At 69.6% G+C, this 52524-nt stretch carries 63 protein-coding genes and 1 pseudogene (2 of these 64 running past the window's edge); 31 read left to right on the top strand and 33 right to left on the bottom strand.

Annotated elements, in window-relative coordinates:
* Positions 1-252: the 5' portion of a hypothetical protein gene (locus tag DU484_RS05130; RefSeq protein ID WP_114605277.1), read on the bottom strand. The gene continues 477 nt to the left of window position 1, outside the view; 252 of the gene's 729 nt are visible here — the first part of the coding sequence; the start codon lies at positions 250-252; the stop codon falls past the left edge of the window.
* A 169-nt stretch (positions 253-421) separates the two neighbouring features.
* Between DU484_RS05130 and DU484_RS05125 the strand changes: the two genes are divergently transcribed.
* From DU484_RS05125 to DU484_RS05095, 8 genes are all read left to right on the top strand, one after another.
* Positions 422-1378 (top strand): hypothetical protein, encoded by a 957-nt coding sequence (locus DU484_RS05125; RefSeq protein ID WP_157969256.1) that lies wholly within the window; start codon positions 422-424, stop codon positions 1376-1378.
* An 81-nt stretch (positions 1379-1459) separates the two neighbouring features.
* Positions 1460-1669 (top strand): zinc ribbon domain-containing protein, encoded by a 210-nt coding sequence (locus DU484_RS05120; RefSeq protein ID WP_114585097.1) that lies wholly within the window; start codon positions 1460-1462, stop codon positions 1667-1669.
* Positions 1670-1846, top strand: coding sequence for a hypothetical protein (locus DU484_RS19925; protein ID WP_187347767.1), 177 nt, complete (start codon positions 1670-1672; stop codon positions 1844-1846).
* A 113-nt stretch (positions 1847-1959) separates the two neighbouring features.
* Positions 1960-3114, top strand: a complete 1155-nt coding sequence (locus tag DU484_RS05115; protein ID WP_114605276.1) for a multicopper oxidase domain-containing protein — start codon at positions 1960-1962, stop codon at positions 3112-3114.
* Between the two features lie 35 nt (positions 3115-3149).
* Positions 3150-3770, top strand: a complete 621-nt coding sequence (locus DU484_RS05110) for a DUF7097 family protein (protein WP_114605275.1) — start codon at positions 3150-3152, stop codon at positions 3768-3770.
* 46 nt (positions 3771-3816) lie between these two features.
* Positions 3817-4365 carry a GMP synthase subunit A gene (locus DU484_RS05105; protein WP_114585095.1) on the top strand — a complete coding sequence of 183 codons (549 nt, stop codon included), beginning with the start codon at positions 3817-3819 and terminating at the stop codon, positions 4363-4365.
* Between the two features lie 164 nt (positions 4366-4529).
* Positions 4530-6437 (top strand): DUF2070 family protein, encoded by a 1908-nt coding sequence (locus DU484_RS05100; RefSeq protein ID WP_114605274.1) that lies wholly within the window; start codon positions 4530-4532, stop codon positions 6435-6437.
* A 48-nt stretch (positions 6438-6485) separates the two neighbouring features.
* Positions 6486-7607: a DUF373 family protein gene (locus DU484_RS05095; RefSeq protein ID WP_114605273.1), complete on the top strand. Its 1122-nt coding sequence runs from the start codon at positions 6486-6488 to the stop codon at positions 7605-7607.
* On the opposite strand, the gene DU484_RS05090 is transcribed toward DU484_RS05095, so the two are convergent.
* From DU484_RS05090 to DU484_RS05075, 4 genes are all read right to left on the bottom strand, one after another.
* Positions 7604-8446, bottom strand: a complete 843-nt coding sequence (locus DU484_RS05090; RefSeq protein ID WP_114585092.1) for a polyprenyl synthetase family protein — start codon at positions 8444-8446, stop codon at positions 7604-7606. The two genes, DU484_RS05095 and DU484_RS05090, sit on opposite strands and share 4 nt — an antisense overlap.
* A gap of 94 nt (positions 8447-8540) precedes the next feature.
* A complete protein-coding gene (locus DU484_RS05085) occupies positions 8541-9494 on the bottom strand; it encodes an electron transfer flavoprotein subunit alpha/FixB family protein (RefSeq protein WP_114605272.1) in 954 nt (317 codons plus the stop codon).
* The gene (locus tag DU484_RS05080; protein ID WP_114605271.1) at positions 9491-10282 is read right to left on the bottom strand and encodes an electron transfer flavoprotein subunit beta/FixA family protein; all 792 of its coding nucleotides are present in this window, start codon (positions 10280-10282) and stop codon (positions 9491-9493) included. Before DU484_RS05080 ends, DU484_RS05085 begins: the two co-directional genes overlap by 4 nt.
* Positions 10283-10555: 273 nt before the next feature.
* Entirely contained in the window at positions 10556-11710 is a 1155-nt protein-coding gene (locus DU484_RS05075; RefSeq protein WP_114605270.1) for a helix-turn-helix transcriptional regulator, read from the bottom strand.
* A gap of 129 nt (positions 11711-11839) precedes the next feature.
* Here DU484_RS05075 and DU484_RS05070 point away from each other — a divergent pair, with 129 nt between their 5' ends.
* Both DU484_RS05070 and DU484_RS05065 read left to right on the top strand, forming a co-directional pair.
* A complete protein-coding gene (locus DU484_RS05070) occupies positions 11840-13213 on the top strand; it encodes a DUF7096 domain-containing protein (protein ID WP_114605269.1) in 1374 nt (457 codons plus the stop codon).
* Between the two features lie 16 nt (positions 13214-13229).
* Positions 13230-13664 (top strand): type IV pilin, encoded by a 435-nt coding sequence (locus DU484_RS05065; protein WP_114585087.1) that lies wholly within the window; start codon positions 13230-13232, stop codon positions 13662-13664.
* A gap of 26 nt (positions 13665-13690) precedes the next feature.
* Here the strand turns inward: DU484_RS05065 and DU484_RS05060 are convergent, their stop codons facing one another.
* Positions 13691-14326, bottom strand: a complete 636-nt coding sequence (locus DU484_RS05060; protein WP_114585086.1) for a methyltransferase domain-containing protein — start codon at positions 14324-14326, stop codon at positions 13691-13693.
* A 72-nt stretch (positions 14327-14398) separates the two neighbouring features.
* Positions 14399-14665: a thioredoxin family protein gene (locus DU484_RS05055; protein ID WP_114585085.1), complete on the bottom strand. Its 267-nt coding sequence runs from the start codon at positions 14663-14665 to the stop codon at positions 14399-14401.
* A 136-nt stretch (positions 14666-14801) separates the two neighbouring features.
* Between DU484_RS05055 and DU484_RS05050 the strand changes: the two genes are divergently transcribed.
* From DU484_RS05050 to hisE, 3 genes are all read left to right on the top strand, one after another.
* Complete coding sequence (locus tag DU484_RS05050) at positions 14802-14963, top strand: preprotein translocase subunit Sec61beta (protein ID WP_049935049.1); 162 nt, start codon at positions 14802-14804, stop codon at positions 14961-14963.
* Positions 14964-15039: 76 nt separating this feature from the next.
* Entirely contained in the window at positions 15040-15657 is a 618-nt protein-coding gene (gene pdxT, locus DU484_RS05045; RefSeq protein WP_114585084.1) for a pyridoxal 5'-phosphate synthase glutaminase subunit PdxT, read from the top strand.
* Positions 15654-15956: a phosphoribosyl-ATP diphosphatase gene (gene hisE, locus DU484_RS05040; RefSeq protein WP_114585083.1), complete on the top strand. Its 303-nt coding sequence runs from the start codon at positions 15654-15656 to the stop codon at positions 15954-15956. Before pdxT ends, hisE begins: the two co-directional genes overlap by 4 nt.
* Positions 15957-15989: 33 nt before the next feature.
* Here the strand turns inward: hisE and DU484_RS05035 are convergent, their stop codons facing one another.
* The 6 genes and pseudogenes from DU484_RS05035 to DU484_RS05015 form a co-directional block, all read right to left on the bottom strand.
* Positions 15990-16820, bottom strand: coding sequence for a hypothetical protein (locus DU484_RS05035; RefSeq protein ID WP_262342864.1), 831 nt, complete (start codon positions 16818-16820; stop codon positions 15990-15992).
* Positions 16821-16936: 116 nt separating this feature from the next.
* Positions 16937-17605: an NADPH-dependent F420 reductase gene (gene npdG, locus DU484_RS05030; RefSeq protein ID WP_114605268.1), complete on the bottom strand. Its 669-nt coding sequence runs from the start codon at positions 17603-17605 to the stop codon at positions 16937-16939.
* A 45-nt stretch (positions 17606-17650) separates the two neighbouring features.
* Positions 17651-17824, bottom strand: coding sequence for a DUF7534 family protein (locus tag DU484_RS19405; RefSeq protein ID WP_157969500.1), 174 nt, complete (start codon positions 17822-17824; stop codon positions 17651-17653).
* Positions 17821-18678: a TIGR01548 family HAD-type hydrolase gene (locus DU484_RS05025; protein ID WP_114585080.1), complete on the bottom strand. Its 858-nt coding sequence runs from the start codon at positions 18676-18678 to the stop codon at positions 17821-17823. Before DU484_RS05025 ends, DU484_RS19405 begins: the two co-directional genes overlap by 4 nt.
* A gap of 39 nt (positions 18679-18717) precedes the next feature.
* A pseudogene (locus DU484_RS05020) lies at positions 18718-19057 on the bottom strand (hypothetical protein); the annotation flags it as partial.
* Between the two features lie 104 nt (positions 19058-19161).
* Positions 19162-19584 carry a UPF0146 family protein gene (locus tag DU484_RS05015; protein ID WP_114605267.1) on the bottom strand — a complete coding sequence of 141 codons (423 nt, stop codon included), beginning with the start codon at positions 19582-19584 and terminating at the stop codon, positions 19162-19164.
* A 39-nt stretch (positions 19585-19623) separates the two neighbouring features.
* On the opposite strand from DU484_RS05015, the gene DU484_RS05010 reads away from it, so the two are divergent.
* A complete protein-coding gene (locus DU484_RS05010) occupies positions 19624-20145 on the top strand; it encodes an archaemetzincin family Zn-dependent metalloprotease (protein WP_114585078.1) in 522 nt (173 codons plus the stop codon).
* A 3-nt stretch (positions 20146-20148) separates the two neighbouring features.
* Here the strand turns inward: DU484_RS05010 and DU484_RS05005 are convergent, their stop codons facing one another.
* Positions 20149-20601 carry a YbhB/YbcL family Raf kinase inhibitor-like protein gene (locus DU484_RS05005; RefSeq protein ID WP_114585077.1) on the bottom strand — a complete coding sequence of 151 codons (453 nt, stop codon included), beginning with the start codon at positions 20599-20601 and terminating at the stop codon, positions 20149-20151.
* Positions 20602-20772: 171 nt separating this feature from the next.
* Between DU484_RS05005 and hmgA the strand changes: the two genes are divergently transcribed.
* Positions 20773-21999 carry a hydroxymethylglutaryl-CoA reductase (NADPH) gene (hmgA, locus tag DU484_RS05000; protein WP_114585076.1) on the top strand — a complete coding sequence of 409 codons (1227 nt, stop codon included), beginning with the start codon at positions 20773-20775 and terminating at the stop codon, positions 21997-21999.
* A gap of 4 nt (positions 22000-22003) precedes the next feature.
* Here hmgA and DU484_RS04995 read toward each other — a convergent pair whose 3' ends face one another.
* Both DU484_RS04995 and DU484_RS04990 read right to left on the bottom strand, forming a co-directional pair.
* Positions 22004-22534 carry a DUF5817 domain-containing protein gene (locus DU484_RS04995; RefSeq protein WP_114605266.1) on the bottom strand — a complete coding sequence of 177 codons (531 nt, stop codon included), beginning with the start codon at positions 22532-22534 and terminating at the stop codon, positions 22004-22006.
* 61 nt (positions 22535-22595) lie between these two features.
* Positions 22596-23366 carry a helix-turn-helix transcriptional regulator gene (locus tag DU484_RS04990; RefSeq protein WP_187347766.1) on the bottom strand — a complete coding sequence of 257 codons (771 nt, stop codon included), beginning with the start codon at positions 23364-23366 and terminating at the stop codon, positions 22596-22598.
* A 216-nt stretch (positions 23367-23582) separates the two neighbouring features.
* On the opposite strand from DU484_RS04990, the gene DU484_RS04985 reads away from it, so the two are divergent.
* Positions 23583-24470, top strand: a complete 888-nt coding sequence (locus DU484_RS04985) for an ArsR/SmtB family transcription factor (RefSeq protein ID WP_114585073.1) — start codon at positions 23583-23585, stop codon at positions 24468-24470.
* Here DU484_RS04985 and DU484_RS04980 read toward each other — a convergent pair whose 3' ends face one another.
* The 3 genes from DU484_RS04980 to DU484_RS04970 all read right to left on the bottom strand — a co-directional run bounded on the left by DU484_RS04980 (position 24471) and on the right by DU484_RS04970 (position 27862).
* The gene (locus tag DU484_RS04980; RefSeq protein WP_114605264.1) at positions 24471-26072 is read right to left on the bottom strand and encodes a COG1361 S-layer family protein; all 1602 of its coding nucleotides are present in this window, start codon (positions 26070-26072) and stop codon (positions 24471-24473) included.
* 114 nt (positions 26073-26186) lie between these two features.
* Positions 26187-26978 carry an ABC transporter permease gene (locus tag DU484_RS04975; protein ID WP_262342861.1) on the bottom strand — a complete coding sequence of 264 codons (792 nt, stop codon included), beginning with the start codon at positions 26976-26978 and terminating at the stop codon, positions 26187-26189.
* Complete coding sequence (locus tag DU484_RS04970; protein WP_114585071.1) at positions 26975-27862, bottom strand: ABC transporter ATP-binding protein; 888 nt, start codon at positions 27860-27862, stop codon at positions 26975-26977. The genes DU484_RS04975 and DU484_RS04970 overlap by 4 nt, the downstream gene beginning before the upstream one ends.
* A gap of 53 nt (positions 27863-27915) precedes the next feature.
* On the opposite strand from DU484_RS04970, the gene DU484_RS04965 reads away from it, so the two are divergent.
* From DU484_RS04965 to DU484_RS04945, 5 genes are read left to right on the top strand one after another with little or no spacing between them, the layout of a single operon-like run.
* Complete coding sequence (locus DU484_RS04965) at positions 27916-28230, top strand: thiamine-binding protein (RefSeq protein WP_114605263.1); 315 nt, start codon at positions 27916-27918, stop codon at positions 28228-28230.
* Positions 28231-28269: 39 nt separating this feature from the next.
* Positions 28270-29202, top strand: a complete 933-nt coding sequence (gene mch / locus DU484_RS04960; protein WP_114585069.1) for a methenyltetrahydromethanopterin cyclohydrolase — start codon at positions 28270-28272, stop codon at positions 29200-29202.
* Positions 29199-29690: a hypothetical protein gene (locus DU484_RS04955; RefSeq protein ID WP_114605262.1), complete on the top strand. Its 492-nt coding sequence runs from the start codon at positions 29199-29201 to the stop codon at positions 29688-29690. The genes mch and DU484_RS04955 overlap by 4 nt, the downstream gene beginning before the upstream one ends.
* Positions 29691-29735: 45 nt before the next feature.
* Entirely contained in the window at positions 29736-30257 is a 522-nt protein-coding gene (locus tag DU484_RS04950) for a hypothetical protein (protein WP_114585067.1), read from the top strand.
* Between the two features lie 51 nt (positions 30258-30308).
* Positions 30309-30779 carry a DUF5812 family protein gene (locus DU484_RS04945; RefSeq protein ID WP_114605261.1) on the top strand — a complete coding sequence of 157 codons (471 nt, stop codon included), beginning with the start codon at positions 30309-30311 and terminating at the stop codon, positions 30777-30779.
* Between the two features lies 1 nt (position 30780).
* On the opposite strand, the gene DU484_RS04940 is transcribed toward DU484_RS04945, so the two are convergent.
* Positions 30781-31575: an alpha/beta fold hydrolase gene (locus DU484_RS04940; protein ID WP_114605260.1), complete on the bottom strand. Its 795-nt coding sequence runs from the start codon at positions 31573-31575 to the stop codon at positions 30781-30783.
* 58 nt (positions 31576-31633) lie between these two features.
* Positions 31634-32326 (bottom strand): helix-turn-helix domain-containing protein, encoded by a 693-nt coding sequence (locus DU484_RS04935; RefSeq protein WP_114606712.1) that lies wholly within the window; start codon positions 32324-32326, stop codon positions 31634-31636.
* Positions 32327-32435: 109 nt separating this feature from the next.
* On the opposite strand from DU484_RS04935, the gene secF reads away from it, so the two are divergent.
* Both secF and DU484_RS04925 read left to right on the top strand, forming a co-directional pair.
* Positions 32436-33314, top strand: a complete 879-nt coding sequence (gene secF, locus DU484_RS04930; RefSeq protein WP_114605259.1) for a protein translocase subunit SecF — start codon at positions 32436-32438, stop codon at positions 33312-33314.
* Entirely contained in the window at positions 33314-34876 is a 1563-nt protein-coding gene (locus tag DU484_RS04925) for a preprotein translocase subunit SecD (protein WP_114605258.1), read from the top strand. Before secF ends, DU484_RS04925 begins: the two co-directional genes overlap by 1 nt.
* Here the strand turns inward: DU484_RS04925 and rnhB are convergent.
* Positions 34873-35511, bottom strand: a complete 639-nt coding sequence (gene rnhB, locus DU484_RS04920; RefSeq protein ID WP_114585061.1) for a ribonuclease HII — start codon at positions 35509-35511, stop codon at positions 34873-34875. The genes DU484_RS04925 and rnhB overlap by 4 nt on opposite strands.
* Before the next feature lie 233 nt (positions 35512-35744).
* On the opposite strand from rnhB, the gene DU484_RS04915 reads away from it, so the two are divergent.
* Positions 35745-36692: a branched-chain amino acid transaminase gene (locus tag DU484_RS04915; RefSeq protein WP_114605257.1), complete on the top strand. Its 948-nt coding sequence runs from the start codon at positions 35745-35747 to the stop codon at positions 36690-36692.
* A 1-nt stretch (position 36693) separates the two neighbouring features.
* On the opposite strand, the gene DU484_RS04910 is transcribed toward DU484_RS04915, so the two are convergent.
* The gene (locus tag DU484_RS04910; RefSeq protein ID WP_114605256.1) at positions 36694-37305 is read right to left on the bottom strand and encodes a DUF502 domain-containing protein; all 612 of its coding nucleotides are present in this window, start codon (positions 37303-37305) and stop codon (positions 36694-36696) included.
* A 92-nt stretch (positions 37306-37397) separates the two neighbouring features.
* On the opposite strand from DU484_RS04910, the gene DU484_RS04905 reads away from it, so the two are divergent.
* Positions 37398-37940 (top strand): CDP-2,3-bis-(O-geranylgeranyl)-sn-glycerol synthase, encoded by a 543-nt coding sequence (locus DU484_RS04905; protein ID WP_114585058.1) that lies wholly within the window; start codon positions 37398-37400, stop codon positions 37938-37940.
* Positions 37941-38036: 96 nt separating this feature from the next.
* Positions 38037-38561, top strand: a complete 525-nt coding sequence (gene pyrE, locus DU484_RS04900) for an orotate phosphoribosyltransferase (protein WP_114585057.1) — start codon at positions 38037-38039, stop codon at positions 38559-38561.
* 46 nt (positions 38562-38607) lie between these two features.
* Here the strand turns inward: pyrE and DU484_RS20295 are convergent, their stop codons facing one another.
* The 7 genes from DU484_RS20295 to DU484_RS04870 all read right to left on the bottom strand — a co-directional run bounded on the left by DU484_RS20295 (position 38608) and on the right by DU484_RS04870 (position 44013).
* On the bottom strand, positions 38608-38733 hold the full coding sequence (locus DU484_RS20295; protein WP_262342859.1) for a hypothetical protein: 126 nt from the start codon (positions 38731-38733) through the stop codon (positions 38608-38610).
* A 148-nt stretch (positions 38734-38881) separates the two neighbouring features.
* Positions 38882-40021 (bottom strand): UxaA family hydrolase, encoded by a 1140-nt coding sequence (locus tag DU484_RS04895; protein ID WP_114605255.1) that lies wholly within the window; start codon positions 40019-40021, stop codon positions 38882-38884.
* A complete protein-coding gene (locus DU484_RS04890) occupies positions 40018-40347 on the bottom strand; it encodes a UxaA family hydrolase (protein ID WP_114585055.1) in 330 nt (109 codons plus the stop codon). Before DU484_RS04890 ends, DU484_RS04895 begins: the two co-directional genes overlap by 4 nt.
* Entirely contained in the window at positions 40344-41522 is a 1179-nt protein-coding gene (locus tag DU484_RS04885; RefSeq protein ID WP_114605254.1) for a UxaA family hydrolase, read from the bottom strand. Before DU484_RS04885 ends, DU484_RS04890 begins: the two co-directional genes overlap by 4 nt.
* A 225-nt stretch (positions 41523-41747) precedes the next feature.
* Positions 41748-42011, bottom strand: coding sequence for a hypothetical protein (locus DU484_RS04880; protein WP_114585053.1), 264 nt, complete (start codon positions 42009-42011; stop codon positions 41748-41750).
* Positions 42012-42056: 45 nt separating this feature from the next.
* Positions 42057-42290: a DUF2061 domain-containing protein gene (locus DU484_RS04875; RefSeq protein ID WP_114585052.1), complete on the bottom strand. Its 234-nt coding sequence runs from the start codon at positions 42288-42290 to the stop codon at positions 42057-42059.
* 112 nt (positions 42291-42402) lie between these two features.
* Positions 42403-44013, bottom strand: a complete 1611-nt coding sequence (locus DU484_RS04870; protein WP_114585051.1) for a thiamine pyrophosphate-requiring protein — start codon at positions 44011-44013, stop codon at positions 42403-42405.
* A 124-nt stretch (positions 44014-44137) separates the two neighbouring features.
* Here DU484_RS04870 and ddh point away from each other — a divergent pair, with 124 nt between their 5' ends.
* Entirely contained in the window at positions 44138-45079 is a 942-nt protein-coding gene (ddh, locus tag DU484_RS04865) for a D-2-hydroxyacid dehydrogenase (RefSeq protein ID WP_114585050.1), read from the top strand.
* Here ddh and DU484_RS19920 read toward each other — a convergent pair.
* Positions 45076-45219, bottom strand: a complete 144-nt coding sequence (locus DU484_RS19920; RefSeq protein ID WP_187347765.1) for a hypothetical protein — start codon at positions 45217-45219, stop codon at positions 45076-45078. The genes ddh and DU484_RS19920 overlap by 4 nt on opposite strands.
* Positions 45220-45312: 93 nt before the next feature.
* Between DU484_RS19920 and DU484_RS04860 the strand changes: the two genes are divergently transcribed.
* Positions 45313-46728, top strand: coding sequence for an MATE family efflux transporter (locus DU484_RS04860; RefSeq protein WP_114605253.1), 1416 nt, complete (start codon positions 45313-45315; stop codon positions 46726-46728).
* A gap of 106 nt (positions 46729-46834) precedes the next feature.
* Positions 46835-48013, top strand: a complete 1179-nt coding sequence (locus tag DU484_RS04855; RefSeq protein ID WP_114605252.1) for a PAS domain S-box protein — start codon at positions 46835-46837, stop codon at positions 48011-48013.
* A 16-nt stretch (positions 48014-48029) separates the two neighbouring features.
* On the opposite strand, the gene DU484_RS04850 is transcribed toward DU484_RS04855, so the two are convergent.
* Positions 48030-48719, bottom strand: a complete 690-nt coding sequence (locus tag DU484_RS04850; RefSeq protein WP_114605251.1) for a TenA family protein — start codon at positions 48717-48719, stop codon at positions 48030-48032.
* A gap of 72 nt (positions 48720-48791) precedes the next feature.
* Here DU484_RS04850 and DU484_RS04845 point away from each other — a divergent pair, with 72 nt between their 5' ends.
* Complete coding sequence (locus tag DU484_RS04845; RefSeq protein WP_114605250.1) at positions 48792-49823, top strand: NAD(P)/FAD-dependent oxidoreductase; 1032 nt, start codon at positions 48792-48794, stop codon at positions 49821-49823.
* Positions 49824-49829: 6 nt separating this feature from the next.
* Here the strand turns inward: DU484_RS04845 and DU484_RS04840 are convergent, their stop codons facing one another.
* Positions 49830-51011 carry an MFS transporter gene (locus tag DU484_RS04840; RefSeq protein WP_114605249.1) on the bottom strand — a complete coding sequence of 394 codons (1182 nt, stop codon included), beginning with the start codon at positions 51009-51011 and terminating at the stop codon, positions 49830-49832.
* A 120-nt stretch (positions 51012-51131) separates the two neighbouring features.
* Between DU484_RS04840 and DU484_RS04835 the strand changes: the two genes are divergently transcribed.
* On the top strand, positions 51132-52524 hold the 5' portion of the coding sequence (locus tag DU484_RS04835) for a molybdopterin-dependent oxidoreductase (protein WP_114605248.1). 98 nt of this gene lie beyond the right edge of the window; 1393 of the gene's 1491 nt are visible here — the first part of the coding sequence; it begins with the start codon at positions 51132-51134; its stop codon lies beyond the right edge, outside the window.

The following is a 52524-nucleotide window of genomic DNA, read 5'->3' as shown; positions in this document are numbered from 1 at the left end:
GGGCGCGAACGTCCGCGCCAGCGCCGCGAGCGTCACGACGACGGCGACGGTGGCCGCGGTGAGCCCCCCGACCGCGCCGAGCGCCGTGAGGGGCAACGTCGTGTCGTAGGCAACCTGCATGGCCGACGCCAGCCCCGACCGGGCGAGGAGTGTGTTGAGCGTAGCGTTCCACGCGGCGATAGCGACGAACAGCGTGACCACGAGCACGGCCGCTCGTGAGCGGGCAGCGCCGGACGTACCGAGGAGGGTCATCGTTTTCCTCCGTGTGTCGGTGACGACCTATAGATTTTTATCGGAATCTGATACGTGTCTGACGCGCGTCGCACAGCGTGGCTCGAACACCGAATTTCGGCCGCGTAGCGTCTAACGTGCGTCTGACAGTATCGATACGCTTTACCGGATCCGCGCGTAGGCGTCGCGTATGGATCGACGCGCGTTCCTCGTCGCCCTGACCCCGTTCGTGGCCGGCTGCTTCGGCGGCCAGCGAAGTCAGCCGACGGCAACCTCCACCGAGACGCCGGAACCGACCCCCACCGAGACGCCGGAACCGACACCCACCGAAACGCCGGAGCCGACGGCGACGCCCGAACCCGAGGCGTCGCCGGAGGCGGCCCAGCACATCGACAACGCCCAGGACCGTCTCACGGAGTCCGTCTACGTCTACACCGGCGGCGTCACCGACGACCTCCTGTCGGTGACGGCCGAGACGGAGGAGTTCCGGGCGCGGGACGTCCTCCTCCGTCTCGACCGGGTGCAGCGAGCCATCGCCGCCGCGGAGGCCGACGCGACGACCGACGAACAGCGGGCGACCATCGCGTCGCTCGATTCGATGCAGCGCTTCCTCACGCTGGCGACCGACGCCCAGTCGTGGCTCATCGACGGCCACGACGCGCTCACGGAGGCGTACACCCACCTCGACGAGCGCGATCTCTCCGACGCCGAGGCGGACATCGAGTCGGTCGAGACGGCCGCCGAGGAGGTGAGCGAACCGATGACGACCATCGAGGAGGAGATGGCCCCCGAGAACGCGTCCGTCACCGACGCCGTCGACGCCGACGAGTACGAGACGAAGGTGACACAGCTGAGCGACGAGACGGAGATTCTCGAAGCCCTCGGCGACGACGCCGCCGACATCCGCGAGGGCCTCACGCTGATCGACGAGGCGCGCGACGACGCCGACGACGACCGGGAGGAGGAGGCGGCCGACACGGCCGACCGGGCGTACGAACTCCTGAGCGACGTGGAGGACCGCCTCGACGAGCGGGTGTCGGACCTGCCCGGTCGCGCCGACGCCTTCGAAGACGTGGCCGACGACCTGCTGGATCTGGCGTCGAGCGCCGCCACCACGGCCGAAGTCGTCTACGACAACAATTCCTGACGGCCGACCGTGTGAGTGACTCTCACAAACTGGCGTTTGACCCACCGCCAGTATTTGCATCGTCGACGACGACCCGTACCCATGGACACCGACGACCGCGGCTGCCCGAAGTGTGGTCACACCGAGACCGACGTAGGGACGATTTCGACCACCGGTGGCGGCCTCAGCAAGATGTTCGACATCCAGACGAACGCCTTCGAGGTCGTGTCGTGTACGAACTGCGGCTACTCGGAACTGTACCGCGACACGGGCGGACGGGGAAGCGACATCGTCGACGTGTTTCTCGGATAGATGGCCGACGGGGGTGCACTCGTCCTCGTCGTCCTCCTCTTCGCCGTGGTCGGGCCCCTCCTGCTCTACGCGCTCGTCCGCGCCGAACACGACGACCGCGAGGTGATGGATCGCTCGGCCGCCGAACGCGCCGCCCGTCGCGACGTGGACGACGACTCGGAGCGGAAGCGACGCTGACCGCGGACGGATACTTATAATACCCGAACGGATTCGGGGTTTCGTCACGGCGTTGCCAGCTACGGAGAACCGTCGAGTGAGGCTTGTATACCCCGAATCAACGACCTCCTGTAATGACGAACCAAGTTGGCGCTCCCGGGACGAATCTCTCGCGTCGGCAGTTCATGAAGGCGACCGGTACGGCGGGGGTGTTCGGACTCGCGGGCTGTGCGGCCCCGACGAACACGAACCCCTCGAAGGCGGCGGCGGAGACGGCGGCCCAGGGGTCGTCCGCGTCCGCGTCGCTCCCGAAGGCGGCCAAACCGGAAGTCGTCGACGTGACCGAACAGGGCAATCAGGTGACGCTGCGGGCGGTCACGTCGTCGCTTCCGGTCCACCCCGGCAGTTCGATGGGCGGTCCCGTCGAGTTGCCGCGGGTCTGGGCGTGGCAGGCCGACGACCGCGCGCCGAGCGTTCCCGGTCCCATCATCCGGACGACGGAGGGCGAGGACGTCGAGGTGACCCTCGACAACACCGAGGCCGACATGCCCCACACCGTCCACTTCCACGGCGTCCGCAAGACGTGGGAGAACGACGGCGTCCCGACGACGACGGGCATCACGGTGATGCCCGGCGAGAAACACACCTACGAGATTCCGGCGAACGTGCCCGGCACCCACCTCTATCACTGTCACTACCAGACCCACCGCCACATCGACATGGGGATGTACGGCGTCTTCCGCGTCGATCCGGAGGGGTACGAGCCGGCCGATCAGGAACTGTTCATGACCGTCAAGGACTGGGACTCCCGGCTCAACCGGCAGATGGCGGGCGAGGACGTGAGCTACAGCCCCCGTGACCGCCGCCCCGACGTGTTCACCATCAACGGTCGGGCGGCGCCGCGAACCCTCCACCCGGAGGACGGTTCACCGGTCCTCGTCTCGCAGGGCGACACCGTCCGCATCCACTTCGCCAACAACGGCTACATGAACCACCCGATCCACACCCACAACCACCGGTTCCGGGTGGTCGAGAAGGACGGCTCGAAGATTCCGGACGTGGCCCAGTACGAGGAGGACATCCTCGACCTGGCGCCCGCGGAGCGCAAGACGGTCGAGTTCGAGGCGGACGCCGACCCCGGCATCTACCTCATGCACTGTCACAAGGTGAGCCACGCGATGAACGGGGACTCCTACCCCGGCGGGATGGTCGGCGGCATCGTCTACGAGTCCGCGATGGATTCGGACGTGTTCGCGCAGTTGATGGAGTACGCGGGGTACGAGCCGTAAACAGGTTCATAGGGTGGGAGCGCCCACCGACGGCCATGGAGCGGACGCCCACGGGCACGCCCGTCGGCGTAGACGACCCCTACGCCCACGCGGGCCGCTGTGACCACCTCACCGGCGACGGTCGGTGCCGGTTCGCCCTCGAACGCGCCGGCGACAGCGGGGGACGACGTCCCCCGAGCAGCGAGGGACACAGTCCCTCGGGCAGTCGGCCGGAGGCCGACGACAGCCGGCCGGCGGCCGGCGACGACCCCGCGTTCGTGGCCGCCCGCCGCGCCGACGACTACGACTGCGTCGTCGCCGGCGACGCCGACTGGTCGGACTGCCCCCACTACCGCTCGACGACCGACGGCCACGAGTGTCGGCGCTGCGGACTCGACGAGGTACGGATAGCCCACGAGAACGCCCGTCCCCTGCTGGAGGAACACCACCTGTCGTACGGCGGCGGGGAGAGAGACGGCGACGATCCGGCCCACGAGATCACCGTCGCCCTCTGTCGCTGGTGTCACGCGAAGGTCCACGCGGGGTGGGCGCGGATCGACGACGACGTGAATCCGGACGCGGAAGCCATCGCCACCCGCGAGGAGCGCCGGAGCAAGGAGCAGGCGGAACTCGGTTTCCGGACCGCGGCGGAGCGCGACGGCCGCGACGAGCGCTGACGCACTTCCGATTCCCTTTTACGCGCTACTGGATTACGACGGCGTAATGACTCGAATCGTCGTCGTCGACAACCACGGTCAGTTCACGCACCTGGAGCACCGGGCGCTCCGCGACGCGGGCGTGGACACCGACATCGTCGACAACACGACGCCGCCCGAGGACCTCGACGTGGACGGCCTCGTCCTCTCGGGCGGCCCCGACATGGACCGGATCGGCCGCTGTGCGGAGTACCTCGAGATGGACGTGCCCGTCCTCGGCATCTGCCTCGGCATGCAGATCATGGCCACCCAACTCGACGGCGCCGTCGACGCCGGCGACTACGGCGGCTACGCCGACGTGACGGTGCGCATCGTCGACGCGGACGACCCGGTCGTCGGGTCGCTCGCCCCCGAGACGCGGGTGTGGGCGAGCCACGCCGACGAGGTAGTCGAACTCCCCACCGGCTTCACTCACACCGCGACGAGCGACGTCTGCGACATCGAGGCGATGAGCGACGCGGACCGGGACCTCTACGGCGTCCAGTGGCACCCCGAAGTGGCCCACACCGAGGAGGGCGAGGAACTGTTCGCGAACTTCATCGAGCGCTGTCGCTGATACGGGCTATTGTACGTCTTCACCGGACCGTCTCGGCGAACCACCGGCAAACAGTTACAATAAGCCGGACGAGCCCGGGATCGCCGGACGGGCGGACGACGCCCGGCCGACCGATCACGGTGAAGGGAGGGATTTACCACGCCCCGCCTCGTCGGAGCGACTGAATGACGGCGACCCAGTCCGACCTCGCGGGCCTGTCGCGGTACATCTTCACCGCGCCGAGCTGGTACGCCAGTCTGGGGTTCGCCCTCGCCATCGCGGCGATGGCCGGCATCGCCGCCTTCGACTCCGGCGTCAGCGATCCGACGTGGCGGAACCTGCTCATCCTCGGCCGGGACGCCTGGCAGGGCATCTTCTTCATCGGGCTTCCGACGGTCATCGCGTCGGTCGGGACGACCGGCGTCGACCGCTTCGTCGGCGGGAAGCTCACCCCGAACCGGTCGTCGCTGCTCGCCCTGCTCTGTGAGCTCATCCTCGTCGCCATCGTCATCGGCGCCGGCATCGTCTCCCTGGTCACGCCGCTCGGCCAGACGTTCGTCTACGACGCCCTGGTCATCGCGCTCGCCTCCATCTTCGCGTTCCGCCTGCTGGTCGTCATGGCCGTCTCGCAGTCGTCGCTCCTCATCGCCGCGGTGCCAGCCAGCCTCCAGACCCTCGTCTCGGCCGTCTTCCTGTTCGTCTACAGCGGCACCGTCCGGTTTCTGGAACTCGGCGGCCCCCTCGTCGACGCCTACCTGATGCCCTACCTCTCGCGGGCCTCGGAGGCCCCGCCGGAACTCTGGGTCATCGACGCCCACCACTTCCAACTGCTCGCGATCACGTGCGTGCTCTACGCCGGCGCCGTCTACGTCTTCATCCGGGTGATCGACCGCCCCTGGCAGCGCAGCCTCGGCGTCTCCGTCCTCGATTTCATCCGTGGCTTCGTCGGCCACGTCGCCGAGGGGTCGCGGGAACTGGAGGACTTCTTCGAGAAACTCGGCGAGGAGGCCATCGTCCCCGTCACCGTCCTCGCCTTCCGGCGGCTGGACGGCACGCAGAAGGCGCGGTTCGTCCTGCCGATGATCCACCCCGGCCCCATGGGAGAAATCGGCGGCGGGAACTTCCCCGTCCGCGTCGCGGAACACACCGACGGCCTCGTCTTCCCGCCCCACGCCACCGCCGGCCACGACTTCAACCTCGTCACCGAGCGCGAGGTGGATGCGATTCTCGACGCCATCGACGCCGCGCAGGCGAACCTCACCTACACATCGGAGGCGACCCGGAGCGTCCGCACGGGGGCCGGCGAGGCGTCGATGCTCGGACAGGCCTTCGGCGACGACGCCCTCCTCGTCGCCACGTACGCCCCCGGATTCGCCGACGACGTGGAGTACGGCGTCGGCCTCTCGGCGGCGGCCGAGGCCCGAACCGCCGGCCTCGACGACGTGCTCCTCGTCGACGCCCACAACTCCAACAACGGCCTGCAGGGCGATGACCTGGGTCACGTCACCCCCGGCAGCCAGCGCGCGTTCGACATGATCACCGCCGCGAAACAGGCTGGCGGCCGGTTGCGCGAGGCGCCGACCGGGCGGGTCCACCTCGGCGTCGCGTGGGAGCGCACCGACTGGGACGCCATCGACGGCATCGGTCCCCTCGGAATCCGGGTTGCCGTCGTCGAAGTCGGCGGGCAGCACACGGCGTACGTCCTCGTCGACGGCAACAACATGGTACCCGGCCTGCGGAATCGAGTCGTCGACGCGGTGACCGCCCGTGGTCCCATCGACGCCGCCGAGGTGATGACGACCGACACGCACATCGTCAACACCGTCGAGGCGGACAACCAGATCGGCGCCGCCATCGACCACGGCGCGTTCGTGGCGACCATCGAACGACTGGTCGACGCCGCGGTCGACGACCTCGAACCGGTCGAGGCGGGGCTGGCGACCGAGCGCGCGACGGTGACGGTGTTCGGCAACGACCGCACGGAGACGCTCGCCAGCCACGCCAACGCCGTCGTCTCGATGGGTGGGGCGCTCGCCGCCGTCATCATCCTCGTCGCCATGGCGGTCAGCATCCTGATCTTCTTCCTGACGTAGGGGCCACAGGCCCGAAAACAGAAATACGCGGACGGCATATCGTCGACCGTGCTCCTGGTGCTCTGTGTCGACCTCGACGACGACCTCGGCCGCAAGACCGGCATCGAGACGCCGGTCGTCGGCCGTGACGCCGTTCGAGACGCCGCCGTCGCCCTCGCCACCGCGGACCCCGAGGACTCCGACGTGAACGTCATGTTCCAGGGGTTGCACGTCCTCGACGACCTGCGCGCGAGCGAGTCCGAGGAGGTCGAAGTCGCCGCCGTCACCGGCCTGCAGGGCAGCGAGGTGCGAGCGACCCGGAAAGTCGGCAACGAGGTCGATACGGTGCTCGCCGGACTCTCGACCGGCGAACCCGTCCGCGCCATCGTCATCACCGACGGTGCCCAAGACGAGTCGGTGCTCCCCGTGATCCGGTCGCGGGTGCCCATCGACAGCGTCCGCCGGGTGGTCGTCCGGCAGGCCCAGAATCTGGAGTCGATGTACTACACGATGAAGCAGGTGCTCGCCGACCCCGAAACGCGGGGCACCCTCCTGGTGCCGCTCGGCATCCTGTTGCTCATCTACCCCTTCGTCACCATCGCCACCTTCTTCGACGTGCCCGGCGCGGCCGTCCTCGGGCTCATCTCCGCGCTGCTCGGCCTCTACACGCTGTTCCGGGGCCTTGGCCTCGAATCGACGGTCGACGAGGCCGCCGACCGCGTGCGGAACTTCCTCTACGCCGGCCGGGTGACGATCATCACGTACGTCGTCGCCGCGGCGCTGTTGATCGTCGGTGGCGCCGAGGGCGTCCAGACCCTCCGGACCGTCGAGGCCGGCCTCGGCGAGTCGCCCTCGGCCGTGACGGTGCTCGCGGCGCTCGTCCACGGTGCCATCCGGTGGTTCGCCGCCGCCGGCATCACGAGTAGCTTGGGACAGGTCACCGACGAGTGTCTGGCCGACCGGTTCAAGTGGCGCTACCTGAACGCTCCCTTCTACGTCGTCGCCATCGCCATCGTCCTCTACGCCGTCTCGGGCTTCCTCCTCCCGGCCGTGTCCGGGGTGACGACGCTCACCCTCACCGACCTCGCGGTGGCGCTCACCGTCGGGACGCTACTCGGCGTCCTGAGCACGCTCACCTTCGCACTCGCCGAGGCCCGGTACCCGACGGGCGTCGACCCTGCGGAAGTCTAGCGCTCCCGGACCACGACGAACTCCGCGAGGTCCTGGAGATACTCGACGGCGTCGACCTCCTCCGTCTCGGCCGTCGACAGCGCCGCGAGCGCGCGGTCCGACTCGCGCTGGGCGCGCTCGTTCGCCGCCTCCGGCGAGAGGTTCGTCACCTGCACCAGCGAGGGGCGGTCCATCTCGGCGTCCTGTCCGGTCGGCTTGCCGAGCGCCGCCGCGTCCGCGGTGGCGTCCAATACGTCGTCGCGGATCTGGAAGGCGACGCCGACGCGTTCGGCGTAGTCGCCGAGCGACTCGACGGTGAAGGCGTCGGCGCCCCCGGCCACCGCGCCGAGTTCCGCCGCCGCCCGGAAGAGGACGCCCGTCTTCCGCCGGGCGAGTTCCATGTACTCCGCCTCGTTCTCGGGACGGGCGACCAGTTCCGTCGCCTCGCCCTCGCCGAGTTCCACCATCGCCTCTGCGACGATGCGCATGGCGCGTTCGTTCTCCGAAAAGAGGGCGAAGGCTTCGCCGAGCAGGCCGTCGCTGGCGATGATCGCCGGACCGTAGCCGAACTCCGCCCACGCGCTCGGGGTCCCGCGCCGCACCTCGGAGCGATCGATGATATCGTCGATCACCAGCGACGCGTTGTGGACGAGTTCGATCCCCACGGCGAAGTCGACGGCGTCCCCCGGCGTACCGCCGACGGCCTCGCAGGTGAGCACCGTCACCGCCGGCCGGACCCGCTTGCCGCCCGAGAGCGCGACGTGGTCGAGCTCCGCCGCGAGTTCCGGCGGTTCGACCGCCTCGATGAGCGACTCCAACCGGTCGTTCACCAGCCCGACACGGCGATCCAGATACTCCATCGTCCGCTCAAGGGACGGGCGCGGCAAGTACGTGACGCTATCGGAGCATTCGACCCGATCCCGTGACCGGGTGTGCGGCGACGTCCGACCGCGCCTAGTCGAACCGCTCGATCAGTTCGGGCACCACGTCGAACAGGTCGTCGACGATGCCGTAGTCCGCGATGTCGAAGATCGGCGCGTCCGGGTCGGTGTTGATCGCGATGATCGTGTCGGCGCCTTTCATCCCCGCAACGTGCTGGACCGCCCCCGAGATGCCGATGGCGAGATACACTTTCGGCGTGACGACCTTCCCCGACTGGCCGACCTGCCGGTTCTTCGGCAGCCAGCCGTTGTCGACGATGGGACGCGACGCCGCCAGCGTCGCGTCCAGCGCCTCGGCTAGCTCCTCGATCAGGTCGAGGTTCTCCTCCTCCTCGATGCCGCGGCCGACGGAGACGACGAACTCCGCCTCGCTGATGTCCACGTCGCCGGCGCCGACCTCTTCGAACCCCCGCACCGTCGAGCGGATCGACGACTCGTCGACGTCGACGTCGAACGGCTCGACGGCGGCGTCGCCGACCCCCTCGGCGGCCGGCCACTCACCGCCGCGGATCGTCAGCGCGACTGGCTCGCTCGTCACGTCGATCACCGTCTCCACCTTCGACCCGTACATCTCGCGGGTGACCGTCAGGCCGTCCTCGTAGTCGAGGGCGACGGCGTCGGTGACCAGCGGGAGCGACAGGCGCGTCGCGACGGCGGGGGCGTAGTCCAGCCCGTTGACGCTGTTCGGCATCACGACGGCCGCAGGGTCGAACGCGTCGGCGAGCGCCGTCACCGCGGCGGCCGTCACGTCGTGGTTGAACTCCTCGCCCCCGGCGACGGTGTGGACGGCGTCGACGCCCTCGCAGTCGAGTTTCTCGGCGAACCGCTCCACGTCGCCGCCGACGACGGCGGCACGGAGGTCACCACCCATCGCGTCGGCCAGTTCGCGACCCACGGTCAGGAGTTCGTAGCTCACCGGCCGGAGTTCGCCCCGGCGGTGGTCGGCGACGACGAGGACGTCGCTCATTCCGCGCCCACCCCCGCGTCCCGCAGGACCGTCTCGAGTTCGGCCGCCGTCTCCTCGGCCGATCCCTCGAAGACCGTGGCATCGGACTCGCTCTCGGGTTTCGACATCCCCGCGAGTGTCAGGTCGTCGTCGACGAGCCCCGGGTCGAGGTCGAGGTCGGCGAGCGTGTGGACGGCGAGTTCCTTGCGCTGGGCCCGTCGAATCCCGCGGAGGCTGGCGTAGCGCGGCTCGTTGATCCCGGTCTGGATCGTCAGCACGGCGGGCAGATCGACCGTGGTCAGTTCCTCGACGCCGCCTTCGAGTTCGCGGCGAACCGAGGCCTCGCCGTCCGTCAACTCCAGGTCGTTCACCACGGCGGCCCACCCCATATCGAGCAGGTCCGCGAGGGCGACGCCGGTGGCGCCGAAGCCGGTGTCCGCGGCCTGGACGCCCGAGAGCACGAGGTCGGGGTCCTCCGCCTCGGCGACGGCGGCGAGAACCCGGGCGGTCGTCGTCGGGTCGAGGACGTCAGCCTCGGCGAGCGCGTCGTCCCAGACGCGGACCGCGCGGTCGACGCCTTTCGCCAGGGCCATGCGGACCGTCTCCTCGCTTCGCTCCGGGCCGATCGTGACGGCGACGACCTCCACGTCCTCGTCGCGGTCCTCCGCGATGCGGACCGCGGCCTCGACGGCGTAGTCGTCCCACTCGTTGAGGTCGTACTCGAGGTACGTCTCCGGGATCGAGAGCCCCTCAATTTCGAAGTCGTCGGCGACTTCGGCGACCTCCTTGACGGTCACGAGAATCTTCATGCGCGAGTTCTTCCCGTGCGGGGAGTAAACGTTTTCCGAAGCGACGGGAGCGGGGCGACGGTCGTCAGGGACCCTCGTCACGGACCGCCCGGTAGCCGTAGAACGCCCCGAGGAACCACGCCAAGCTGGCGAGGATCAGTCCACCGAAGAACACGCGTCGCCGTACGGGAGCGCTGTCGTCGCCCACAGGCGGGTGGTGACGGGCACCGCGATGCCGGCGGCGAACGATCCGATGGCGATCCGGGAGGGAGTCATCCACGTCCGGTGGGCGGCCTACGGCTCCTCGTCCGGCAGGGAAATGAGGTTCTCCCGGCCGAGACGGAGCTTTTCGATCCGTCCCTCGTCGGCCATCGTCGAGAGCAGTTGTGACACCTTGGCGTCGGACCAGCCGGTCTCCCGGACGATGCGGGCCTGCTTCATCCGCCCGCCGTTCTGGTCGAGGAGGTGTTCGACGCGCTCTTCGTCCGAGAGGAGGGCGGGGTCGACGACGTCTCCGGCTTCGTCGTCGTCTTCAGCCGCGTCGTCGACAGCCCCCCCGGTCTCGCCGCCCGCATCGATCGCGTCCGGCGGCGCCTCCACCGCTCCGGCGTCGGTCGGTTCGTCCGGGGCGTCCGACGGCGCCTCGTCCGCCGAGTCGCGGCGGCGGGAGTACACGATGGCGGCGACGAGAGCCAGACCGACGACCAAGGCGCCGCCGATCAGCGACCACGGCGGGCCGGCGTTCGGTTCTGGCTCGGGTTCGACTGCAGTCTCCTGATACGAGATGGAGAGCGGCTCCCTGAAGGTGTGCGGGCCGTCGATGACGACCGATCCGTTGTCGAGGCCGAACCGCGTGTCCGTCACCTGGTAGCCCTCGGGCGTCTCCACGACCAGCCGCTGGGACGGGCCGATGGATGCGAGCCAGGTGCGGTTGTCGGGCATCAACACCGCGTCCCGGATCACGAAGCCGGCGTCGGTGTCGGTCACGAAGTTCGTCCAGGTGAAGGAGAGGCTGAGGGTGCCGGTGCCGTTCCGAACGGTCGCCGTTCGACTCACGTTCCGAACCGCCATCTCGCGACCGGTCTCGCGGCCGGCGGCCGCCGCGAGCGTCCGAAAGAACTCGGCGTCGAGGCCGACGTCGGTCTCCGCGGCCTCGAACTCGCGGCCGTAGTCGGCGAAGGCGGCGCGATCCGACGACGTCGAGAGGTTGTACCGGACGGAGACGGTCCAGCGCGCGTTGCCGTCGGGATCTGGGGCGATGTAGAGTTCGGTGACCTCGGGGTCGTCGATGCGGGCGAGGGACGGACCCACGAGTACCGGCCGGTCGGCGCCGATCGACGGACCGTCGGCGACGGAAGCGGGGGCCGTCCCGCCGTCTTCGAGTGCCACCGCGGGGACCGTCCCGGCACAGAGGACGAGGAGGGCGAGGAGGGGCACGGCAATCCGCATTAGTTCGTGCGTCTCGATGTGACGGGAAAACGCTTTCCATCGGGGGAGAGGCGCTGTCGTGGGGGTAGCGGGCGTCAGACACGTACCGGAAGGCGGGGTTTTAGTAGCCAGCGAGTGTACCGTCGCCCGATGAGAGCCCTCCCTGTCATCGCGGTTGCCCTCCTCCTCCTCTGCTCCGCCGTGGTGGGAGCGACCGGCGGCCTCGCCGGATCGCCGACGAACGGGGCCGCCGGTACCGCACCGCTCGGCGGTACCGGCACGGCGCCGGCGCTCGAACCCTCCACTCACGTCGCGCAAACCGGCGACGCGTCCCTCCAGCAGATCAACGTCCTCGACGTCCCGCCCAGGTCGGTCGAGCGCTGGGGCATCGAACAGCAGTACGTCGACCTCGGGCCGGCGCTGGGCCTGTCGGCGAACGCGACGACCGATCACCTCCAGACACGCGCGATGGTCGAGCGCGTCGAGTCCGCGAACACGACCGCCGAGCGTCGGGAGCGCCTCGAAACGGCGCTGCAGGACCTCGAAGCGCGCGTCGACGACCTCGACGAGCGACAGACGACCGCCGTGGCGGCGTACGGCCGCGGCGAGGCGAGCGCCCGCGAACTGCTCGTCACCCTCGTCCGCGTGAGCATCGCCGCGGAGGAACTCAACGACCGACGGAACCGCATCGAGGAGCTAGCCGCCGACACCCGCGGCTTCGACGTCGACCGCGGTCGGCTGGCCTCCATCGGCAACCAGCTCTCGGCGTTCAGGGGGCCGGTGCGAGCGCACGCCGCGGCCGTCCTCCGTGGCGAGGCCGACCCCCACCGGTTCTACCTGGCGACCGGCCCACGGAGCGTCACCGTCTCGACCGTCCTCGACGACACGTATCTCCGGGAGGCGTACCGCGGCGACCTCCGGAACGGCGCCGGCGACGCTATCGAACTCGAAGTGGCACTCGACATCGTCGCGGCGAGCTACCCCGTCATCTGGAACACGACGCGCGAGCAGACGCAGGTGTTCGGCGGCGGCGAGACCTACCCGGTCCGCATCGGACACAGCCGCGGCGACCTGACGGCGTTCGTCGACAGCGACGCACGGGTCGTCTACGCCGAACACCAGCGCCGCCCGCTCGCGTCGATGGTCGCGGACCAGCGGGCCGAGGGGACCGGCGACGGGGTGCGCCTCGTGGTGAACCAGACGTATCCCGGCGGGCCGGCACAGGTCCGCGTCGTCGACTCGGTGACCGGCGATCCGATCGACGCGACCGTCTCGCTGGCCATCGAGACGGGCGACGCGACGCGGCTCGGCACCACCGGCGACGACGGCGTCCTGTGGACGCTCTCGCCGTACCGCCGCTACACCGTCACCGTCGAGGCGCAGGGCGAATCCGCCGAGGCCGTCGTCGAACCCGGCGCCCCACCGCGGGTGGACAGGGAACCGCGGGCCGACGACAACGCGACGCCGACGCCGACGCCGCCGCTCGTCGCCGACTCGGCCGACGCGGACGTTTATCACCGATAGGGAAGCCACCGACCCCATGGCTGGCCGTGCCGCCGCTACCGGCGTCGTCTGTGCCATCGTCGTCGGGACGGCCGTCGCGGCCGTCGGCCTCGGGGTACTTCCCACGGCGCCGACCGTCGCCGGCGCGACCCTCGCGGTCGACGGGGATCGGCTCGTCCTGACCCACCGGGCGGGTGAGTCGGTCGACGTGCGCCGCCTCGACGTGGTCGTCCGCGTCGACGGCGACCCCCTGCGCCACCAGCCGCCGGTTCCGTTCTTCTCGGCGCGAGGGTTTCGGCCGGGACCGACCGGACCGTTCAACGCCGCCGCCGATCCGACGTGGGAGGTTGGGGAACGCGCGTCGGTTCGGCTGGCATCGACGAACCAGCCGCAGGTCGTGGCCGGCGCTCGCGTAACGGTCACGCTTCGCTACGACGGGCGGCAACTGGTGACGCTGACGGCGACGGTCTAGCAGTGAGTGAAAGTCATTGCACAGTTTCACTCGCTACGATCGTTCTCGGGAACCCGCGCCAGCGTCGTGATGGCGATGTCCGGGTTGTACGCCGGTCCCATCGTGACGTGGTTCACGTCGTCGAAGCCGGCCTCGGCGAACATGCGGTCGGCCTCCGCTTCGTCGTAAAAGAGCATGATTGCGTCCGCGAGCCGCTGGAACACGGAGCTGCTGGGGTAGTTGGGGCCGACGACGAGAACCGGGCCGCCGGGCTCGACGATCCGGCGAAACTCCGCCAGCGCGTCGACCGGGTTGGGCCAGTATTCGATGGAGCCGGAGGACCAGACGGCGTCGAAGCTGTCGTCCTTGAACGGGAGGCGTTCGGCGTCGCCGCGGTAGAAGTTCACCTCGTCGGTCCGGCCGAACTTCGTGAACGCCTTCTCCATCTGGTGGATGCTCTGGTCGAGACCGTGGACGTCGTCGGTGTACTGGAGGAGGCCCTCGGTGCCGAAGCCGGTGCCACAGCCCACGTCGAGCACCCGGTCGTCGGGGGCGAGATCGAGGAGTTCCAGCGCCTCCGCGCGCATCTCCTCGTTCCAGATGAACGGGTTGACCTGGTCGTACACCTTCGAAAGGTACTTGTAGAACAGCCGCGCCCGAGATTTGTCTTCGAGGATGCCCATTTAAATCCGGGTTAGGATCGGATCGTCATAACGGTGGGGATTCGCGGGCGGGGCGCGGGTGTCAGCCCCCGCTCACACGCCTGCGCGCTGAAGCGCGTCCTCGATGTCGGGACGCTGAGTGACCCCGACGAACCGGTCGACGATGCCGTCGTCGTTCTCGACGACCACCGTCGGGAGGGACTGGACCTGGTATTCGTTGGCGGTGTCCTGGTCCTGGTCCACGTCGATTTTCGTCAGCTCGACGCCCTCGTAGTCCGCGAGCAGTTCCTCCAGGATCGGTTCCTGAGCGTCACACGGGCCGCACCAGTCGGCGTAGAAATCGAGCAGTCGAACGGTCATGGTCCGTCGAACGGATTCCGGAGCGGCGCGCATAAGCGTTTGCCATTCGAGGCGGATCGCGGACCGACGGGCTAGCGTCGAGCGCCGACCGGCGCGGAGCGAAACGTTTAGGCGAGCGAGGAACCCACTATCGGCCATGAGTGGGAGTCAGAGCGGCGGCCTGATGTCGAGTGCGGGGCTCGTTCGCTACTTCGACGCCGAGGACCGCAACGCCATCCGGATCGATCCGAAGACCGTCGTGGCGTTCGGCGTCCTCTTCGGCGTCCTCGTCCAGATTCTGAACGTCGTCTCGCTGTAACGATGGTCGTCAGTCAGCCCTGGCGGGTCGCGGAACCATCACGGCGACCCGCCGGGACGCAGTTACGACGCTCGGTATGAGCAGGCGGATCGGCGTCGTCGCCGTGCAGGGCAACGTGAGCGAACACGTCGACGCAATCGAACGCGCAGCGGCCGCCACGGACCACGCCGTCGAAGTGGTCGAGATCCGCGAGTCGGGCGTCGTCCCCGACTGCGACGCCCTCGCGCTCCCCGGGGGCGAGTCGACCACCATCTCCCGGCTCCTCCGTCTGGAGGGCATCGACGACGAAATTCGGGACCACGCCGCCGCCGGCAAGCCGATTTTGGCGACCTGTGCCGGGCTGATCGTCGCCGCCCGCGACGCCCGCGACGACCGGGTCGACACGCTCGGTCTGCTCGACGTGAGCGTCGACCGCAACGCCTTCGGCCGGCAGGTCGACAGCTTCGAAGCCGGTCTCGACGTCGAGGGGCTGGACGACCCCTTCCACGCGGTGTTCATCCGTGCCCCCGTCGTCGACGAGGTGGGACCGGACGTGGACGTGCTGGCGACGTGGGAGGACCGCCCCGTCGCCGTGGCTCAGGGATCGGTCGTCGCCACCTCTTTCCACCCGGAACTCACCGCCGACGACCGCCTCCACCGCCTCGCGCTGTTCGACCCGTTGCTCGCCGACGCCGACGTGGGGGCCGAGGCGTGACCGACGACTCGGAGACCGACGCCGTCCTCGACGCCCTCTTTGCCACCATCGAGGACCGCCGGGACGAACTCCCCGAGGGCTCGTACACCGCCTCGCTGTTCACCCACGAGAAAGGCGAGAACGCGGTGCTGGAGAAGATCGGCGAGGAGGCGACCGAAGTGATCCTCGCGGCCAAGGACGACGACGGCGAGGAACTGCTGGCCGAGTCGGCCGACCTGGTCTATCACCTGCTCGTCCTGCTGGCGATGCAGGACGCGACGGTCGACGACCTGCGGGCGGAACTCGAAGACCGGTTCTGATGGCCCCGTCGAACGGGACGAACGCCGTCGCGGTCAGAGTTCTTCGTCGAGTTGGAACTCGAAGACTCGGGCGCCGCAGGCCTCACAGGTCATGACGGCGACTTCGATGGCGAGACAGCAGGACCTGGCTCGGTCCTGGTCGATCGTCACCGGAGCGTCACAGTTCGGACACTGTTCGAGGAACAGCCGCAACGAACTGAGGACCTCGCTCCGGTTGACGACGTGGAGGTCCGCCCAGCCGTCGTCCCACTGTGCGAGAATCTCGTCGGCCGCGAGGTCGGCCACGAGTGCCGCGTCCGACTCCCACTGACCGACGTGCTGGCCGTCGACCCGCACGACGCGGGCACCGTCCCCGTACTCTTCGATCTCGTGCTCGTCGTCGAGACCGAGCAGGTCGAGGAGGTCCCCGCGCAGGGAATCCTTCGCCCGGAGGGACTCGATTTCGTCGCGCCAGGCCCGCTGGAACGCCGGTTCGAGGCAGAGGTCGTCGATGTCCTCACACTCGGTGACGACGCCCATCTCGTACAGCAGCGTTTCGACGTCGATATCCTCGACGTCCTCCGGCCGTTCCACGTCCCGGAAGGTGGGGTCCTTGTCGAACCAGCGCAGGACCCGATCCGGGAAGTACCGCTTCGTGAGCGTGGGGGTGTACGGGACCAGATACCCACGCAGGTAAATCGCCGCCAGCGCGGCGACGAGCACCCCCACGCCGAGGGGAGGCGCGACGAGCGCCGCCGTCCCAGCGAGGACGAGAGCGATCAGGACGTTCACGACCGTACACGGAATACACCGGTTCTCGCCGACGTACTCGGGTTGCCGGAGGCGGTCCACCAGACCCAGCCGAGGAACCATCGGTCCACTCATGACACTGTAACGGGGTATGCGTGGACGTCGCTAATGGGTTTATCGCCGACGCGAGCGAAATCGGGCTCGCACGCCGTGTGGGTCAATCTCGCCACGGACGGGGGCACGCGGTCGCGCTACTCGAACCGAACGCCCAGGTCGTGGAGGCCGTCGTTGTGCATGGCGACGTTGATCAGGAGCGGCGTCAGCGACTCGACTTCGGCAGCGTTGTTGAGGCCACCGGCGTCCAGCGGCCGGAGGCCGTCGATGTCGTCGGCGAGGAGGGAGACGATGTCCTTGGCGTCGGGGTCGTCGGCGACGAGGAGCGTATCGATGCCGAGGTCGGTGTCCAGATCGGCGAGGCGGCCGGCCGCGAGGTTGTGGAACGCGCCGACGACGGGCACCGTCTCCGGCGCGGCGTTCGCGACGAGTTGGGTGACGCTGCCCGCGCCGGGGCGGTTGTAGTGGAAGCCGTCGTCGTCGCGTTTCATCCCCGTCGCGGGCGTGACGAGGATCGTCTCGTCGTCGAGGGAGTCGACGATGGACTCGACGGTGTCGGTCGCGTGGTACGCGGGGACGGCGAGGACGACCACCCGCGCCCGGTCGGCCGCCATCGCGTTCTCGAAGCCGTTGATCTTGCGGTCGACGCCGCGACTCGACAGTTCGGTCTCGTACTCCTCGGCTTTCGCGCGGGCCTTCTCGGGGTCGCGCGAGCCGATCACCACCTCGTGGTCGGTGTGGTAGGCCCACCGGAGGGCGAGTCCCTCGCCGATGTCGCCGGTGCCGCCCAGCAGTGCGATTCGCATGGTCCGACTGTGGGCCCGTCCGAAGTAAGCGTGTTGGGACTGGCCCTATTCGCCGCCGATGGCGACGAGGTAGGCGACGACGAGGGCGACGAGGACACCCGGGATGATGCCCCGAAGCTGCGTGTACGGGTCGGGCGGCGAGGTGACGGCGACGACGACCACCACGACGAGGACGAGGACGGCCGCGACGGCGCCGAAGCGGGACCAGTCGGGCGTCACGGGTCGAGCAGGTCGGGGAGGTCGTTCACCGTCTCGACCACCGCCGCGGCGCCCGCGTCCTCGAACGCCCGGCGGCCCGCCTCGCCGGTCAGGCCGCCGGTGAGGACGCCGATTCCGTGGTAGGTCCGATCCGGGTCGGCCGCGGCGGCGTTGACCGCCGTCCGCACGTCGTCGAGCGTGTCGCCCGCGAAGGCCACTCGCGTCGCGTCCAGTCGGTCGGCGAGCGTCAGCAGGGCGCGGGGGTGGGGTTTCCCCTCCGCCCAGTCGTCCATCGTGAACCGGTGGGCGTCGGGGACGGAGAGGCCGACCCGCGAGAGGGCGATGGTCGCCTCCGCGGCCGGCCGCCCGGTCAACACGCCGACGGCGAACCGCTCGGTCAGGGCGGTGATCGTCGACTCGTCGACGAGAACGGGTTCGTCGTTGATGTAGCCCCGCGTCTCGAAGGGCGGGTCGCTGCCCTCCAGATCGCGGTACAGGTCGGCGCCGAGGTAGAGCGCCTGGAAGGTCTCGCGGAGGCGTTCGGGGTCCCAGCGGTCGAAGGCGGCCGGATAGCCCGCGTCGCGGACGACGGCCTCCGCGGCGTCGAGGCCACCCCCTGTCTCGGCGATGGCGTCGGTGAAGGCCGTCACGTCGGCGTCGTACCCCGCGTCGCGGGCGAGGACGAACAGCGCCGCGGCGTAGGTGAGTTCCCAGTCGTTGTTGAAGCCGCCGGCGTCCTTGAACGCCTGAATCGCCGCGTCGTCGACGGTCCGCCCGTACACCCGGTCGACGGACTCGACGATGGCGCGGCGGTAGGAGTTCGCCACGTCGACGAGCACCCCGTCGATGTCGAGAACGACCGCGTCTACGTCCATATCCGGTGGCGGGCGCGTCGGGGCAAGTGCCTTTCCATGCTACTCGACGCGCGTGCTAATCTCCTCGGCGATCCGACCGCCGGGGTGGCGGAGCGTCCCGCTTTCGACCTCGTAGACGTAGCCGTGGACGGTCGCGTCGACGAGCGGGTGTTCGTCGAGATAGCGCGCCTGCGCGGCACAGGCCTCGTCGATGTCGTCAGAACGCGACCGCGTTCTGACTGCTAACCAGAAATTTTCGATTTCTGGTGATGTCGTCGGTCATCCGAACCCAGTCGGCGACCGAGGCGTCGCCGATGATCAGTTCGGGGAGCGAGGGATCGAGGTCCACGTCGTCCAGACTGCCGCCCGCCGCGGCTTCAAGGCCCTCGACGGCCTCGTCGACGTGTTCGTGGTGGTGCCCGGGTTCGTGGTCGTGATCGTGCGACGGACTGACACGAATGGCCGCGAGCGGCTTTCGCGTTCGCTCGTCGGTAACCCTGCCCGCTATCTACGACGCTCGGCGACGTACAGCGTCTCGGTGTCAACCGTCTCGCGGGCGACCGGAATCACGGGCTCCTCGAAGCCGAGGGTGGTAAAGAGGAAGTCGGCGCCGGCGGCGCGGGCCACGTCGCGGGCGGGGGACTGGAGTTCGGCGGGGAGGTTCAGGCCGTAGACGGCGTCGACGCGGTAGTGATCGGGGAGGGGGTCGCCGGGGTGACCGTCCGTTGCCTTGGCCCGCTCGACCACGTCGTCGCGGACCAACCGGACACCCTCGGGAACGGGGGCGTCGAACACGTCCGTCGCCGTCACGTCGCAGCCGGCGTCGACGAGGGCGGCCGCCACCTCCGGCCGGCGGCCGATCCCCACCTCGACGAGGCGGTCGTAGGTCGCGAGGCGGGCGGCGAGTTCGGTGCGCGGGGCGGACACGTCGGGATATTTATAGCGGGGCCGCGCTTAACGCCTTTCATGCTCGTCGACATCGTGCCGATCGGGGACGTTCCGGCACAGGTGAAACGCGAGGCTTCTGCCGGTCTCCGCTCCGTGTACGACTGCGAGGTGACGGTTCACGACGCCCAGTCCATCCCCGACGGCGCGTTCGACCGGAGCCGAAACCAGTACCGGGCCGAGGAGTTCATCGAACTCGCGAGCCGCATCGGCTCCGGCGAGAAGAACATCGGCATCACCGGCGAGGACCTCTACTACCGCCGCCGGAACTACGTCTTCGGCCTCGCCTACCTCAACGGCAACGGCTCCGTCGTCTCGACGTACCGCCTCCAGACCTCCTCCGACGGCGGCATCACCTCCAAGCCACAGTCCGAAGTCTTCGCCGACCGCGTGCGCAAGGAGATCGTCCACGAGATCGGCCACACCGTCGGCCTCGAACACTGCGACAACGAGCGCTGTGTCATGAGTTTCTCGCCGACGGTCCGCGAAGTCGACAAGAAAGAGGAGACGCTGTGTGGCTCCTGTAACCGGACGCTGTTCTGACGCTCAGGGCGCGTACGTCCCTTCGTAGAGCGCTTCGTCGACGACGTGGCCCTCCATCGCCCGCTCCAGTTCGTCGAGCGACGCGCCCGCCGACAGGCCGAGTTCGTCGTCGAGCGCGAACAGCCGGAAGCGGTAGGTGTGTTCGCGGTCCGGTGGGTTGGGACCGCCGTAGCCCACCTCGCCGTAGTCGTTCTCACCCTCGACGGCGGCGGCGGTGTCGGTCGACCAGTCCTCCGGAATCCGCTTGCGCGTCGGGTTGACGTTCCATACCAGCCAGTGAATCCAGATTTTCCCGGCGGGTTCGACCGCGTCGGGGTCGTCGACGACGATGACGAGCGACTCGGCGTCTGACGGGGCGTCCGAAATCTCCAGCGGCGGGTTGACGTTGCGCTCCGTGTAGCCGTACTCCTCGGGGATGGGATCGCCGTCTCGGAAGGCGGGACTTGATAGCTCCATACCGTGCACTCGTCGGCCGGTGAGTTTACCTTTTGGGCGCCCGGACCGGCAGTCGACAGTTAGGGGTTATCGGAAGTCATCGGAGATTCTCGCCGGACCGTCCCGGCGAGAATCTACGGACAGTTACGATAATCCCTAAGTATTAGGCGCCGGCCGCTCGACGGGTCGGGCATGACCGACGACCCGGATGCGGACGCGGACGCCCTCGTTCGGCGCGTCCGCGACGGCGACCTCCGACTCCACGAACTCGAGGACCATGCCGACGCCGACGCGGCGGCGACGGCGCGGCGGCGGATCGTCGAATCGGACACCGGCGTCGACCTCGACGCCGTGGGCGCGTACGGCTTCCCGGCCGACCGCGCCGACGCCAACATCGAGAACATGATCGGCGCGGCGCAGGTGCCGATGGGCGTCGCCGGCCCCGTCACGATTCACGGCGGCGCCGTCGACGGCGAGCGCTACCTCCCGATGGCGACGACGGAGGGTGCCCTGCTGGCGAGCGTCAACCGCGGCTGTTCGGTCGTCGACGCCGCGGGCGGCGCCACCGCCCGCGTCACCAAGTCGGGGATGACGCGCGCGCCCGTCTTCCGCGTCGGCGACGTGGCCGAGGCCGAGGCGCTCGTCGAGTGGGTCCGCGAGAACGAGGACCGACTGCGCGAGGCCGCCGAAGCGACGACGAGCCACGGCGAACTGACGGACGTGACCCCCTACGTCGTCGGCGACTCCGTCTTCCTCCGCTTTCGCTACGACACCAAGGACGCGATGGGGATGAACATGGCCACCATCGCCACGCGCGCGGCCGCCGAGGCGGTCGAGGAGTCGACGACCGCCTCGCTGGTCGCCCTCTCGGGCAACCTGTGTACGGACAAGAAGCCGGCGGCGATCAACGCCGTCGAGGGGCGGGGGCGGAGCGTCACCGCCGACGTGGTGATCCCCCGCGACGTGGTGGAGGAGCGCCTGCACACGACGCCCGAGGCCATCGCGGAGGTGAACACGCGCAAGAACCACGTCGGGAGCGCGAAGGCGGGGAGCCTCGGCTTCAACGCCCACGTCGCCAACGTCGTCGCGGCCATGTTCCTCGCGACCGGGCAGGACGCGGCGCAGGTGGTCGAGGGGTCGAACGCCATCACGACCGCCGAGGCCCGCGAGGAGGGGCTGTACGTCTCCGTCTCGCTGGCGAGTCTCGAAGTCGGTACCGTCGGCGGCGGGACGAAACTTCCGACGCAGGGCGAGGGGCTGGACCTCCTCGGCGTCGCGGGCGGGGGCGACCCGCCGGGGGCGAACGCCGACGCGCTGGCGGAGTGCATCGCCGTCGGCGCGCTGGCGGGCGAACTCTCTCTGCTCGCCGCGCTCGGCTCCCGACATCTCTCCTCGGCCCACGAGTCGCTGGGGCGGTAGCCGGCTACAGCAGTCGGTACGTCCCGCCGCTCGCCGTCGCTTCACCCCGTCGAACCAGCCGGTCGAGCAGGTCGGCCGCGGCGTCCGCGGGGACGCCGTGGTCCGTCGCGTAGGCCACCACGTCGGACTCGTCGGGGGCGTCCAGTTCGCGGAGCGCGTCGCGGACGATTTCGGGGCGGCTCCGCGACCCGGCCCGTCCGCCCGTCGCGGACTCACCCGCCGCGGCGACGTCGTCCGGATCGATGCCGGCGGCGTCGAGATACTCCGCGTCGTCGACGACGGCGTCGTCGGTCGTGACTTCCATCTCGGCGACGGATGGCGTCGACTCGAAGGCGTCGGTCGCGTCGGCGGCGTCGGCGAGCATCGCGGCCCGGGCCTCGCGCGCCGTCTCGCGGTCCTCGGCGGTGACGAAGCGCTTCAGGCCGGCCGTTCGGTGGCGCCGTCCACAGCGCGGGCAGGTCGCCGTCTCGGCCGCGTCGGGGTCCGCGAGCAACCACAGGGCGTGACAGTCGGTGCAGCCGACCACCGCGTACATGCCGTGGCGTTGCGCCCTCCGCGTAATGAACGCACGGGTCGACGACGGGGAGTCGCCGCGCTCACTCGGGCAGCGGCTCCGCGGCGTCGAGACAGTCCTCGAACTGCCGTTCGACCCACGAGACGAGTTCGGGCGCGTCGCCCACCAGCAGGGCGCCCGGCATGCCGTCGTCGTCGGCCACGCCGAGGAAGGCGGTGCCGTCGGCGACGCCGAACGCGATGTTCGTCGGACCGTCGGGGTCGACGTACACCTCGGCGTGGGGCGCCGCGACCAGCGCCTCGAATCGCTCGTCGTACGCCGGCGTCGACCGGGGTGGCGTGTCGGTGCGGACGACGACGATCACGTCGCCGTCGGACTGACCGTTTCCCTCGGAGAACTGTTCGAGGCTGTCGAGCATGAGGAAGGGCGTGTACTCGCGGACCCGCGTCGCCCCCGCCCGGAGTTCGACGAGGCGGTCGACGAAGGCCGTCGGGTCGTCGTCGGGCGTGCAGACGGTGGCGTCGGCCAGCGCGCCGATGCCGGGGTCGAACTCCGACGCGGGGACGCGTTCGAGAAACGGCCGGAGGCGCCGTGCGATACGGCTTCGCTCCCGGAACTCTTCGTGGGCCGCGAGCACCGTCGCTCCGAGCGCCGTGAGTTCGTACGCGCCGTTTGTCGGTCGGATCCAGCCCCGCGACTCCATCGCACGCAGCGTGCGCTTGACCGTGCGGCGCGAGGCGGAAACTCGGTCGGCCACCTCCCGGAGTGGGAGGGGGCCCTCCGCCCGAAGGACGGCTAGCACCGCCGACCGGAGTTCCGAGCCGGCCAGGTACTCGAACGTGGAGTCCGCCATTCGTTCGTTATCCGTGGACAGTCGGTCGGTTAAAACCCACGCGTGATTCACCATGCCGTCCCGGCGGTGTCCGGTGATCGGTCGACGGCTCGACACGCTCGATCCGTCGGCGACGACCGTCGGTGATACCCTTGCCCCTCGGTCGACGGCTCGACACGCCCGACCCGTCGGCGACGGCCGAGGGTATATGTACGTCGACATCCCCGATTCTGTACGGTGACTGACGACACGGAGAGCCTGCGTCCCGACGACGCGTTCACCCTGCTGGCAGACGGGACGCGAATCAAGATCATCAGGGCGCTCGGGGACGCCTCCACGCCCGGCGTCCCGGAGACGCTCCCCTTCGCCGAGTTGCGACGCCGAGCCGACATCTCGGGGAGCGGCCGGTTCAACTACCACCTCGGCAAACTGGAGGGCCAGTTCGTCGAGGAGACGGAGGATGGCTACCGCCTGAGCTACCCCGGCGTCCGGGTGTATCAGGCGATCAAGGCGGGGACGTTCACCGACCGCGTGCGGATCGACGCCTTCGAACTCGACGCCGACTGTCACGTCTGCGGCGCGTCACAGGAGGCCGCCTACGACGACAGCATGTTCCGCGTGCGCTGTGGCGGCGACTGTGGCGCGGTGTTCTACAAGTACTTCTGCCCGCCGAGCAGCCTGACCGAGCGGGAACGCGAGGGCGTCCTCCGGGCGGCCAACGAGCGCATCCAGCGCGAAATCGCGTCGATGTCGAAAGGCGTCTGCCCGTGGTGCTGTGGCCGCATGACCTCGCGGGTCCTCCCACCGGACGCCGAGATGCCCCACCGCGACAACCCCGCCATCGAACACCGCGTCCTGCACACCTGTGACACCTGCGACGGCGCCATCTACACGCGTCTCGGCGGGCTGCTCGTCACCCATCCCGCCGTCGTCTCCTTTTTCTACGACCACGGTATCGACGTGACGCGCCGGCACGTCTGGTCGCTCCCCTTCGCCGCCTCCGACGAGCGGACGTCGATCACCGGCACCGATCCGTGGCGGGCGACGGTACGGGTCGAGTGCGAGGGCGATACGCTTCGGGTTCGCCTCGACGACGGACCGTCGGTGATCGAAGCGGAGCGCTGACTACCGCCGGATCCACAGCCACCCGCCGACGAGGAGGGCAAGCGCGACCAGCGATCCGGCGACGAGGACGACGATATCGGTCGGTCCCGCCTCGTCGGCGACGACCACCGGCACGTCGTAGGTGTCGAGATGAATCGTCTCGCCGTCCGGCCGGTCGGCCGTCACGTTCAGTCGGACCGACGACCGCGTCGGGACGGCGTCCTCGGAGACGGTGAGTTCGAACGCGAGCGTCGCGGACGCGTTCGGACGAAGGTCGTCCACGTACGCGACACGCGACTCCGTCTCGAAGGGGGCGTCCACGGAGAGGCGGGCGACCACGTTCCGGAGGGGGACGCCCTCGACGTTTCGGATCCGGATCGTCAGGCGGTTCTCGGAGTCGACAGTGAACGTGTTCGACTCGGGCGTCACCGCCAGCCAGGTCCGTTCGGGGGCGACGACGACCGACGGCTCCAGCGGATCGCTCGTCCCCCGGTTCCCCTCGCCGTCGCGGTACCGAACCGAGAGGTTCGCGGGCAGGGTCGTCGCGGACGCGCGCTCGGAGACGGTCATTTCGTAGGCGAAGTCGTGTCGCTCGCCGGGGGCGAGGCGCCCGAGGGCAACCTCCCGGTCGACGGGCTGGAGGTTCGGAGTCGACGACGTGTAGACGAGGGTCGCGTCGGTGACCGTCCGCGGACCGGTGTTGACGACGGTCCCCCGAATCGTCCCGGGTTCGCCGACGTACAGGTCGGTCGAGAGGTTCGAGACGGCGAAGGTCTGTTCGGGCAGGGGGGTGAAGCCGGTCGTCAGTTCGCGGGAGGTGCGCCCGATGCCGTCGCGGTCGCGGTACGCCACCCGCGCGACGAGGGGGTACTCCCGGATCACGGCGTCGTCGGTGGTGCGGGCCGCGAACGCGAACGTCCGGCGTTCGCCGGGGTTCCAGGTGCCGGTGAAGGCCCGCGAACTCGTCGAGCGCGTGCCGAGAAACACCTCGTCCGACGGCGAGTCGAGTCGGAGCGTCGCGTCGCGGGCGGGGTCGGTGCCGACGTTCTCGACGGTGACGGAGACGTTGCCACGGCCGCCGACACCGACGCTCGACGACGTGTTCACCACCTCGAACCGCGGCACGTCGCGGACGACGACGGTCAGATACTGCCGCCGATCCCGGGTGCTGTCGACGAAATCCGGAGGCGAGGTGCTGTAATCGACCATGAGCGTGTAGGCGTAGCGCACGCGGACGGGGAGCCGATAGGTGCCCGGCGGGGCGTCCTCGGCGACGGTGATCGAGACGGGGAACGGGCCGGCGGTTCCCTCCGGGACGCTTCCGACCGGATACCGACCGGTGTTGACGTCGATGGGGGCGTCCCCGTCGGAGACGGTGAACGTCAGGCCACGCGCCGTGGTGACGCGGTCGACGTACTCGGCCGGCCCGGACTGGCGCAGTTGCCCGGTGTTCGAGAGGTAGACCGGGAGCGTCGTCTCCTCGCCGGGGTGCACCTCGTTGTCGGGACTGAAGACGTCGACGTCGGGGGAGCCGATGACCTGTTCGACGCCGACGACGGGGGCGACGGCCGCCAACAGGAGGAGGAGTCCGACGACGACGACCCGGGAGCGTGACGCAGTCATCGACGCCGACCCTCCGCCGGTCGAGACGGACGGGGGCGGTCGGAGGGCGACGGGGACCGGACCACGGACATACGACCCTTACGTCGGCACGGCCGCATAAATGTGTGAGGGAGGTTAGAGGTCACGAGTCTGGAAGTAGCGGAGGCTGAGGAACACGAGGACGATAGCGACGAGCAACAGGAGCAGGGGGTCGACGAGGTCGACCGTCTCGTGGAGGAGGACCTCGGTCGGGTCGAGATACCGCGTGGGGCTGACCGCGCCGAGCCACTCCACGTCCGTCCCGAGCGTCACCGAGTCGAGGAGAAAGCAGAGAAAGAGGAGGGCGAGGGCGCTCCGCTGGGCGGCGTCGCCCCGATCGAGGACCGTCGAGAGCGCCATTCCGATTCCGCTACAGACGAGGAGATAGGGGATCGAGAGGACGTGGACGATCAGCAGGTAGTAGGGGTCGAGCGGGTAGTCGATGGCGACGGTCCCGGCGAAGACGACCAGCGGCATCGTCACGTTGAGGACGACGATGGGGAGACCGAGCGAGAGGAACTTCTCGAAGGCGACCCGCTTCCGCGATACGGGCGTCGCGAGCACCAGATAGAGGCGCCCGGACTCGACGTCGCCCGCGAGGAGGCCACCGCCGGCGTAGGCCATGTAGAGGCCGAGCAACAGCACCCAGACGGTCTGGTACAGTTCGGCGGCGACGAATCCCTCGATGGTCGTGTACGTCTCGGCGCCGAACCCCTCCCGGAACGACTCGGGGAGCGACTCGATGAGGGCGTCGATGTCGGCGCTCGACTCGGCGATTGTCGGAAAGAGGTAGATGATAAGCAGGGCGAAGGCGGCGAGGAGGATGGCAAAGGCGAGGGTGCCGCGGACGCGCCGTCGCGCGTCGTAGCGGGTCGTCGGGAGCATCATCGCTCACCTTCGTCGCCGTAGAAGTGCATGAAAACCTCCTCTATCGGCGGTTCGTCGATATCGATATCGACGACTCGGTGGTCGGCGAGCGCCGCGAACAGGGCGTTGTAGTCGCCGGTGAACGTAAAGCGCACCTCGCGGCCCTCGGACTCGAAGCCGACGACGCCATCGAGGTCGAAATCCGCCTCGGTCAGCGGCGTTTCGGTGTGGAGGTGGACCTGCTTGCCCCCCCGGGACAGCAGTTCCGCGACGTTCTCGACGGTGACGAGGCGGCCGTCACGGATGATCCCCACCCGATCACAGACCCGCCGAACCTCGCCGAGGATGTGAGAGGAGAAGAAGACGGTCGTTCCCCGGGCCCGCTCCGCGCGGAGGAAGTCGTGAAACGCCTCCTGTTTGAGCGGGTCGAGCCCCGAGGTCGGTTCGTCCATGATCAGGAGGTCGGGGTCGTGCATGAACGCCTGCACGATGGCGAGCATCTGCTTGTTGCCCGTCGAATACTCCCGAACCGGGCGGGAAAGCGGCGGCGTGAACAGGTCGAGGAGTTCGTCGCGGCGGGTGTCGCCCTTGAGTTCGGCCTGGTAGTCGAGAAACTCCGCGCCGGTGACGGACGGGGCGAAGGCGGGTTCGCCGGGGAGAAAGCCGATTCGCGCTTTCGCCTGCCGGAGTTCCCGGTCGTCGCGCACGTCGTGGCCGAAGATCGTCGCGGTGCCCTCGGTCGGCGCCTGAAACCCCATGAGCTGTCGGATCGTCGTCGACTTGCCGGCGCCGTTCGGGCCGAGGTAGCCGAAGATTTCGCCCGATTCGATGGAGAAGTCGAGACGGTCGTTGGCCACGGTGTCGCCGTAGGCCTTGGTCAACCCCTGCACCTCGATGACGGCCATGGTCACGTCAACGTGACGATGGGAAATATACCTGCGGCCGCCCGAGTCATCCCATGACCGTCGTTGCACTCCTGTCGGTTGCCCCGGTGAAAGAGGGAAGCATGGCCGAGGACGTGGCGGATGCGGTGGCTGCACTGGACGAGTTCGACGTGAGCTACGAGACGAATCCGATGGGAACGGTGATCGAAGCCGACGACGTGGGTGTCCTGTTCGCCGCCTGTGAGGCGGCCCATCGCGCAGTGGAGGCGGATCGGGTGAGTACGGTCCTGAAAATCGACGACAAGCGAACGAGTACGGCCTCGGCGGCGTCGAAGGTCGAGGGGGTCGAGGCGGCGCTTGGACGGGAGGCGAAGCGCGACCGGCAGTGACCGACAACCCCTATAAGTGAAAGCGCCCAACCGGCCCGTATGGAGAGTCTCAACCGGATGGCCGTCGAACTCGTCGACGAGGCGATCGACTTCGCGGGCGAACTCAACGTCGACGTGTTCGAACTCGACTCGGGGGCGACGGTCCTCGATTTCGGCGTCGAGGCAGCGGGTGGCCTCGAAGCCGGGCTGTTGCTCGCGGAGATACAGACCGCCGGGCTGGCGACGATTCAGACCCGCATGGACGAGGTGGCCGGGACGCCCTTCCCGCACGTCGAACTCACGACCGACAAGCCGGCGCTCGCGCTCCTCTGCTCGCAGAAAGCGGGCTGGGAACTCGCCGCGGAGGGGGTCGACGGCCTCGGTTCCGGCCCGGCGCGCGCCCTCGTCGGGGAGGAGTACGAGTTCGAAGTCGTCGGCTACTACGACGAGTTCGATCTGACCGTTCTGGCCGTCGAGGCGGATAGTCTGCCGGGCGACGCCGCGGCCGAGCAGGTGGCCGACCGCGCCGGCGTCGCGCCGAGCGGTGTCTTCCTGCCGACGTACGCCACGGGGTCGATGGCCGGGAGCGTCAGCGCCGCCGCTCGCGCGCCCGAACTCGCGCTCTTTCGGCTGTTCGAACTCGGCTACGACCCGACTGACGTGGTGTCGGCGGCCGGGAGCGCGCCCGTCGCCCCCGTGAGCCACGACGAAGGGGTGGCGATGGGCCGCACCAACGACGCCCTCGCCTACGGCGGGCAGGTGTACGTGCAGGTGCGCGAGGACTTCGACCGGTTCGACGAGGTGCCCTCCACCGCCGCCGCGGAGTACGACACGCCCTTCGAGCAGGTGTTCGAGGACGCCGACTGGGACTTCTACGAGGTGCCCGAGTCGGTGTTCGCGCCCGCGCAGGTGACCGTCGACGTCGTCGACGGCCCGACGTACGCGCTGGGCGAGACGAATCACGACCTGCTGGCCGAGTCGTTCGGGCTGTGAGGTTCAAACCCGTCCCGCCCGCGCCCGAGGCGTTCGAATACGTCACCCGCGTCCAGCGGGCGGTGCCGCTCGTCCCCGGCACCGAGGACGACTGCTGTGCCCGCCTCGTCGGCCGACTCGACCTGCCGGACCGTGACGCCGCGCGGACGTGGCTCACCTTCCTCCGGGCGCTCGAACTGGCCGAGGAGACGCCGTCGGGCTACCGACGGACCGACGCCGAACCGACGGTCGAGGGCTGTCGGGCGGCCCTCCTCGACCGGGTGTTCGCCGCCGACGCCGTCCGCGACGCGCTGGCGTCCGAGGGATCGCTGGCCGTCGACGCCGCCTTCGAGGCCGTCCGCGAGCGCGTGCCGAGGTGGGAGCGCCACCGCGACACGGAGTGGACGGCCGTGTGGCGCGAGCGGGTGGGGCGCCTGCTCGACTGGCTGGTGCTGCTGGAGGCCGCGGAGCGGGTCGACGGCGACGAGGTTCGCTACCGGCCCGCGTGATCGAAATTCGCGGCCGTTAACTCGCCGCGACGACTACCACCGACGATGGCAGAGGACTACCGCGGCGTCGTCGGCGCCTTTCCTTACGCCTTCGGGGCGAGCGACTCCCGCCTGTTCCGGTCGTACGTCGTCCTCGGTGGCCTGTTGACCGTCGCGGTGAGCCTGCTCTTCGTCGCCGCCGTGATCGGTGCCATCGCGAGCACGACCGGCGGCCGCGGCGGGAGCCTGACGCTCTCGAGGTCGTTTTTCGCCGTCGTCGGCCTGTTCGTCGTGGTGCCGCTGGTGGCACCCGTGCTGTTCGTGGCGCGCCGGCATCGACGGGCGCGAGAACGTGACGACCCCGCGGACGGCCGGTACGACGCCGCCCTCGCCGCCGCGGGCTACCTGTTCGTCGTCGCGCTCTACGTCGGCCTCGTGATTTCGGTGCCGCCGGGCCAGCAGACGACGCCGACGGGGGTGCTCGCGCCCCTGATCGCCGCGCTGTACGCCCTGCCGCAGTTGGCCGGCCTGATGCCGCCACTCGTCGCCGCCGCGGGCATCCTGCTGGCACACCGGCTGCTCCGCTGACGGCGCGGGCGTGACGAAACCCCGAAACCCCCCGCCCGCCTACCACGAACCATGACCGACGACAAGACGGGCACCTTCCTCGTCACCGCGGCCGACGACGACTCGGCCGTCCTCAGCGACGTCGACGACGGGCAGGTACACACCCTCGCCGGGAACCCCGGCGTCGAGGCCGGCGAGGCCATCGAGGGCACCGTCGCGCCGGAGCCGCCGATGGAGGTGGCGTGGAAACTCGTGGACGTGGCCGACCGCTGGACGATCAGCGTCGAGGAGAGTTCGGAGTCGCCGACGACGCTCGAACGCGAGCTAGCCGAGGAACAGGCGGTCGGCGAACTCACGAAACGGGAACGTGCGGGGGTCGGCGAGATTCACGTCCTCACCGTGGCCGAGGGCGAGACGGACGCGGCCGTCGCGGACGTGTTAGACGACGCGGCGGGCCTCCGCGAGCGCGCGGCGCGACTCGGCGTCGAACGCGTCGTGGTGCGGTCGGCGCCGGGCGTGGTGAGCGTTCGCTACCTGCCGTAGGCTATCGAGCCGGCGTCGGCGTCAGATCCGCGAGGAACTCGCGAACCGCCTCGGCGGTGCGTTCGGGTGCCTCCGTCGGGCCGCTGTGACCCACGCCCTCGAACTCGACGAGGCGGCTCTCGGGGAGGGCGTCGTGGACGGCGCGGACGCTCTCCCGGAGGTGGGCGGGCCCCTCGCTCCCGGTCAACAGGAGGACGGGGGCGTCGACGTCGAACGCGTCGGGCAGCGGGTGGGCTTCGAGCGCCCGATTCATCCGGAGCGTGTTCTCGACGTGGTCGACGGGTGCGGGCCAGACCGGCCACTCGTCGAGCCACGCGTCGAAGTCCTCGATGTCGTCGCGGAGCACCTCGCGGAGGTGGAGTTTCGTCGCCTCGCGGCGCTCGCCGGCGTCGAGGCGAGCCTGCATCCGCGCCGCCAGGTCGGCCGTCTCGCGGTAGTCGTCGACGAGGTAGGCCGGTTCGTAGGCGACGACGCCCGCGACGGGGGCGACGCGGGCCGCCTCGATGGCCTGTAGGCCGCCGAAGGAGTGACCGAACAGGACGGGCGTTCCCTCGACTGCCTCGACGACGGCGCGGGCGTCCGCGACTTCGCGCTCGATGCCGTAGTGCTCGCCATCACCGCTCTCGCCGCGGCCGCGCCGGTCCGGGACGACTACCGTGTGGTCGTCGGCGAACCGCGGGACGAGCGGGTCCCAGTAGCGTCGGGTCAGCCCGCCGTGGAGGAGTACGAGCGGCGGCCCGTCGCCGTGTCGTTCGTACGCGATACGTGTGCCGTCGGGGGACGTTACGGTCGGCATCGACGACTCGGCGTTCGCCGCCCGACGGGCTAAGGCTCACTCTCAGTCGTGCGGCCGTTTATCCGTCGTCGGGTAGCGGCGGCCACGTCGAAGCGACTGTCGTCTCGATCAGATGCGTCTGCGCGCGGCGCAGGCGTTCGGAGAGCGACGAGGCGGAGACCCCGAGTTCGGCGGCCACGTCGTCGAGCGACGCACCCCGCGGGATGCCGAAATAGCCCATCTCGTAGGCGGTGCGGAGCGCCTCCTGCTGGCGGTCGGTCAGGCCGTCGCCCGGGGGCTCCGGGTCGCCGTCGTGGGTGAGTCGCCGCAGCGAGAAACAGTCGTTACGCACCCAGAAGGACCGGAACGCGTCGAACGCCGCCCGGTCGGCGAACCAGGTGGTCTGCACCCAGCCGGACGGCGTGACCCGAATCCGCTCGACGATGGCGTCGGCCGTCGCCAGCGCCCGGAGGTCACCTAAGTCGTCGAGGTGGTCACCGAGCAGGGTCTCCATCGAGACGGCCGGCCGAACCCGGTAACGGCGCGTCTCGCCGGCGCGCCCGACCAGCACGGACCGGTCGACGAACGTCGAGTCGTCGAACGCGCGTTCGACGGCCGCGTGGTCGTCGTGGGTCGCGTAGACGTGAAACGGGGGGCGGTCGCCGTGGTTGAACTGGAGTTCGACGGTCAGCGTCGCGTCGGGGACGGCGGTGGCGACGTCGACGAGCGGCAGGTGTTCGCACGGAATCCCGTATTCGGCGACGAGTCCCATGTGGCCCCGGTGAACCGTGGCGCTAATGGGCGTGTCGGTGGTTCGGTCGCGGCCGTCGGTTCGGGGCGACATAAGAAGGCTTAGTAGGCGTCGGGCTGGAGCGGCGGGCATGGTAGCGTTCGAAGTACCGGAGATCGATTACACCCGGTACACGAATCGCCAGCTCGCGGCGGTGCCGCTCGCGGTGCTCGCGGTGGCTCTCCTGATCATCGCGGGGTGGTACGTCGCGACCGGCGTGCCGGTCAACCCCGGCCTCGAGTTCACCGGCGGCGCGGAGATCAGAGTCGCCGTCGACGCACCGGGCGACCAGGCAGCACGGGAACAGATTCAGGCGGCGTTCGACCCCGCTCCCGAGACGATTCGGGGCGTCCCCTCCGACAACACCTACATCCTGACCTTCCAGACCGAGGAGGTGGGCGTGTCGACGCTCGAAGAGCAGGCGCGCGCGGCCGGGTTCGAGGTGCAGTCGAGCTACACCGTCTCGCCCTCCTTCGGGTCGCGGACGCAACTGCTCGCCCTCGGCGGCGTCGCCTTCGCCTTCCTGGGCATGAGCGCGCTCGTCTTCCTCATGTTCCGGACGTTCGTCCCCTCCATCGCCGTCGTCATCTCGGCGTTCTCCGACATCGTCATCCCGGTGGCGCTGATGAACGTCCTCGGCATCGAACTCACGCTGGGGACCGTCGCCGCGCTCCTGATGATCATCGGGTACAGCGTCGACTCCGACATCCTGCTCAACAACCACATCCTCAGGCGGTCGGGCGAGTTCTACGAGTCGACCCACCGCGCGATGCGCACCGGCGTCACGATGACGCTCACGTCGCTCGCGGCGATGGTCGTCATGACCATCGTGGCGACGCTGTTCGGGATTCAGCTGCTCGCCGCCATCGGGACCGTCCTCGTGTTCGGTCTCTCGGCCGACCTCATGAACACCTACATGCTCAACCTCAGCCTCCTCCGCTGGTACAAGTACGAGGGGGTGGCTAACTGATGGGCGTCGTTCGAGAGAACTGGCGAATCTTCCTCCTGATCGTCGTGTTGCTGGGCAGCGTCTTCGCGCTGTTCTCGCCGACGGTGGGCGAGGGCGGCGCCGAGGCGCCCGGCGTCGCGAGCAGCGGCGCGACGAACCTCCAGTACGGCCTCCAGCTCTCGGGCGGGACGCGAATCCGCGCGCCGCTGGTCGGCGTCACCGCCACCGAAGTCGAGTTCGGCGGGGCGGAGACGCCACAGATCGAACGGGACGTGGCCGGCCAACTCGGGGACGTGAGCGTCGCCGACGTCATCGTCCGGCCGACGTCGGAGACGAGCGGCACCGTCGAGGTGACCACCGACGGAGTGACGCCCGAGCAGCTCGGGACGGCGCTCGACGAAGCTGGCTACAGCTACGACGAGACGCGGGACGGCGTCACCGAGCAGACGCGCGCCCAGACCGTCGACATCCTCTCGGACAAGATCAACGAGGCCGGGCTCTCCGGCGGGACCGTCCAGCAGATTCAGACCCCGACGGGTGAGAACTTCATCCTCATCGAGGTGCCCGACGCGAACCGCCAGCGCGTCGTCGACCTGGTGAACCAGCGCGGGAACGTCCGCGTCGACGCCTACTACCCGAGCGGCGACGGCTACGAGCAGACGACGGTGCTCGAACGCGACGACTTCCAGAGCATCGGCAACGCCCAGCAGGGCGGCGAGGGACAGCTCCCGAACGTGCCGGTCGTGGTGCGCGAGGACGTCGCCCCCCGATTCCAGGAGCAGATGGTCCAGAGCGGCGTCGCGGGGCAGGGTGGCTCCCGGTGTAGCTACTCGGCGTCGCCCAACAGCACCGACGCCTGCCTGCTCCTGATCGTCGACGGGCAGGTCGTCAACTCCTTCGGGATGAGCCCGGGACTCGCCGCGAACATGCAGTCCGGCGACTGGGCACAGGACCCCCGCTTCATCCTGCAGACGCAGAACTTCAGCGAGGCCCGGCAGGTGGCGATCAACCTGCGCGCCGGCGCGCTCCCCGCCCAACTCGACATCGGCCCGGACGGCGAGGGGACCTCCTCCTTCATCGCACCGAGTCAGGGCCAGCAGTTCCGCACCGACTCGCTGCTGACGGGGATCATCGCCGTCTTCGCCGTCGCGGGCGTGGTCTTCCTGCGCTACGGTGAAATCGAGGTGGCCCTGCCGATGATCGTCACCGCGCTCTCGGAGGTGGTGATACTGCTCGGCTTCGCGGCCGGCATCGGCTACCCGCTCGACCTCTCGGTGATCGCCGGCTTCATCGCCGTCATCGGGACGGGAGTGGACGACCTCATCATCATCGCCGACGAGGTGATGGCCGAGGGCGACGTGAACAGTCGCCGCGTCTTCCAGTCCCGGTTCAAGAAGGCGTTCTGGGTCATCGGCGCCGCCGCCGCGACGACCATCATCGCGATGAGTCCGCTCGCGGTCCTCTCGCTCGGCGACCTGCAGGGCTTCGCCATCTTCACCATCCTCGGCGTCGTCGTGGGCGTCCTGCTCACGCGCCCGGCGTACGGGGACATCCTCCGGGCGCTGCTCACCCGGGACGACTAGAAGTCGGCGAGCGACGACTGCTCGGCGGCCGCGAGCACGTCGTCGCAGGTCGACCACGACGCCCGCGCACACGCGGGCAGTTCGCCGTTCTCACGGACGTATTCGGCCAGAAAGGCCCGGGTCCGGTCGTCGCTCGGATAGCCGCTGCCCACCTCGCCGTAGTCGTCCGAGAGCGCCTCGATACGCACGTCCCGCTCCACCTTGGCGACGATACTCGCCGCCGCGACGTGGGGGTAGCGTTCGTCGGCACGGTGTTCGGATCGCACCGACACCGCGGCGTCGACGCCCGCGCCGACCTTCCGCCCGAACCGGTCGGCATCCACGTCGCCCGCGTCGACGACGACCGAATCGTCGGCGGCGGCCACCGCCGCGATGGCCTCGACCTGTGCCGCGACGGTCAACGAGTTCATGTCCGTCTCGGGGTCGTCGATGCGCGCGGGCGACACGACGGCGACGCCCACGCCGACGGCCGCGTCGCTCCGCAGGCGATCGGCGAGTTCGGTCCGCCGAGCGGGCGCGAGGCGCTTCGAGTCGTCGACGCTCTCGGGGATGGCGTCGGCCGGCGCCCGCACCGCCGCGGCGACCATCGGTCCCAGCACCGGCCCCTTCCCCGCCTCGTCGGCACCGATCCACATATGCGGGGGTTCGGGGAGAGGGTGAAAACCGTTCGGGTCGGGGCGAGACGAGGCGCGCGGACGGGTGAGCGAGTCACCGTCGCCGACGGGGCGACCGGTGAGTAGTGCCCCGCACGGAAACTGTTAAGACCGGATTGGGCTAAAAAGGAGGCAACTCATGTCGCTCGATACGATGACTTCTACCGACGCGACTCGGACGGGAAGCGCACGCCTCGGTCTGGGGGGTGCGTGAGATGGGCTTCGAGGAGATGCGGGACGCCGGCGACGTCGACACCATCTGGCTCGACGGCGAGTTCGTCGACTGGGACGACGCCCAGATTCACGTCCTCACCCACGGACTCCACTACGGGACGGGCATCTTCGAGGGCGTCCGCTGTTACGACACCGAGGAGGGACCGGCCATCTTCCGCTGGGAGGAGCATCTCGACCGGTTCTACGCGTCCGGGAAGCCCTACAATCTGGACATCCCCTTCGACCGCGAGGAGCTGACGGCGGCGACGAAGGAACTGATCCGCCGGCAGGGACTAGAGTCGTGTTACATTCGACCCATCGCCTACTACGGCTACGACATGCTCGGGCTGAGCCCCGAGAGCTGTCCGGAACAGGTCGCCATCGCCGTCTGGCCGTGGGGTGCGTATCTCGGCGAGGACGCACTGGAGGAGGGGGTCGAGGTCACCGTCTCCTCGTGGCAGAAGTACGCCTCCTCGCAGATTCCGACCAACGCCAAGACGACGGGACCGTACGTCAACAGCGTGCTGGCGAGTCTGGAGGCGAAACGGGAGGGCTACGTCGAGGCGCTGCTGCTCAATCAAGAGGGCAACGTCGCCGAGGGGCCGGGCGAGAACCTGTTTCTCGTCCGCGACGGGGAAATCTACACCCCCGGCCTCGCCGAGGGCATCCTCGACGGCATCACCCGCAACACCGTGATCACGCTCGCCCGCGAGTTGGGCTACACCGTCCACGACGACGCGACGATCAGCCGAGGGGAACTCAACACGGCGGACGAACTGTTCTTCTCGGGCACCGCGGCCGAGGTGACGCCGATCCGTAAGGTCGACAACGTCGTCGTCGGGGAAGGGACGCGCGGACCGGTCACGACCGACATCCAGCAGACCTTCTTCGATCTAGTCGAGCGCCGGACCGACGACCACCCCGAGTGGTTCGAGCACGTCGAGGCGTGAGTTAGTCGGCCGATCCGTCGCCGTCGGTCGACTCCGCGAGGTCCTCCACCGCGATGTCGATGCCGGACTCATCCTCTGCGAAGCCGGCGCTGAGGATGCGCGTCAGCGCCTCCTCGACGCTCTCGCCGGTCTCCTCGATCCGGTCGGGGTCGACTTCGATGACGAATCCGGTCGTGATGTTCGGGGCGGTGGGCATGAACAGCACCTCCTGCCCGTCGGCGGTGGTCTGTCCGGTCTTGAACGCCGTCATACGGATGCCCGGCCACGTCTCCAGTCGCACCGGTTTCTGGAGGTCGTCGGTGCCGGTGAGCGCCGTCTCGACCGCGAGTTTCGAGGCGTTGTAGAGGACCCGAATGAGCGGGACGCGGTTCATCGCGCTGTCGAGGCCCGTCTCGAACAGCCGCCCGACCGTCGTCCGCATCAGGTAGCCGACCGACAGCACCAGCATGGCGAACACCACGAGCGCCACGGGGACGCCGTAGTAGGGCGGGAGCGTTTCGACGATGGGGAGTTCGGCGACCTTCGTGTAGAGCCAGTTGACGACGAACAGGATGACGAGAACCGGCACGACGACCACCAGCCCGCTGGCCACGTCGCGTCTCCACGAGGACATTACCGGATGGTGGGGGGCGGGGGCCTTCAGCGTGTTCCAACGGGCGGGCTGGACCACCCCCGTTTAACACCTGCCGGCGGCCTACTCGATCCATGATCGTCTCGCTCGTCGCGGGCGCGCTCTGGGCGATGCTGCCGGCGTACGTTCCGAACAACGCCGCCGTCCTCGCGGGGGGCGGACGCCCCATCGACGGCGGACGGACTCTCGGCGGCCGCCGACTGCTCGGCGACGGGAAGACGTGGCGCGGGACGGCCGTCGGAACGCTCGTCGGCGTCGCCCTCGCCGTCGCGCTCAACGCGCTCCACCCGACCGTCGTCGCTGCGCTGGGGGCCGACCTCCCCACCTTCCCGCTCCGGGCCGCCGTCGGCCTCGCACTCGGGGCGATGCTCGGCGACATCGGCGCCTCCTTCCTGAAACGCCGCCTCGGCCGCCAGCGCGGCGCGGCGGTCCCCGGGCTCGACCAGCTCGATTTCGTCGTCGGCGCGCTCGCGCTCGCGGCCCTCCTCGCGCCCGCGTGGACCGTCGCGACGTTCTCGCTCCCCCGACTCGCCGTCGTCGTCGTCGCCACGCCGCTCCTGCATCTGACGACCAACGCGGGGGCGTACCTGCTGGGGCTGAAGGCGGAGCCGTGGTAGGCGACCGGCGAGTCGCGCCACGGAATCGCCCCCGTTCCGACGGTTCACTGTCGTGAACCGCCCCGTTTATGTCGATTCGCGGCCCCGAACACGCCAATGACGAACCAGGAACTCATCGGCGCGCTCCGCGACGCGGACGCCGTGAAGTTCGGCGAGTTCGAACTCTCCCACGGCGGCACGAGCGACTACTACGTCGACAAGTACCTCTTCGAGACCGATCCGACCTGCCTCTCCCTGATCGCGTCGGCTTTCGCGGACCGACTCGACGACGACGAGACGCTCGCGGGCGTCGCGCTCGGCGCCGTCCCGCTGGTCGCCGTCACGAGCGCCGAAACCGGCCGCCCGTACGTCATCGCGCGCAAGCAGGCCAAGGAGTACGGCACGGGCAACCGGATCGAAGGGCGACTATCGGAGGGCGAGCGCGTGGTCGTCCTCGAGGACATCGCCACGACAGGGAAGAGCGCGCTCGACGCCGTCGAGGCGCTGCGCGAGGCCGGTGCCGTCGTCGACCGCGTCCTCGTCGTCGTCGACCGACAGGAAGGCGCGAGCGAACTGCTGGCCGAGCACGGGATCGAACTCGAATCGCTGCTGACCGCGGACGACCTGCTGGCCGACGAGTAGCGGAATCGCGAGTCGGCCATCACGGCGACGGCGACGACCGCACGGTTCAGAAGAGCGCGAGGTACGCGATGCCGCCGAACCCGACGGCGATCAGAACGGCGCCGGGAATCTGGTAGACCCATCCGGGGAACATCTCAACGTACTCGTCGGTGTCGGTAGTCTGGGTTGCCATGTCAGACTATGGAGGTGCAGCTACATATAGTAGTATCAATTTTTTATGATATATACGCGTATGTTTTTCGCAGACCTCGGTCGGAGGCGCCGGGGGTCCCGTTCCGTACCCTGCCACGCCGCGCCCGGCCGCGAGTTCGGCCGTCCCCTCACATCGACGGCCCGGCACGCGAGATGGCGAAGGCGGTGAGGCCGTGGCGCTCGGCGCACGTCCGCTCCCCGCCGACGACGCGTCCCACGAGCGCCGAGAGGTCGTCGACGCCCGCCGTCCGGGCGTCCACGTCGATGTCGCCGGAGAGCGCCGCGGACGTCTCCGCGTCGCCAGTCACCTTGCAGACGGGGACGACCGGGTGGCCGGTCGGGATGCCGTCCCCCGTCGCGTGGAGGACGATATCGGCGCCAGCGGCGGCGAGGGCCGTCGACGCCGCCGCGAACTCCGTCGGCGCGTTCACGAGCGCGACGCCCGACTCGTGGGGCGCCGGGGCGCCGTAGGGGAGGACGGCGCCGATCGGTCGCTCGCCCCAGAGGCGCGCGAGGTCGGCGAACGAGCGCTCCCCGGCCCGGCGGACGAGGCCCGCCGTCCGCGTCGGCGACGACTCGACGGTTTCGGTGTAGCTCTCGGCGGCGTCCGCGGACATCGCCTCCCGGACGGCGTCGCCGTGCGGGCGCAGGCGCTCCGTCCCGGCGACGACGGCCCGGCCGCCGGCGTCGACGACGCGGTCGACGAACGCGCCGATCAGCGGGTCGGCGCGGTCGACCGTCGAGTCTCCCAGATCGCTGCTCACGACGCCGACGGTGAGGTCGCCGAGGTCGGCCGTCGCCGTCCGGGACGCGTCCGCGGCGAGTTCGCGGGCGGCGTCGACGCCGCCTGCGACCGCCTCGTCGGAGCCGCCGACGCCCTGAATCGAGAGTTCGCGGACCGGGACGCCGCGGTCGGCGAGCGTCCCGGCGAGGCGGTCGCTCTGGACGCCCTCGCAGCCGAGGCCGACGACCACCGCGCCGGCGACGTTGGGGTTGGCCGCGACGCCCTCCAGGGTGCGCTCGGTCTGGGCCTCGTCGGCGCCGAGTTGGGCGCAGCCGTGGTCGTGACCGGCGCTCACCGCCCCCGGCACCGCCTCGGCGATTCGGTCGGCGACGAGCCGCGAGCAGATGACGGAGGGGAGGACGAGCAGTCGGTTCCGGGCGCCGATCCCGTCCGGTCGCGCGTAGGCCGCGGCGGGCCACGCGTCGGTCGTCGCGGGCGCGTCGTCGGGACTGTCAGCCTCCGCGTCGGCCGTCGGCGGCGTCACGCGTCCGCACCCCCCTCGGCCGCCAGGTCGCCCCGCCCGCGCGTGCTCTCGCAGTTGTGCGTATGCACCCACTCGCCGGGGTCGATGGCGACGGTGGCCCGGCCGATCACCTCGCCGTACTTCTGCACCTCGTCGCCGGCGTCGATCCGACGGACGGCGACCTTGTGTCCGAAGGGAACGTCCTCGCGGAGCGTCAGGGGTGCGTCGACCGGCGTCCCGTCGGTGGGGGGCAACTCGTCACCGGCCGACAGGTCGTCGAGCGCCGTCGCCACGGCGTCCTCGGGGGCCATCACCAGCGCGGCGTCGCCGACGACGGTGCCTTTCACGGCGACTCACCCCCCATCGCGGGCTGGACCTCGTTGATGGCGAACTCCGTCAGGCCGCGGCGCTCGGCCTCGGTCCGACGGCCGTCGGCCACGTCGAGGAGGGTGCGATAGATTCGGTCGCCGACGGCGGACGGCGACTCGCCGCCGATCACCGTGCTCGCGTTCACGTCGATGTTGTTCGCCATCCGATCCCAGGTCTTCGGGTTACCGGTGACCTTGATCACGGGCGCGACGGGATTGCCCGTCGTGCTCCCGCGGCCGGTGGTGAACGCGACGACTTGGGCGCCGCCGGCCACCTTGCCGACGACGCTCTCCACGTCGTAGCCGGGAGTGTCCATGAGGACGAGGCCGCCCCCCGTCGGGAGCGGTTCGGCGTAGTCGACCATGCCGCGGACCGGCGTGGTGCCGCCCTTCGAGATGGCGCCGAGGCTCTTCTCCTCGATGGTGGTCAGGCCGCCCTCCTGGTTCCCGGGGGTGGGCTGGGCGCCGCGGAGGTCGACACCCATCCGCCGCGCCATGTCCTCGCGTTCCTCGACGCGAGCGAGGAGGCGTTCGCGGGTCGCGTCGTCGACACAGCGGTCGGCGAGGACGTGTTCGGCGCCGATGAACTCCGGCGTCTCGCTGAAGCAGGCGGTGCCCCCGGCCGCGACGAGGCGGTCGCAGGCGGCGCCGACGGCGGGGTTGGCCGCGATGCCGCTGGTGGCGTCGCTGCCGCCACACTCGACGCCGAAGACCAGTTCCGACGCGTCGGCGGACTCCCGGCGGGCGTCGTCCGCGGCCGCCCGGAGCGAGGTAGCGAGGTCGGTTCCGCGCTCGATTGCGGCCGCCGTCCCGCCGGCCTCGCGGATGCGGAGCGTCTCGACCGGGCGCCCGGCGTCGGCGACGGCGTCGGCCACGTCGTCGACGTCGATGGCCTCCGTCCCCAGCGCGACGACGAGCGCCGCGCCGACGTTCGGGTTGCGGCCGACGCCCCGGAGGACGCGGCGGGTCTGTGCGCGGGCCGGCGCCGGCTGGTTCGAGCCCATGCCGTGTGGCGTCGCGACGACGCCGTCGCCCGCGTCGGTAGCGATTCGCTCGGCGAGACTGCTCGCCGTCACCGAGACGGGGACGACTGCGACGTGGTTCCTGACGCCGACCGATCCGTCCGGGCGGCGATACCCCTCGAACTCGTTCATGGACGGCCCACGCGTGGCGGGCGGAAAGAAGTTGCCCCCGCCCGATGGCTCGGACTACGCCACTGATACGGATTATTGTAACTGTTCACCGGTGGATCGCCAGCCCGTCTCGGCGATCCACCGGTAATGACTTACAATAAACCGTATGACGCGGACGACGGCGTCGCGGAGTGGGGACTATCCGTGACGCTCCCGGGCGCCGCGGCCGGGGGCACGACCCGCACGTTAGAGCAGGTCCTCGTCACACTGCGCACAGACGGCCATGTCGTTGACCGACTGGGTGGCGGGGTTCTCGCCGCAGAGTTCGCACGCTTCCACCGTCGGGGCCGGTCCTGCGGCCGGACCGGGACGCTGACCGTCGCGTTCGCCCTCGCCCGTCCCCTCCGCCATCGCCTCGTGGGGGAGCGACGGACCCCGGATCCTCGTGAAGTAGAGGACGATACCGAGCAGTGCGAGCGACCCGACCAGGAAGCCGAGTTCGAAGGCCATCGGTCACACTACGTGCTCGACGTTCGTTAGGGTTTCCCACGATCCCTACTCGGGCAGTCCCCACGCCACGCGGTCCCAGAACCGCTCGTAGGCGTAGTACGTCCCCGTCTTGACCAGGTTGGCGACGAGACCGATGCTCGCCGCCTGGGCGAGGTCACCGACGACGGCCCACGCGACGACGACGGTGACGACCACCATCAGCAGGCGGTAGCCGAGCGTCTTGACGAGCGCGCGGGAGCGCGACTGGCGCGGCGACCGGGCCGTGACACTCGGGCACATACCGAAAGATTGGACCGCGGGGTATCTAAGTGTAACCTTAAACAGTATCGTTTGGAGAGGATAGTAATTGGATTCGGTTATTTCGTGCTCGAAACAGCGATGGGCGGACGACCTATTCGAGGTCGGGTCGCGAGAGCTTCGTGTACTTCTGGGTCATGAACTCGAGGACGGTCGGCGTGCCGTTCTCGACTTTCTCGATCCCGCGCTCGATCGCGGGGCCGACCTCTTCGGGGTCCTCGATCCGTTCGCCGTAGCCGCCGAGCGCCTCGGCCACCTCGGCGTAGTTGCCGAAGAAGGGCGTGTCGTAGGAGGCCATCTCGCGGTTGTTCAGGTAGATGGTGAGGATCGGGATGTCCTCGCGGGTCGCCGTCTCGAAGTCCATGCCCGTCATCCCGACGGCGCCGTCGCCCCAGACGTGGAGACAGAGCTTCTCGGGGTGGGCGAGCTTCGCCCCCATCGCGAGGCCGAGACCGTAGCCCAGTTGCGTGGTCTTCCCCCAGCCCATGTACGACAGGGGCTCGGTCACCTCGAAGAACGGCGCCATGAAGTCCCGCGGGTTGCCGGCGTCCGCGGTGGCGATGCACTCCTCTTTGTCCACGATATTGTCGAGTTCGTTGACGACCCGGTAGGGGTTGATGGGCGTCGAATCGTCGGTGAGGTCGTCCTCCCAGTCGGCGAGCCACTCCTCGCGGACGGATGCGATTTCGTCGACGACGTCGTCGTACCGGCCGCGGTCGTCGTCGACTCGGTCCTCGATTTCGTCGACGAGGGCCGCGAGCGTGAGCTTCGCGTCGCCGATCACCGCGAGCTGGGATTTGACGTCCTTGTCGACGTCGCCCGGATCGTTCGTCGAGTGGATGATCGTGTTGTCCTCCTCGGGCGGCGTGATGCCGTAGGCGGTCTTGGTGAAGCTACAGCCGATGCCGAAGAGTACGTCGGCCTCGTGGAGGAAGTGGTTGAGCTGTCGGGGTTCGCTTTTCGAACCGGCACCGAGCGAGAGCGGGTGGTCCTCGGGGAAGGCGCTCTTGCCGTTGAGGCTGGTCGCCACGGGGGCTTCGAGGAGTTCCGCGAGTTCCTGCAGTTCGTCCCAGCCCTTCGCGTAGTGAACGCCTTGCCCGGCGTAGATGACGGGCACGTCGGCGTCGACGAGGTGGTCCGCGGCCTCGGCGACCGCGTCCGGGTCCGGGGCCGTCCGCGTCGACGACGTGGGCTCGTAGTCGAGCTCACCGACCTCTTCGGGGAACACGTCGACCGGAATCTCGACGAGGCTCGGGCGCTGTCGCCCGTTGCGTGCCGCCTGGAACGCCCGCCGAATCGTCTCCTCGACCGCATCGGGATCGGTCAACTGCTCGGTCGTCTTCGTGACGTGCTGGTAGTTGACGAGCGAACTGAACTTGGGATCGGTGTTCGTCTTGGCGCGGGAGTAGCCCGCCGGGAGGGCGACGAAGGGGGCGGACTCGGCGTAAGACTGTGCGACCCCGCCGATAGAGTTCTCCGTCCCGGGACCGTGCTGGCAGGCGAATGCCTCCACCTGATCGCCCGACGTGACCCGTGCGATGCCGTCGAGCATGTGCGCCGCGGTCCGCTCCTGCCGCGTGACGATCGATCGGATCCCGGCCTCCTCGGCAGCGTTGTCGTCGAAGAGGGGGTTACTGGGGAACCCAATCAGATGCTCGACACCTTCCTCAGCCAGTATCTCCGCGATAGTTTCTGTTACGTTCATCCTATGATCATGCAATTACCCCCGGGGTTGTAAAGTTAATTTTTATTAAAGATAAGGACAGATACCTAAGTGTCACTCGTCATCTGTCGAAAACTTGAATAGCCCGACTCGGGACGTTGGACGTATGCCCGACAGGCCCCAACTCGAGCGGCTCTGTATTCACGAGACGGTCGACGAGAAGATTCCGATTCAGGCGTTCGCCGACGCGTTCGCCGACCTGGACGTGCCGGTCGAAATCGTCGGCGACGACGAGGAGTTCGACCGGACCGACGCCGTCGCGTCGTTCCGCCCCCGCGAGGCGTTCCTCGACGCCGGCTGGACCCACTGCATCCGCGCGGGCTACGACGAGTTCGACACCGAGGCCCACGAGGCGGCCGGGGTTCCCCTCACCAACAGCACGGGGATTCACGACACGACCGTCGGCGAACTCGCCATCGGCTACATGGTGTCGCTGGCGCGGATGCTCCACATCTACCGCGACCACCAGAACGACAACGACTGGCTCGCCGAGCCGCCGTACGAGCGGCCCTTCACCGTCGAGAACGAGCAGGTGTGTGTCGTCGGCCTCGGCACCCTCGGCCAGGGCGTCGCCGAACGCGCCGACGCCCTCGGGATGGACGTGGTGGGCGTTCGACGCTCCGACGAACCCGTCCCCGGCGTCTCCGAGCTCTACCATCCCGACGACCTCCACGAGGCCATCTCGGACGCGCGCTTCGTCGTCATCGCCGTCCCCCATACCCCCGAGACGGAGGGGATGTTCTCGACCGCCGAGTTCGAGACCATGCGCGACGACGCATACCTCATCAACATCGCCCGCGGCCCCATCGCCGACGAGGACGCCCTGATCGACGCCCTCGACGACGGGACGATTGCGGGCGCCGGCCTCGACGTGTTCGAGACCGAACCCCTCCCCGAGGACAACCCGCTCTGGGACTTCGAGGAGGTCATCATCTCGCCGCACCGCGGCTCCGCGACGAACCGCTACCACCTCGACATCGCCGACCTGGTGATGGAAATCTTCCACCAGTACCAGGCCGGCGAGGAACTGCGCAACCGGGTCGCCTAGAGACCGATCAGGTCGTCGAGTTCGACCTCCTTCACCCGCCCGCCACAGACCGCACACTCGTCGACGTGATCCGGTCCGGCACCGCCTTCCATGTGCACGAGACCACAGTCGCCACACACTTCGAGGTCTGCCTGGAGCATGCACGGCGCAGTTCTGTCGGCGCGTAGGTAGGTCTTGGGGCCGACTCGACCGCACCCGCAACCTCCAATACCCACCCACCGTTACGACGGTCGATGGGTGGCCGACCGCTCGACACCGTCGCCGGCCTGCTGGACCGCGCCGGCGTCATCGACCCCCGGCGCTTCCGCGAGACGTTCGACCTCTCGTGGCCCCGGATCGTCACCGGGCTGGCGATCATGTCGAAGTCGACCGTCGATCTCGCGATGGTCGGATGGGACGTGGGCACGGCGGCCGTCGCCGGTCTCGCCTTCGCCAACGCCTACTGGCAGGTGGGGAAGTTCCTCGGCATCGGCCTCGCGGGCGGGACGGTCACGCTCGTCTCGCAGGCCTACGGCGGCGAGAACACGGAGCGGGCGAGCGCCGCCGTCGCCGTCTCGCTCGTCCTCACGCTCCTGATCGCCGCGCCAATCGCCCTACTCTACGCCACTACGGCCCCCGAACTCGTGGCCGTCCTCGGCTCCGAACCCGAACCACTCGGCCACGCCGCCACCTACCTCGCCCTCGTCGCTCCCGCGCTCCTGTTCGAGTTCCCGAACCTGATCGCCAGCCGCACCTACGCTGGCGTCGGCGACACCGTGACCCCGATGGTCGTCCGCGCCGGCGGTGCCCTCGCCAACATCGGCTTCTCCGCCGCCCTCATCTTCGGCGCCGGCCTCGGCGTCGCGGGCGCCGCCATCGGCACGTCGCTCGCGACGGGCGTCGTCGCCCTCGTCTTCGCGTGGGGGCTCGCCGGACGCACGTACTTCCGCCGCGGCGCCTGCCCCGTCGCCGTCACGCGTGAGACCCTCCGCTACGGCGAGTTCGCGCCGCTCTCCCGCCGGCTGCTTCGGGTGTCGGCGCCGCTGATGGCCCGCCGTACCGCGGAGATGCTCGTCGCCTTCCCCCTCGTCGCCATCGCGGCCACCTTCGGCCCGGCCGTCGTCGCCGCCTACGAGGTGGCCCGCCGGATCCGCACCCTGACCGACAGCTTCTCGTGGGGATTCTCCATCGCCGCGAGCACGCTCGTCGGGCAGCGCCTCGGCGCGGGGGACGAGGCCGACGCCGAGGCGTACGCGCGGGCCATCGTCCGCCTCTCCGCGACGGTGTACGTCCTCGCGGCGACGCTCCTGATCGCGCTGTCGCCGTGGCTCGCGGGCGCGTTCGTCTCCGACCCCGCGGTGGTCGCGACGGCCGCACCCTTCGTCGCCGCCGCGGGCGTCAGCGTCGTCTTCCTCGGCGTCGACGGCTCCGCGACCGGGACGCTCCGCGGCGCCGGCGACACGCAGTACCCATTCGTCACCTCCCTGCTCGGCCGCTACGGCTGTGCGCTCCCCGTCGCCGCCCTCGGCCTCGTCACGCCGCTCGGCGCGACGGCGCTGCTCGGCGCGATGGTCGTCGAGACGTTCGTCCCCGCCACCTTGAACGTGCGGCGCGTCCGCTCGAACCGCTGGAAGGCCATCGGACGGGCGCACGTCGCCGCCGGAGACTAGTCACGGCTGGTGTGTCCACCCACCTCCGATCGGCGCCGACGGACCCCGTCCGGAGCGCTGGGAAGTGTTATTAGTTCACGTCGTCTTACGTCTGTGAGATCGTGTGATGGACGTGACAACGGATTTCGTTCGCCTCCTCCACGTCGACGACAACCCCGCCATCACCGAGTTGACGGCGACCTACCTCGAACGCGAGGACGAGCGGATCAGCGTCACGACGGCGACCGGTGCCGAGGCGGCACTCGACATCCTCGCGACCGACGAAATCGACTGTGTCGTCTCGGATTACAACATGCCGGGCCTGAACGGAATCGAGTTCCTCGAAGCCGTCCGGCGGGAGTATCCGGACCTCCCCTTTATCCTCTTTACCGGCCGAGGGAGCGAGGAGATCGCGAGCGAGGCCATCTCCGCCGGAGTCAGTGACTACCTGCAGAAAGGCGGCGGCACCGACAAGTACGCTCTGCTGGCGAATCGGGTCGGCAACGCGGTCCAGAAACGCCGGAACGAGCGGGCTCGGGAACGCGACCAAGCGATCATCACGGAGGCGACGGACGCCATCCTCGTCGTCGGTGCGGACGCGACCGTCCAGTACGCGACGCCGTCGACCGAGGCGGTGATAGGGCGGGCCGCCACCGACCTTCGGGGGACGGACGCGTCCGAACTCATCGTTCCGGCGGATCGGCCCCGCGTGATGGCGGAGTTCGCCGCTCTGGTCGCCGACCCCGGCGGCCACCGGACGGTCGAGTTCCGCCACGACCGACCGGACGGCACCCGCATCTGGATCGAAACCCGCGGCCGCAACCTCCTCGACCGGGAACCCGTCGACGGCATCGTCATCTACGGCCGCGACGTGACCGACCGGAAGGAACGGGAGACCGAACTCCGGCGTCAGTCGCGGATCATCGAGCAGGCACCGATCGGCATCACCTGCAGCGACCCGTCACGCGAGGACAACCCGCTCGTCTACGCGAACGCGGCGTTCGAGGCGCTGACGGGGTACGAGTTCGAGGAGATAGTCGGCCGCAACTGTCGGTTCCTGCAGGGCGAGCGTACCGACCCCGCGTCGGTCGCGGCGATGCGGGACGCCATCGATGCGCGGGAGCCGATCACGGTCGACGTGTGGAACTACCGGAAGGACGGCACCGAGTTCTGGAACCGGGTGACGATCAGTCCGATCGAGGACGACGACGGCGAGATCACGCAGTTCGTGGGGTTCCAGCAGTCCCTCCCCGCGGAGACTGGCGACGATCAAAAGTCGACCCGTCGAGACGACGACGTCGACTGACCGGGCCGGCCCGTGATCAGCGGTCGTCCCCGTACGGCGCCTCGAAAAAGGCTCGCTCCAGTTCGACCGTCCGCCCGAACAGGGCGTCGAGCCGTCGCTGCCGCCGCGTCGAGACGGCCGCTCCCTCCCGATCCAGTTCCGCGCGGAGCCACGCCACGAAGTCGACGAAAGCCGGGTTCGCGTGGAGTTCGATCCACTCGTCGAGGTAGAATGCCGCCGGGCGCGAGTCGATGCCCGTCGCCCACGTCTCGTACACCCACTCCGCGGGGACGAGGACCGCGAGCGTCTCGGCGTAGCCACCCTGCCGGGCCGCGCGTTCGAGCAGGTCGATAAAGGCCCGCGTCGTGGCGTCCGGGTGGGCGTCGGGGTCGCCGGAAAGCGCCTCGAAGGACCGCTCGAAGTAGTCGTTCTCCTCGCTCGTGAGCGTGCCGAGGAAGTCCGCGAGGCGACCCTTCGCGGCCATCGACGGCGCGTCGCCGAGCGCGTGGCCGAAGGTGCCGGTCAGGGTCTCCACGAAGGCGTAATCCTGTTGCAGATACCGGCGGAAGACGGCGTCCGAAATCGTGCCGTCGCCGAGTTCGCGGACGAACCGGCCGTCGACCGCGGCGCTCCAGTCCGGTTCGGAGCGCTCGCGGAGCCAGTCGGTGAACCGGGCGGCGTCGTGGTCGGCGGCGTACGCCTCGAACGTGTCGGGAGCGTCGCTCATATTCCCGGCTCGGCGAGCCACGATCAAATGGATTCCCCCGTGGCGTTTTACCCGTCGAGCCGTAGGGAGGGTATGACCGAAATCGGAGTCGTCGGCGCCGGCGCCGCGGCCGCCGCAGCCGCCTACGTCGTCGACGGCGCGGTACCGGACGCCTCGATTACCGTGCTGGAGAAGTCAGGGGGCCTCTGTGGCCGGGCGGCGACGCGCCGCCGCGACGGCGTGACCTACGACTACGGCGCGAACTACATCAAAGACGACGACGACCGGGTGCTGGACCTCCTCGACCGCTTCGACGACGGCCTCGTCGAAGTCGAGGGTGGCATCGACGTCTTCGACCGGACCGGCGAGGTGAGCGACGGCCGGGACGACCAGGAACGGAAGTTCACCTACGAGACGGGGCTGACCCGACTCGCCAAACACCTCTTCGGCGCGACGGACGCCACGGTCCACCGCCGCACGCGGGTCGAGGGAATCGCCCGCACCGACGACGCGTGGGTCCTGACCGACGCCGACGGGGAGCGGTGGGGGCCGTTCGACGTACTCGTCCTCAACCCACCGGCACCACAGACGGCGGCGTTGCTGGAGACGGCCGACTGGGAGCACGAAGCCCGCGAGAACCTGCTCGACGCCGTCCGCGACGTGGAGTACCGGACCATCTGGACCGCGGTTTTGGGCTACCCCTTCGAACTCGACACCCCCTACTACGCGCTCGTGAACACGGACAAGGAACACGAAGTGGGGTGGATCTCCCGCGAGGAGTGCAAGCCGGGACACGTCCCCGACGGCGAGTCCGTCCTGATCGTGCAGGCGAACCACGAGTGGTCGGTCGAGCGCTACGACGCCGACCCCGAGGGGAACGTCGCCGACCTCGCCGCGCACGCGGCCGACATCGTGGGCGACGACCGCCTGACCGACCCGGCGTGGACGGACCACCAGGGGTGGCGCTACGCGCTTCCGGAGGGCGGACTGCGCCGCGGGGTCCGCGACGCCGCGGAGGACGCCGGACTCTACTGTCTCGGCGACTGGGTCGCCGGCGAGGCACGCGTCCACGCCGCCCTCCGGAACGGGCTGGAGACGGGCGAACGGCTGGTCTACAACCTGTAGTCCACGCTACGTCTCGCCGACCCGTTCCCGACCGACCCCGAGACGGAGAAACGCCGGGAGCGTCGCCGCCGCCAGGACGAGTTCGAGGCCGCCGACGAGCAGGAACGCCGTCCGGTAGCCGTAGGCGTCGGCCGCGAACCCGCCGGCGAGGATGCCGGCGAGGAAGCCGAGGCTCCCGGCGATGTTGAACCCGGCCATGGCGACGCCCCGCTCCGTCGACGCGGCGAGGTCGGTCACGAGCGCCAGCGTCGCCGGCGCCATGAGCGCGCCGAGGACGCCCACGAGCACCATCGACGCCTGCGCGGCACGGAGGTCGGCCACGGAGCCGACGAGCATCACCGCGCCGCCGTAGAGCGCCGATCCGACGACGATGGGGACGGTCCGGCCGATCCGATCCGAGACGACGCCGAAGGGGTACTGCAGGAGGGCGAAAGGCGCGAAAAACAGCGCGAGCGTCAGCCCCGTCGCCCCCGGGCTCAGGTCGAAGACGGTCCGGAAGTAGAGCGTCCCGACCAGAGAGAAGAAGCCGGCGGTCAGGCGGTCGACGAAGCCGAAGGCGTAGGGGAGCGCGAGCGTCGGCGTCCGCCGGAGGCCCGCCAGCGGGGACGGTCGCTCCCCGCCCGCCGGCGCCCGGTCGACGACGAAGGGCACGGTGACGGCGATGGCGAGGAGAATCCCGCTCGCGGCGTACAGCGGGACGAACGGCCCGAACTCGTACAGCAGGCCGCCGAGGGGGGCACCCGTCGCCGTCCCGAGGCCGATGGCGATGCCCGTCGCGCCCATGTTGCGGCCGTGCGAGCCCTCGAGGTCCATGAGCATCGTCATCGACAGGGAGAAGGCGCCGACGGTGGCGGCGCCCTGGAACGCGCGGATGACGAGCGCGACGCCGAACGACCCCGTCACGGACGGGACGACGGCGAGGAGGGCGTAGCCGACGGCGCCGAGGACGGCACCCGCGGCGACGAAGGGGACGCGACGGCCGGCGGCGTCGCTCGCCAGCCCCCAGGGGACGGCGAAGCAGACGAACGCGCCGAACTCGACGGCCAGAAACCACATGCTCGCGTCGAGGGCCGTCTCGGCGCCCAGCGCCGAGACGAGCGTGTCGATGCCGGGGTAGAGCAACACCTGTGCCAACAACACGGCGTAGACGACGGCGGCCAGCGCGACGCGGCTCCGGGTCCGAGACACCGTGTGCCCGTACAGCCGGCGACGCCTACTGTCTTTCGAGTCGGATCGGCGACGAATTCTAGACGGAGTTCGGTCGGACCTTGCAAAACGGCTTACCTGTCGGAGGGCTACTTAACTATCATGGATAGACGCGCCCTCCGCAGTCGACTCGAACGGGCGACCGTCGCCCTCGCCGGCGGCGTCGCGGCCGTCGCCGGCTCCTACCTCGTCGTGGGAGAGTCGCCGGCGTTCGTGGCCGCCCTCATCGCCAACACGACGGTCACGCTCGCGCCCAGCTTCCTCGTCACGTTCGCCATCACCGTCCTCGGCGACCTGGGGAGCCAGCTGGCGTACTGGAGCGGGCTCGCGGCCACCGCCGCGACGCTGGGCATCGTCGTCGCAGTCGCACGGATCGCCGTGCGGCGGCTGGACCGCCCCCTCGCCGCACCGCTCGCCGTCGCCGTCGCCGTCGCCGTCGTCGGCATCGCGCTCTCTGGGTCGGCCGCCTCCGCCGTCGGCGCGGCCGTCGGCGCGGCGCTGGTGTCGACCGTCGTCGACCTCCGGACTCCCGGCGATCGGAAGTCCGCGGACCGGACCGACGACTCGCGGCGAGCGGTGCTCTCCGGCGCCGTCGCCGTCGCCTTTGGTTTCCTCGCACTCGGCGGGCGGCGGGTCCTCGCGACCGACCGGGGAACGGACGAGGAACAGGTGCCCATCCCCGACGACGTGGCGGCCATGCTCGAGGACGCCCGGGCGAAGTCCTTCGACGTCGAGTTCCTCGAACCGCTGGTGAGCGACCACTTCTACACGGTCGACATCGCGAACGTCGATCCCGCCCCGGCGCGCGAGGGCTGGTCGGTGCGGATTCACGGCGCCGTCGGCGAGGAGACGACGTACACGTTCGACGACGTCGACGCGATGGATCACGACCACCGGTTCGAGACGCTCCGCTGTGTCGGCGAGTCGCTCAACGGGCGGAAGATGGACACCGCCGTCTGGACGGGCGTCCCCCTGATGGACCTGCTCGAACCCGCCGACCTGCAGGGCGACTACGTCATGCTCCGCGCCGCCGACGGCTTCTACGAGGAGTTCCCGGTCGACGCCCTCGAAACCGGATTTTTGGCCGTCGGGATGAACGGCCGGCCGCTCCCCCGCGAACACGGCGCGCCGGCGCGGGCGCTCATCCCCGGCCACTGGGGCGAGATCAACGTCAAGTGGCTAACCGAAATCGAGATTCTGGACGAACCGGCGACGGGCTACTGGGAGGAGCGGGGGTGGCACGGCACCGGGCCGGTCAACACGGTGGCGAAGCTCTGGGCGGAGAACCGCCTCAGCGACGGCCGCGTCGAAGTCGCCGGGCTGGCCTACGCCGGGACCCGCGGGATCGAACGCGTCGAGGTGTCGGTAGACGGTGGGGCGACGTGGACCGACGCCGACCTCTCGGACCCCCTGCCCGGCGACGACGTGTGGCGCCAGTGGGTGTATCGCTACGACCCGCCCGACGGCGCCCACGAGGTGGTCGTCCGGGCGACGG

It is taken from the genome of Haloplanus rubicundus (assembly GCF_003342675.1).
GTDB classification, from domain to species: domain Archaea; phylum Halobacteriota; class Halobacteria; order Halobacteriales; family Haloferacaceae; genus Haloplanus; species Haloplanus rubicundus.
This window is presented reverse-complemented; position numbering and strand designations above follow the sequence as displayed.

What these genes read in the sequence shown, in the direction of transcription:
- DU484_RS05125 (WP_157969256.1), top strand. Translation starts at nt 422, where the DNA reads ATGGATCGACGCGCGTTCCTCGTCGCCCTGACCCCGTTCGTGGCCGGC.
- DU484_RS05120 (WP_114585097.1), top strand. Translation starts at nt 1,460, where the DNA reads ATGGACACCGACGACCGCGGCTGCCCGAAGTGTGGTCACACCGAGACC.
- DU484_RS19925 (WP_187347767.1), top strand. Translation starts at nt 1,670, where the DNA reads ATGGCCGACGGGGGTGCACTCGTCCTCGTCGTCCTCCTCTTCGCCGTG.
- DU484_RS05115 (WP_114605276.1), top strand. Translation starts at nt 1,960, where the DNA reads ATGACGAACCAAGTTGGCGCTCCCGGGACGAATCTCTCGCGTCGGCAG.
- DU484_RS05110 (WP_114605275.1), top strand. Translation starts at nt 3,150, where the DNA reads ATGGAGCGGACGCCCACGGGCACGCCCGTCGGCGTAGACGACCCCTAC.
- DU484_RS05105 (WP_114585095.1), top strand. Translation starts at nt 3,817, where the DNA reads ATGACTCGAATCGTCGTCGTCGACAACCACGGTCAGTTCACGCACCTG.
- DU484_RS05100 (WP_114605274.1), top strand. Translation starts at nt 4,530, where the DNA reads ATGACGGCGACCCAGTCCGACCTCGCGGGCCTGTCGCGGTACATCTTC.
- DU484_RS05090 (WP_114585092.1), bottom strand. Translation starts at nt 8,446, where the DNA reads ATGGAGTATCTGGATCGCCGTGTCGGGCTGGTGAACGACCGGTTGGAG.
- DU484_RS05085 (WP_114605272.1), bottom strand. Translation starts at nt 9,494, where the DNA reads ATGAGCGACGTCCTCGTCGTCGCCGACCACCGCCGGGGCGAACTCCGG.
- DU484_RS05080 (WP_114605271.1), bottom strand. Translation starts at nt 10,282, where the DNA reads ATGAAGATTCTCGTGACCGTCAAGGAGGTCGCCGAAGTCGCCGACGAC.
- DU484_RS05075 (WP_114605270.1), bottom strand. Translation starts at nt 11,710, where the DNA reads ATGCGGATTGCCGTGCCCCTCCTCGCCCTCCTCGTCCTCTGTGCCGGG.
- DU484_RS05070 (WP_114605269.1), top strand. Translation starts at nt 11,840, where the DNA reads ATGAGAGCCCTCCCTGTCATCGCGGTTGCCCTCCTCCTCCTCTGCTCC.
- DU484_RS05065 (WP_114585087.1), top strand. Translation starts at nt 13,230, where the DNA reads ATGGCTGGCCGTGCCGCCGCTACCGGCGTCGTCTGTGCCATCGTCGTC.
- DU484_RS05060 (WP_114585086.1), bottom strand. Translation starts at nt 14,326, where the DNA reads ATGGGCATCCTCGAAGACAAATCTCGGGCGCGGCTGTTCTACAAGTAC.
- DU484_RS05055 (WP_114585085.1), bottom strand. Translation starts at nt 14,665, where the DNA reads ATGACCGTTCGACTGCTCGATTTCTACGCCGACTGGTGCGGCCCGTGT.
- DU484_RS05050 (WP_049935049.1), top strand. Translation starts at nt 14,802, where the DNA reads ATGAGTGGGAGTCAGAGCGGCGGCCTGATGTCGAGTGCGGGGCTCGTT.
- pdxT (WP_114585084.1), top strand. Translation starts at nt 15,040, where the DNA reads ATGAGCAGGCGGATCGGCGTCGTCGCCGTGCAGGGCAACGTGAGCGAA.
- DU484_RS05035 (WP_262342864.1), bottom strand. Translation starts at nt 16,820, where the DNA reads ATGAGTGGACCGATGGTTCCTCGGCTGGGTCTGGTGGACCGCCTCCGG.
- npdG (WP_114605268.1), bottom strand. Translation starts at nt 17,605, where the DNA reads ATGCGAATCGCACTGCTGGGCGGCACCGGCGACATCGGCGAGGGACTC.
- DU484_RS05025 (WP_114585080.1), bottom strand. Translation starts at nt 18,678, where the DNA reads ATGGACGTAGACGCGGTCGTTCTCGACATCGACGGGGTGCTCGTCGAC.
- DU484_RS05010 (WP_114585078.1), top strand. Translation starts at nt 19,624, where the DNA reads ATGCTCGTCGACATCGTGCCGATCGGGGACGTTCCGGCACAGGTGAAA.
- DU484_RS05005 (WP_114585077.1), bottom strand. Translation starts at nt 20,601, where the DNA reads ATGGAGCTATCAAGTCCCGCCTTCCGAGACGGCGATCCCATCCCCGAG.
- hmgA (WP_114585076.1), top strand. Translation starts at nt 20,773, where the DNA reads ATGACCGACGACCCGGATGCGGACGCGGACGCCCTCGTTCGGCGCGTC.
- DU484_RS04995 (WP_114605266.1), bottom strand. Translation starts at nt 22,534, where the DNA reads ATGTACGCGGTGGTCGGCTGCACCGACTGTCACGCCCTGTGGTTGCTC.
- DU484_RS04990 (WP_187347766.1), bottom strand. Translation starts at nt 23,366, where the DNA reads ATGGCGGACTCCACGTTCGAGTACCTGGCCGGCTCGGAACTCCGGTCG.
- DU484_RS04980 (WP_114605264.1), bottom strand. Translation starts at nt 26,072, where the DNA reads ATGACTGCGTCACGCTCCCGGGTCGTCGTCGTCGGACTCCTCCTCCTG.
- DU484_RS04975 (WP_262342861.1), bottom strand. Translation starts at nt 26,978, where the DNA reads ATGATGCTCCCGACGACCCGCTACGACGCGCGACGGCGCGTCCGCGGC.
- DU484_RS04970 (WP_114585071.1), bottom strand. Translation starts at nt 27,862, where the DNA reads ATGGCCGTCATCGAGGTGCAGGGGTTGACCAAGGCCTACGGCGACACC.
- DU484_RS04965 (WP_114605263.1), top strand. Translation starts at nt 27,916, where the DNA reads ATGACCGTCGTTGCACTCCTGTCGGTTGCCCCGGTGAAAGAGGGAAGC.
- mch (WP_114585069.1), top strand. Translation starts at nt 28,270, where the DNA reads ATGGAGAGTCTCAACCGGATGGCCGTCGAACTCGTCGACGAGGCGATC.
- DU484_RS04950 (WP_114585067.1), top strand. Translation starts at nt 29,736, where the DNA reads ATGGCAGAGGACTACCGCGGCGTCGTCGGCGCCTTTCCTTACGCCTTC.
- DU484_RS04945 (WP_114605261.1), top strand. Translation starts at nt 30,309, where the DNA reads ATGACCGACGACAAGACGGGCACCTTCCTCGTCACCGCGGCCGACGAC.
- DU484_RS04940 (WP_114605260.1), bottom strand. Translation starts at nt 31,575, where the DNA reads ATGCCGACCGTAACGTCCCCCGACGGCACACGTATCGCGTACGAACGA.
- DU484_RS04935 (WP_114606712.1), bottom strand. Translation starts at nt 32,326, where the DNA reads ATGGGACTCGTCGCCGAATACGGGATTCCGTGCGAACACCTGCCGCTC.
- secF (WP_114605259.1), top strand. Translation starts at nt 32,436, where the DNA reads ATGGTAGCGTTCGAAGTACCGGAGATCGATTACACCCGGTACACGAAT.
- DU484_RS04925 (WP_114605258.1), top strand. Translation starts at nt 33,314, where the DNA reads ATGGGCGTCGTTCGAGAGAACTGGCGAATCTTCCTCCTGATCGTCGTG.
- rnhB (WP_114585061.1), bottom strand. Translation starts at nt 35,511, where the DNA reads ATGTGGATCGGTGCCGACGAGGCGGGGAAGGGGCCGGTGCTGGGACCG.
- DU484_RS04915 (WP_114605257.1), top strand. Translation starts at nt 35,745, where the DNA reads ATGGGCTTCGAGGAGATGCGGGACGCCGGCGACGTCGACACCATCTGG.
- DU484_RS04910 (WP_114605256.1), bottom strand. Translation starts at nt 37,305, where the DNA reads ATGTCCTCGTGGAGACGCGACGTGGCCAGCGGGCTGGTGGTCGTCGTG.
- DU484_RS04905 (WP_114585058.1), top strand. Translation starts at nt 37,398, where the DNA reads ATGATCGTCTCGCTCGTCGCGGGCGCGCTCTGGGCGATGCTGCCGGCG.
- pyrE (WP_114585057.1), top strand. Translation starts at nt 38,037, where the DNA reads ATGACGAACCAGGAACTCATCGGCGCGCTCCGCGACGCGGACGCCGTG.
- DU484_RS20295 (WP_262342859.1), bottom strand. Translation starts at nt 38,733, where the DNA reads ATGGCAACCCAGACTACCGACACCGACGAGTACGTTGAGATGTTCCCC.
- DU484_RS04885 (WP_114605254.1), bottom strand. Translation starts at nt 41,522, where the DNA reads ATGAACGAGTTCGAGGGGTATCGCCGCCCGGACGGATCGGTCGGCGTC.
- DU484_RS04880 (WP_114585053.1), bottom strand. Translation starts at nt 42,011, where the DNA reads ATGGCCTTCGAACTCGGCTTCCTGGTCGGGTCGCTCGCACTGCTCGGT.
- DU484_RS04875 (WP_114585052.1), bottom strand. Translation starts at nt 42,290, where the DNA reads ATGTGCCCGAGTGTCACGGCCCGGTCGCCGCGCCAGTCGCGCTCCCGC.
- DU484_RS04870 (WP_114585051.1), bottom strand. Translation starts at nt 44,013, where the DNA reads ATGAACGTAACAGAAACTATCGCGGAGATACTGGCTGAGGAAGGTGTC.
- ddh (WP_114585050.1), top strand. Translation starts at nt 44,138, where the DNA reads ATGCCCGACAGGCCCCAACTCGAGCGGCTCTGTATTCACGAGACGGTC.
- DU484_RS19920 (WP_187347765.1), bottom strand. Translation starts at nt 45,219, where the DNA reads ATGCTCCAGGCAGACCTCGAAGTGTGTGGCGACTGTGGTCTCGTGCAC.
- DU484_RS04860 (WP_114605253.1), top strand. Translation starts at nt 45,313, where the DNA reads ATGGGTGGCCGACCGCTCGACACCGTCGCCGGCCTGCTGGACCGCGCC.
- DU484_RS04855 (WP_114605252.1), top strand. Translation starts at nt 46,835, where the DNA reads ATGGACGTGACAACGGATTTCGTTCGCCTCCTCCACGTCGACGACAAC.
- DU484_RS04850 (WP_114605251.1), bottom strand. Translation starts at nt 48,719, where the DNA reads ATGAGCGACGCTCCCGACACGTTCGAGGCGTACGCCGCCGACCACGAC.
- DU484_RS04845 (WP_114605250.1), top strand. Translation starts at nt 48,792, where the DNA reads ATGACCGAAATCGGAGTCGTCGGCGCCGGCGCCGCGGCCGCCGCAGCC.